This is a genomic window from Variovorax sp. YR216 (assembly GCF_900107745.1).
Classification (GTDB): Bacteria; Pseudomonadota; Gammaproteobacteria; order Burkholderiales; family Burkholderiaceae_C; genus Variovorax.
In genome coordinates, this window is record NZ_FNRO01000017.1 from 54,261 (window position 1) to 110,829 (window position 56,569).

Below are 56,569 nucleotides of genomic sequence, written 5' to 3' on the forward strand. Positions count from 1 at the left end.
ATACGCGCTGCCCACGGTGTTGTAGGCAATGTCCACGCCACGCCCGTTCGTGAGTTCGCGCACGTGGGCCGCCACGTCGCCCTCCCGCGCGTCGATCGCATCGACCGGCGCGCACGCGAAGCCCTCGAACGGTCCGGCGCGCCGCTGCACCGCGATCACGCGCGCGCCACCCTGTGCGGCGAGTTGCACCGCCGCCTGGCCGACCTTGCCGTTCGCGCCGAGCACCAGCACCGTCTGCCCGGCGCGCGGCATGCCGCTGCGGCGGAAGCCCTCGTACGCCGTCACGAAAGGCACGCCGACCGCGCCGGCCTCGTCCATCGAAATGCCGCGCGGCTTGTCGCGCAATGCCTCCACCGGCAGCACGAGGAAGCGTGCGTGCGAGCCGTCGCGCGTGATGCCGACGTCGCCGCCCGAGCCGTAGACCTCGCGCCCCACCCAGTCCCCGGGCCCGTCGACCACGACGCCCGCGAAGTCGCGGCCCGGCGTCCGCGGCCAGACGGCCTGCGGCATGATGCCCAGCGTGGCTTTCACGTCGCTGGGGTTCACCGCCGCGGCGCATACCTTGACCACCGCGAAGCCGGGCTTCGCCACCGGCTGCGGCTGCGGCGCGGCTTCCAGCCGCAGCTCGTCGAGATGGGCCGCCTTCTGATTCACCCGCAGCGCGAGTGCCATGGTGTTTTCCGCCATCACTGCGCTCATGAGCGTGCCTCCCCCAATCCCAGCATCGCGCGCGCCTCGCGTGCCGTGGCGATCTCGCCGCCCAGGCTCTGGATGATGTCGCGCGCCTTGGCAACGAGCTGGGCGTTGCTCTCGGCGAGGACGCCCTTTTCGAGATAGATGTTGTCTTCCATGCCCACGCGCACGTGGCCGCCCAGCAGCCACGCCTGCGCGACGATCGGGAACTCCATGCGGCCGATGCCGAAGGCGCTCCAGAAGGCGCCGCGCGGCAGCATGTCGCGCGCGTACAGCACGGTCTGCGGCGTGGGCATGAAGCCGTACTTCACGCCGAGAACGAAGGTCCACATGCCGGGGCCGTCTAGCGTGCCGTCGGCGATGAGGTCGAGCGCCATGTGGATGTCGCCCGAGTCGAAGATCTCCAGCTCCGGCTTCACCCCGGCTTCGCGCATCACCTTGGCCATGCGGCGCACGTTCTTCGGCGTGTTGATGACGACGTCGGGGCCCGAATTCATGGTGTTCAGGTCGAGCGAGCAGACATCGGGCCGGATCAGCGCGATGTGCTCCACGCGCTTTTCCGGCGGCAGCAGCGTGCTGCCGGGCGCGGCGACCTTCGGGTCGTCCTCGCTCGGGATGAAGCGGCCGCCCGGGCCGGTCGTGAGGTTGATGATCAGCTCGCGGTTGCTGCGGCGGATGCGGTCGACCACCTCGCGGTAGAGATCGACTTCCATCGAAGGCCGGCCGGTCTTCGGGTCGCGCACATGGATGTGCACCTGGCCCGCGCCGGCCTCGGCGGCGGCGAGGCATTCGTCGGCGATCTGCGTGGGCGTGACCGGCAGGTGCGGGGTCTGCTCGGGCTTAACGAGGTTGCCCGTGACCGCGCAGGTGATGAGGGTCTTCGTGTTCACAGGTGCCGTCCTCCATCCACGACGATGCGCGTGCCGGTGACGAAGCGCATCGTGGTCGCGAGCGCCTCGATCGCGGACGCGACGTCTTCGGGCGAGCCGATGCGGCCGAGCGGCGTGGTGGTGGCCATCTTGGCCTTGAAGTCCTCGCCGCGCCCCGGCACGAAGGACGACTCGACCGCGCCCGGCGACACCGACACCACGCGCACCGCAGGCGCCAGCGCCTTGGCGAGCGCATCGCCCACCACGTCGAGCCCCGCCTTGGCGGCAACGTAGGCGAGGTTGCTGCCCACGCCGGTAAAGCCCGCGATGGACGAGACGTTGACCACCAGCGCGTCGCCGCTCTGCTTGAGCAGCGGTGCGAACACGCGGATGGTTGCGAACACGCCGCGGAAGTTGGCGCGCATCAGGTCGTCGATGAGCTCGTCGGTCAGTGCTTCGAGATCGGCTGCGGCCACCGGCTGCGTGTGGCCGGCGCTGTTCACCAGGATGTCGCAGCGGCCGTAGGTGGCCTGCACTTCCGCCGCCGCCTTGCGCAGGCTCGGCGTGTCGACGATGTCGGCGCGGATCGCCGAGTGGCGCTGCGCGGTGCCGCCCGGCAGCGCAGCGGCGCGCGCGGCGCCGTCATCGCCTTTGCGATGCAGCAGCACGCAGGTCGCGCCGAGCGCCGCGAGCCGGCGCGCCGTCGCATAGCCGATGGCGCCGAGGCCGCCGGTGATGACCGCGACCTTGCCGTCGAGTCGGGATGTGGGTTCGAAGCTCATGAAAGTTCTGGTTGAAGGGGTTCAGGGAATGGGGGGGTGGGGGAATTTCATTTCGCCCGCCTCCAGCACGAAGTCGTGCTGAAGCGTCGCGTGGCCCGTGCCTTCCTGCGGCTCGAAGCGGCCGATGAGGCGGCGGGTGACGCCGAAGACCGGATCGCTTTCCAGGTTCTCGTCGTCGTCCGCGAACACCTGCGTGATCAGCACCTTGTGCCCCGGCTTGCTCACCATGAAGTGCAGGTGCGCCGGCCGGTTGGGATGCCGCTGCTGCGCGCGCAGCAACTCGCCGCAGGGTCCGTCGGTGGGCACCGGGTAGCCGGCCGGCCGCACGGTCCACAGCCGGAAGCGGCCTTCGGCGTCGGTCTTGAAGCGGCCGCGCAGGTTCATGTCTTCCTGCGATTCGTCCTGGTTCTCGTAGAGCCCGACCGGCGACGCCTGCCACACATCGACCGTCGCGCCGGCGACCGGCTGACCCGCCGAATTGCGGACCGTGCCCGACACCTCCAGCGGCGTGCCGGGGGTTTCCGAGCGGGCGATGCTTTCGCCCGCATCGCACACCGGCGCGTTCGCGCGCCAGAACGGCCCGAGCAGCGCGGCGGGCGATTCGCCCTGCGGGTCCTGGTTGTTGAGCAGCGCGACCAGCGTCGACACGCCGAGCAGGTCCGCGGCGAGCACGACCTCGTTCTTCTTCTCGCCGCTGGCCTGGCCGATGGCGACGATGAAGCCGAGCGCGCGCTCGAACTCCTCCTCGGTCAGCTTCACCTCCTGCACGAAGGCATGCAGGTGGCGCGTGAGCGATTGCATGACGGTGCGAAGGCGCGGGTCGGGTGTGCGGCCCATGGCGTGGGTCGCCATCTCGAGCACGGAATCGGGGGTGGTGACGATGTTCATGGTCGGCTTGAAGGTATTGCAAACGTTTGCACATTATTCGCTGTTCCAACGGCCGAGTAAAATTCGGGAATTCCCTCAACCCCTCGGTAGATGGGGTCTTGATCCCAGGACCTGTCAAACCAAACGTTTGCATCCATGAACCCGCACCAGTCCTCCGCCGTCACCATCCGCGATGTCGCGCAAGCGGCGGGCGTGCATGTGTCGACGGTGTCGCGCGCGCTCAATCCGGACAAGCGCGGCCTTATCAGCGCCGAGGTGCTGCGGGCGGTGGAGGAGGCGGCGCAGCGGCTCGGTTACCGCCCGAACCGCGCGGCGTCGGCGCTGCGCACCGGGCGCACGCAGACCATCGGCGTGCTGCTGCCCGACATCACCAACCCGGTGTTCCCGCCGATCCTGCAAGGCATCGAGGCCAGTGCCGCGGCACGCGGCTACTTCGTGTTCGTCGCCAACGTGGCGGACCACGTACTGGCGCAGCCGATCGTCGAGCGCATGCTCGCGCAACGCGTGGACGGGCTCGTGATGGCGATCGCGACCCGCGACGATCCGCTGGTCGACTTCATCGCGAAGGCCGGGATGCATGCCGTGCTCGTGAACCGCGCGGACGAGAGCGGCCGCCTGCCGGCGGTGGTCAGCGACGACCGGCTCGCGATGAAGCTCGCAGTCGACCACCTCGTCGCGACCGGGCATCGGCGCATCGGCCACCTGGCGGGCCCGCAAAGCGTGCCGACCGGCGTGGCCCGTCGCCAGGGTGTCGAGCAGGCACTGCGCGATCGCGGGCTGGAAATGGCCTGCGTCGCCGAATGCGAGGGCTACACCCGCGAAGCCGGCGCCGCCGCCATGCGCAAGTTGCTGGACGAGAACCAGCGGCCCGATGCGGTGGTGTGCTGCAACGACCTCGTCGCGCTCGGCGCCTACGACGTGCTGCGCGAGCGCCGCATCGAGGTGCCGCGCGACATCTCCATCACCGGCCACAACGACATGCCGCTGGTCGACATGGTGAATCCGCCACTCACCACCATTCGTCTGCCGCACCGCGAGCTGGGCTGGCGCGCGGCGGAGATGCTGTTCGACGAGATCGACGGCAAGGCGCTGTCGGCCTCGACCGTGGTGCTGCGGCCCGAACTCATCGTGCGCGAATCGACGCGCAAGCCCTGAGCGGATGGCTCAGAAGATCGACAGCCCGGTCTTCGCCACGAACAGTTCGAGCGCCTTCAGCCCGAGCAGCGAATTGCCCGAGGCATCGAGCGCCGGCGACCACACGCACAGCGTGAGCTGGTCCGGCACCACCGCGACGATGCCGCCGCCCACGCCGCTCTTGCAGGGCAGGCCGATCGAGAAGGCCACGTCGCCGGCCGCGTCGTAGGTGCCGCAGGTGAGCATCAGCGCGTTGATGCGGTGCGTGTGGCGCTCGGTCGTGATCTCGGGCCGGCCGTCGAAGGGGTGCGCGCCGTCGCGGCACAGGAAGGCGGAGGCGCGCGCGAGCTGCCGGCAGTTCATCTGGATCGCGCACTGGTGGAAGTACAGCGCCAGCACCTCGCCGACCGCGTTGTCGATCTTGCCGAAGCTCTTCATGAAGTTGGCCAGCGCGATGTTGCGGAAGCCCGTCGCCGCTTCGGACGCTGCGACTTCCTCGTCGAACTGGACTGGCTCGCCGCAGAGGTCCGACATGAAGGCCAGCAGGTCGGCCTTGGCGTGGCCCCGGCTCACGAGGCGGTCCGCGACCGCGATGGCGCCCGCGTTGATGAACGGGTTGCGCGGCTTGCCTTGCTCGCTTTCGAGCTGCACCAGCGAATTGAACGGGTTGCCGGAAGGCTCGCGTCCCATGCGCTCCCAGAGCGCATCGCCGAGGTAGCGCATCGCGAGCGTGAGCGTGAACAGCTTGGAAATGCTCTGGATCGAGAACGGCGTGGCCGCGTCGCCCGCGCAGGCTTCCACGCCTTCGCGCGTGTGCAGCGCGATGCCGAACTGCGCCACCGGCACGCGCGCAAGCCCGGGGATGTAGCACGCGACCGCGCCTTCCGCGCCCAGCAAAGGCCGGATCTCGCGGTCGATCTCGTCGAGGACGGTCTGGAAGTTCATGGTTTCACACCCGGCGGTTCACCAGCACGATACCCAGCGCCACGCCGGCCAGCGCGAGCATCAACTGCAGCGTGAGCGGCTCCGACAGCAGCACCACGCCGAACACAAGCGCGAAGAGCGGCGTGAGAAAGGTGAACGACGAAATGCGCGTCGCCGGATAGTGCCGCAACATCCACATCCACGCGAGATAGCTTGCAAAGGCCCCGATCGCGGTCTGCAGCGCGATCGAGAACCAGGCATAGCCGGAATACGCAAAACCCCAGGCTTCGCCCAGCGCAAGCGACAGCACCGGCAGGATCGCCGCGGTGACCGCGATCTGATAGAAGAGCGCCTTCTCCGCGCTGGCGGTCGCGAGCTTCGTGGTGCGGATCGCGAGCGTCGTCAGTCCCCACAGGATGCCGGCCATCAGCGCGAGTGCATCGCCGTGGAGCTGGCCCGACGTGCTGTGGCCGAAGCTTTCGCTGAAGGCCAGCACCACGCCGAAGAAGGCGATCGCAAGGCCGATCCATTGAATGCCCCGCAGCCGTTCCGACTGCACGAAGCGCGGCAGCAGCAGCGCGACCACGAAGGGCGAGGTGTAGAGGAACACCGTCAGCCGCGATGCGCTGGTGCGCTGCAGCCCGAGGTAGATGCAGGTGAACTCGCCCGCGAACAGGGCCCCGGCGAGCAGCCCGCCCATCAAGGTGCCGTCGCGCTCGAACAGCGCGACGCCTCGCCAGCGGCACCACAGCCACAGCACCACGACCGCGCCGCTCATCCGGATCGCGGCCTGCCACAGCGGCGGCACTTCGGCGACGGTGGTCTTGATGAGGATCTGCTGCAGGCCCCAGAAGGCGCAGCAGGCGAGGAGGAGGGCGATGGCGCGGGCGTCGAGGTGGTCCTTGCGGTCGATCATTCGGTGCTTGTCTCTTCTTGTTCGTTGTCGTCGGCAGCGAGGCTCAGGGTGCGGCGAGCGGATAGTCCGGCTTGTCGCGCGTGCCGATCATGAGGTCGTTGACCACGTTCTCCACGTCGGGAACGGCGCGCGCGGTCTTCTCGAGCCGCTCGCGCATTCGCTTGTCGGGAACGCAGCCCTGCAGGTAGATCCAGCGGCGCTGCACCATCACCCATACGCTGCCGCGCCGCTGGCCCGGCACGCCGTCGAGCGCCTTGCGCACCTGCGGCGCGATGGTCTTGTCGTAGCGATAGGCGTTGCTGTCCTTGCAGCGGCCTTCGAGCCAGCAGCTCGTGCCGCGTTCGAGGCGGGCATGCATCTGCGACCGGACCTCGGCCTGCGTGTAGAGCGGCCCGAGCGGCACCGGGCAGCCCGCGAGGCCGGACGACACCTGGAAGAAAGGGTCGTCGAAGAAGTTGGTTCGCGCTTCATCCGCACCGGACGCGCCCTGAACGCTCGCGCCCGCGACCGCCGCTGCGATCAGGCATCGGGCGCGTGCGCGGGACTTCAAAGCGGATGCTCGGTGTAGAAGCGCCCGCCGTGGAAGAGCAATGGCGAAGCGCCGGGGGTGTGGGTGCAGCGCTCGACCTCGCCCACGAAGATCACGTGGTCGCCTTCGTCGTAGCGGCTGCGGTTGAAGCATTCGAAGCAGGCGGCCGCGCCTTCGAGCAACGGTGCGCCGCCGACGCCTTCGGTGTAGGCGACCTGCGCCCAGCGATCGACGTTCTTCGCGGCGAAGCGCTCCGCGAGATTCTTCTGGCTGGATGAGAGGATATTGATTGCGTAGTGCGATCCCGCGCTGAACGCGGCCATCGAGGCTGCGCCGCGCGCAAGGCTCCACAGCACGAGCGGTGGATCGAGCGACACCGAGTTGAACGAATTGGCGGTGAGCCCGATGAGCTCGCCGCTGGGGGAGCGCGCGGTGACGATGGTCACGCCGGTGGCGAACATGCCAAGCGATGCGCGGAATTCGTCGGTCGAGAAGGTCGGCGGTTTCGCCTGGGCGGGAGCGGTCACGGAGCGGCGGGAAAGTAGACGGCTATTCTGGCCGATCCGAAGCGTTCGCGCCGGGCGCGCTCAGCCGAAGAACCAGTAGCCGACGGCGATCGCGGCGACGACGCCCGCGAATTCGGCCAGCAACGCGCAGCCCACCGCATGCCGCGCGCGCTGGATGCCGACCGCACCAAAGTACACCGCGAGCACGTAGAACGTTGTCTCGGTGCTGCCCTGGATGATCGCGGCGACGCGCGCGGCGAAGCTGTCCACGCCTTGGTTCTTCATCGTCTCGATGAGCATCGCGCGCGCCGCGCTGCCGGAGAAGGGCTTGACCAGCGCGGTCGGCAGCGCGTCGACGAAGCGGGTGTCCCAGCCGGTGCGCGCGACCCCCCATCGGATGGCTTCGAGCGCCATGTCGAGTGCGCCCGATGCGCGCAGCGCGCCGATCGCGCACAGCATCGCGACGAGGTACGGCAGCAGGTTCTTCGCCACGTCGAAGCCTTCTTTCGCGCCTTCGATGAAGCACTCGTACACCTTCACGCGGCGCACCGCACCGGCCAGCAGGAAGATGACGATCAACCCGAACAGCGTGAGGTTGCCGAGCAGCGACGAGAGCGATGCGAGCGCGGCCGACGAGAGCGTGGCGAGCACCGCCATGAACCCGCCCAGCAGCAGCGCGCCCGGCAGCAGATAGGCGAGCACCACCGGGTCCCACAGCCTGAGCCGCTGCATGAAGGCGACGGAGAGCAGGCCTGCCAGCGTCGACGCGCTCGTCGCCAGCAGGATCGGCAGGAACACCAGCGTCGGATCGGCTGCGCCCTGCTGCGCGCGGTACATGAAGATCGTGACCGGCAGCAGCGTGAGCGACGAGGCGTTGAGCACCAGGAACAGGATCTGCGCGTTGCTCGCGGTGGTCGTGCTCGGGTTGAGCGTCTGCAGCTCGCGCATGGCCTTGAGGCCGATCGGCGTCGCCGCGTTGTCGAGGCCGAGCGCGTTGGCCGCGAAGTTCAGCGTGATGAGACCGAGGGCTGGGTGGCCGGCCGGCACCTCCGGCATCAGCCGGCGGAAGAGCGGACCGAGCAGCCGCGCGAGCAGGTCCACGATGCCGGCCGCTTCGGCGATGCGCAGGAAGCCGAGCCACAGCGTGAGCGTGCCGAAGAGCAGCACCATCACCTCGACCGAGAGCCGGGCCATGGCGAAGAGGCTTTCGACCAGCGCCGCGAAGACGGTGGCATCGCCGCCGACCAGCCAGCGGCCGAGCGCGGCCACCGCCGCCGTCAGGAAGAAACCAAGCCACAAGCCGTTCAGCACGCGCCGATCATAGGGGCGCGGGGCCGACAATCGCGGCCATGAACATCACTCGCAGGGAGCTCCATCGCGCCGCGATCTGGCTGGCGCTCGGAAGCATGGCGGCGCCGCTGCGCGCCAGGTCGCAGGGCGCGCCGCAGTGGCAGGCCAATCCGTTCGCGCTCGGCGTGGCGAGCGGGCAGCCGCGGCCCGACAGCCTCGTGCTGTGGACGCGGCTCGTGCCTTTGGACGCCGATGACGCGCTCGGCAGCGGCGCGCTCACCGTGCAGCACGAGATCTTTGCCGACGCGGCGCTGCGCCGCCCCGTCGCCCGCGGCGAAACCGTGACCGACGCATCGCGTGCGCACAGCGTCCACGTGATCGCGCAGGGCCTGGAGCCGCAGCGCGACTACTGGTACCGCTTCACCTGCGGCAATGCGACGAGCCCGGTCGGCCACACGCGCACCGCGCCGGCCGCGAATGCCGACGTCCGGCGCATGCGGTTCGCGCTGGCCTCGTGCCAGCACTTCGAGCAGGGCTACTTCGCCGCGCACCGCGAGATCGCCGCGCGCGACCTGGATGTCGTGCTGTTCGTCGGCGACTACATCTACGAGGGCAGCAATCCGGACAACGCCATCCGCCAGCACGGCACGCGCACGCCTCACACGCTCGACGCATACCGCGCCCGCCATGCGCTCTACAAGGGCGATGCCGACCTGCAGGCGGCGCATGCCGCGCATCCGTGGATCCTGACCTGGGACGACCACGAGGTCGTCAACGACTACGCGGACGATCGCGATCCCGCGTACACCGACCCCGCGCGCTTCCTGCAACGCCGCGCGGCGGCCTACCAGGCCTACTTCGAGCACATGCCGCTCGCGCTGCCGCCGCAAGGCTCGGCGATGCGCATCAACGACCGCTTCGCCTGGGGCCGGTTGGCCGAGCTGTGGACGCTCGACTGCCGGCAGTTCCGCAGCCATCACGCCTGTCCCGACCCGGAGCGCGACCACGGCCGCACGCTGGTGGACTGCGCGGAGCTTGGCGATCCGAAGCGCACGATGCTCGGCGCGGATCAGGAGCGCTGGATCGCCCGGGGACTTGCTGATTCGACACGGCAATGGAAGCTCGTCGGCCAATCCACGCAGATGAGCGCGACCGGTTTCGACACGCCCGAGGGCCGCAAGGTCTGGACCGACGGCTGGGACGGCTACCCCGAAGCGCGTCGCCGCCTTCTGCAAGGCGCGGAAAGCGCCGGGGTGCGGGATCTCGTGGTGCTCGGCGGCGACGTGCACCGCCATGTCGCGGCGGACCTGCGGGTGCGGCCGAACGATCGGAGCTCACCGATCGTCGCCAGCGAGTTCGTCGGCGGCTCGGTCACCTCGCGCGGCGCGAGCCGGGCGTCGATGGACCGCATGCGTCACGACAACTCCGACGTGAAGCATGCGCGCGGCGACGAGCGCGGGTATGCGCTCGTCGAGCTCACGCCCGGGCGCATGCAGTGCGAATTCCGCGCGACGCAGCACCCGGTGCAGGAGCGCGCCACTTTCACGACGCAGGCGGGCTACGTCGTGGAAGCGGGCCGGCCCGGCGTGCAGGCCGCCTGACCGCGGGGCTTATTCCAGCGCCGAAGCCGGCCCGAAGAACTCGTAGCGCGCCTGCTGGTCCGGCACGCCGATCGCGCTGAGCGCGCGCTTCACCTGCTGCATGAAAGGCTTGGGTCCGAGGAAGTAGGCCTCGACGGAGCGCTTGTCGCCCGGCAGCCATTGCGCGAGCTTCTCCGCGTCGATGCGGCCGACGGCGTGCGGTGCATCGGCCTTGTCGGTCGGGGCTTCCTCGTAGCAGTAGAAGCGCTGCAACTGCGGATGCTTGTGCGCCAGCGCATCGATGGTGCGGCGGAAGGCATGCACGCCGCGCGTGCGCGCGCAGTGGATGAAGTGCACCGGGCGCGAGGTCTTCAGCGCCGCCTCGAGCATCGCGAGCGTCGGGGTGATGCCCACGCCGCCGCTGATCAGCACCAGCGGACGGTCGCTCTGCGTGAGCGTGAACGCGCCGGCCGGCGGGAACAGTTCGACCGTCGCGCCTTCCTGCACGTGGTCGTGCAGATGGCTCGACGCGACGCCGCCGTTCTCGCGCTTCACGCTGATGCGGTAGGTCTTGCCGTTCGGCGCAGCCGACAGCGAGTAGTTGCGGCGCACTTCCTGGCCGTTCACCACGAGGCGCAGCCCGATGTACTGGCCGGGCTGGAAGTCCACCACCGGCTGGCCGTCCACCGGCGCCAGATAGAACGAGGTGATCTCGTCGCTTTCGACTTCGCGGCGGACGACCTTGAAGTCGCGCGCGCCGCGCCAGCCGCCCGGCGCCTTTTCGTTGGCGTCATAGGCGGCCTTCTCGGCGCCGATAAGGATGTCGGCCAACTGCTGATAGGCCGCGGCCCAGGCGGCGATGACTTCGTCGGTCGCGATCTCCGCGCCGAGCACTTCGCGGATCGCGCGCAGCAGGCAGGTGCCGACGATCGGGTAGTGCTCCGGCTGCACCTGCAGCGCGACGTGCTTGTTGACGATCTGTCCCGCGAGGTCGCCGAGCGCTTCGAGCCGGTCGATGTTGCGTGCGTACATGAGCACGCCGTTGGCCAGCGCGCGCGGCTGCTCGCCGCTCGTCTGGTGCGCCTGGTTGAAGAGCGGGCGCACCTCCGGGTATTCGCCCAGCATGATCTTGTAGAAATGGGTCGTGAGGGCTTCGCCGCCGGTCTCGAGCAGGGGCACGGTGGCGGTGATGATGGCTTTCTGTTGCGTCGTGAGCATGGGAAGCAGATCCTTGGAGTGAGATGCGGATGCTCGTCTAATCGCAAGTGGCGTTCCAGGTGGACGCGCCTTGCGAATCAATGACTTGCGCTGGGATGATGTCTTTTTGATATCGCTAAAATGCTGTCCTTTTGACGTCATGCGTGTCTTAATGACATGAATTCCCAGCCCCTCCTTCAGGCCATCATCCCGCTGGTCGCCGACATCGCGCGCGAGCTTCCGGGCGCCGAGCGCTATCGCCGGCTGCTGGAGGCGGTGCGCATCCTGATGCCCTGCGATGCCGCCGCGCTGCTGCGCCTCGACGAGGGCTGGCTGGTGCCGCTCGCGGTCGACGGATTGAGCGCCGACACGCTCGGCCGCCGCTTCCGCGTGGACGAGCACCCGCGTTTTGCCTCGCTGCTCGAGGCGCAGGGGCCGTTGCGCTTTCCGGCCGACAGTCCGCTGGCCGATCCCTACGACGGCCTGGTGGAAGGTCATGAAGGCCATCTGCCGGTGCACGACTGCATGGGCTGCGTGATCCGCCTCGACGAAAAGCCCTGGGGGCTGCTGACGCTGGATGCGCTCACGCCGGAGCGCTTCTCGCGCCTGGACCTGGACTCGCTGCAGTCCTTCGCCAGTCTCGCGGCGGCGACGGTGAGCGTCGCGGGACACATCGAGCGGCTCGAATCCCGCGTCGTGCAGGAAAGCCTGCGCGCGGAGGGCTATCGCCTCGCGGCCGCGCCGCGTTCGCGGACGCTGATCGGCCGCAGCCCGCCGATGCGGCAGCTGCAGAAGGAAATCGAGCTGGTTGCCGGCAGCGACCTCACGGTCCTGATCCAGGGCGAAACCGGCGTCGGCAAGGAGCTGGTCGCCGAAGCGCTGCACGCGGCGTCGACGCGGGCCGGGCGGCCCATGGTGAGCCTCAATTGCGCGGCGCTTCCCGACACCCTGGTCGAGAGCGAACTCTTTGGCCACGTGCGTGGCGCGTTCACGGGCGCGGTGGGCGAGCGGCCTGGCAAGTTCGAGCTGGCGGATGGCGGCACGCTGTTCCTCGACGAGGTGGGCGAACTCGCGTCGGCGGTGCAGGCGAAGCTGCTACGCGTATTGCAGAGCGGGCAATTGCAGCGGCTGGGCTCGGATCGCGAACATCGCGTGGACGTCCGGCTGATCGCGGCGACGAACCGGAACCTCGCCGAAGAGGTGCGTGCAGGGCGGCTGCGCGCGGACTTCTATCACCGTTTGAGCGCCTATCCGCTCCAGGTGCCGCCGCTGCGCGAGCGGGCGCGGGACGTGTTGTTGCTGGCCGGCTTCTTCCTCGAGGAGAACCGGTCGCGCCTGGGACTCGGCGGCTTGCGGCTCGAAACCAGTGCGCAGGCCGCCTTGCTGGGCTACGACTGGCCAGGCAATGTGCGCGAGCTGGAACACCTGCTGGGCCGCAGCGTGCTGAAGGCGCTTGGCCGTCAGCCGCGTCGTCCACGCATCCTGAGTCTGGTGGCGGAGGATCTCGACCTGCCGCACGTCCAGGGCCGCGTCGAAGCCGTCGAGACCGGCGAGGACCGGCCCGCCGAGCCACCAGCGAATGGCCCCATGAGCGAGGCGGTAGACGCATTCAAGCGCAACCTCATCGCGGCAGCGCTGGTGCGCCACGACCACAACCTCGCGGCCGCGGCGCGCTCGCTGGGCCTGGACCGCGGCAATCTCGCGCGCCTCGCCAGGCGGCTGGGCGTGCCGACGGACAAGGGCCGCTGAAGAAAGCTCAGCCCTTGGCGCGCGGGGGCGGCACCTCGATGACGAGGTCCGGGCGGAAGTTCTCCTGCTCGCCCTTGGCCATGTAGCCGAGCGGATTCGCCACCACGCGGCAGCCGTCCTTCACATAGTCGAACTGGCAGTGCAGATGCCCATGCAGCCAGAGGTCCGCGCGGGGAAGCAACTCATCGAGGTTGTTGCAGAAGCCCGCGGTGCCCGGCGTCAGGCCGTAGCGCGGATCGGCACTCGCGAGCGTCGGCGCGAAATGGGTGATCGCGATGGTCGTGCCGTCGAAGTCCTGTGCGACCGCGTCGCGCAGCCAAGCCTGGCAGGCCAGCGACTGCGCTCTCAACGGTTCGGCGAGAAAGACTTCGCCATGGCGCACCGTGGCCGCTTTCTCCAGGTAGAAGTTGGCGGCGCGCATCGCCTTGCCGCGCTTCTTGAGTGCTTCGGTCATCGGGTCTGCAGGCTCGACGAGTGCATCGAAATCGGCCCAGAGCGTGGTGCCGATGAAGCGCACGCCGTCGATCACGCGGGCCTCGCGTTCGAGCCAGCCGATGTCCAGCGCTTCGCAGAGTTCTCGCAGCCGGCTGTGGACTTCGTCGAAGTCCGCAGCGTCGTATTCGTGATTGCCCGGCACGTACAGCACCGGCACCGGCCATCCATGACGCGGCGAGAACCGTTTCAGGCCGAAATCCGATTCCAGCAGCCTCGAACCCGGCTGGTAGGACCCGATGTCGCCCGCAAGCACCAGCAGGTCGGCACCCGGCGCGGGAGCGATCTCCAGCTTCGGATGGACTTCGATATGGAGGTCTGAGAGGAGCTGGAGCTTCATGAATGCAGTCTAGGCGAGGCTGTTATGCAAGAGGCGCATAGTTTGGTGTTTGAATATGTAGGGAAAACCCTTAATCTACGAGTCATCATCATTCTCAGAGCGCGTCTATCGCGCACGACCATGTTTACCTTGCTTGCCCAAGTGGCACGTTTCTTCCGTTCTTCCGGCCCGGCGAATGCCAACCTGGCCACCACCCTGATGGAAGCCGCAGACGGCCGCGCCGGCCTCGATGCGCATCATGCGCAGGAACTGCGCGCGGCCGCCAGCGCCTGGCTGAGCGTCATCCGCTAACCGGGGTCTTCGGGCAGCGGCGCGGGCCTCGCAAAGGCCGCGGCCGCGGACCGCAACAAGGCCTGCCGCAGCCATGCATGCGCGTGCGCATGCTGCGCGCGACGGTGCCAGAGCGCATCCACATGCACGGGTGGTTGCTCGAAGGGGAGGTCGCGCAGGACCAGCTGGTCCTGAATGCCGGTCACCCGCACGAAATGGCGCGGCATCACGGTGAGCAGGTCCGAATTGGCGACCACCCGGCCGGCCGTGAAGAACTGGTTGACCGTGACCACGATGCGCCGCTCGCGACCGAGTGCGCCCAGCGTCTGGTCGATGAAGCCGTAGGGCCTTCCCGAGAAGCTCACGAGCAGGTGCCGCGCCTCGCAATAGGCGTCAAGTGTCAGCGGTGCCGATGCAAGCGGATGATCCCGCCGCATCACGCAGACGTATTCGCCGACGTAGAGGCGCATGGTCTCGAAAGGCGTGCCGACTTCTGATTGGCCCTTGGCGGCCAGGCTGGCGATCACGGCGGGAAAGTAGCCGATCGCCATGTCCACTTCCTCGTTCTCGAGCATGCGCCGTGGATCGCGGGTCGTGAGTGGCAGGACCCGCAACGACACCGCCCGAGCCTCGCTTTCGACGATCCCGACCAGGCCCGGCATGAGCTCCGCCGCCGTGGCATCGGCCATGGCGAGAAGGAAGGTGGTGTCGGCGACGCCCGCGTCGAACTCCCCGGGCGCCAGCGTGTGCTGCAACTGCCGCAGCGCATCACGAACGGCGGGCCAGAGCGCCAGCGCGCGCGGCGTGGGCTCGACCCCGGCACCCGAGCGGCGGACAAGTTCGTCGCCCAACACATCGCGCAGGCGCCTGAGCGCATTGCTCACCGCGGGCTGGGTGATGGAGAGATTCCGGGCCGCCCGCGTGAGGTTGCGCTCTGCCATCACCTCGTCGAAGACGCGGAGCAGGTTCAGGTCGAGCGTGCGAAAGTTGACATCCATCAGCGCTGTGAATGATAAACATCAAGAAGATAAAGTGGAAAAACACTAGGGTATCCCCTAATATGACGTCATCGCATCCGGACCTTCGTCCACTTTGGAGGACATAACCATGACAAGCTTCGTACACGTAGATACCCCCGCCAACCATCCCGGCGTTGTTCGCGCCGAGGCCGTGATCGAGCACGCGCGCTCCGCACGCCGTGGCTTCGACGGCGCCCGCGGCTTGGCCGCGCTGCTGCTCGCCGCTATCGTTTCGTCGGTGCTGGTTGCCGCCGACCGCCTGATGTCCACCACGGAAGAAGGCGGCCTGCTGGTCGCGTGGGCCGTGCTGTGGGGCGTGGCCTTCGTTGCCATCGCGTTGTTCGCCGGTACCGCTCGTTCGCTGGCCGACCGCTTGGTCGTCGCGGCTCGCAAGAGCGCCCGCCGCCGCGCTGCCGCCCGCGCCGACGCGCAATTCCTGGCTTACGCCAAGTTCGACCCGCGAATCTTGCGCGACCTGCAGGTGATCGCGACGCGTCAAGAAGCGGCCTGAGCCGAATCGGTCTGCCGATTTGCTGATTGCCCGCGTGACGCGGGCCCATGAAAAAGCCGCCCTCGGGCGGCTTTTTGTTTGCCTTCGAGAACCTCAGGCGGCGAGGCGCTGCTCGATGGCGGCCTTGGTTGCCGGCAGTTCCTTCGGCAGGTGGTGCGCCAGCTGCTGGAACAGCTCGGCGTGCAGCTTGAGCTCGGCCTGCCATGCGGCCTTGTCGATGCTGGTGACGGTTTCGAACTGCTCGGCGCTGAAGTCCAGCCCGGTCCAGTTGAGGTCCTCGTAGCGAGGGCTGACACCGAAAACGTGCTCGGTGCCCTGCGCCTTGTTCTCGATCCGATCGATCATCCACTTCAGGACACGCATGTTCTCGCCATAGCCGGGCCAGACGAACTTGCCGTCCGCGCCCTTGCGGAACCAGTTGGTGGTGTAGATCTTCGGCAGCTTGGCGCCGGAGGCGGCGAGCTTCTTGCCGAGGTCCAGCCAGTGCTGGAAGTAGTCGCTCATGTTGTAGCCGGCGAAGGGCAGCATCGCGAACGGGTCGCGGCGGACGACGCCCTGCTGGCCGAAAGCGGCTGCGGTGGTTTCGGAGCCCATGGTGGCTGCCATGTAGACGCCTTCGACCCAGTCGCGGGCCTCGGTCACCAGCGGCACCGTCGTCGAGCGGCGGCCACCGAAGATGAAGGCGTCGATGGCGACGCCCTTCGGATCGTCCCATGCCGGGTCGAGCGCCGGGTTGTTGGTCGCGGCGACGGTGAAGCGGGCGTTCGGATGCGCGGCCTTGGCGCCGGTTTCCTTGGCGATGGCCGGCGTCCAGTCCTTGCCCTGCCAGTCGATTGCGTGGGCGGGCGCTTCGCCCATGCCTTCCCACCAGACGTCGCCGTCGTCGGTCAGCGCCACGTTCGTGAAGATCACGTCGCGGTCGAGGCTGGCCATGCAGTTCGGGTTGGTCTGCAGGTTGGTGCCGGGGGCCACGCCGAAATAACCGGCCTCGGGGTTGATCGCATAGAGCTTGCCATCGGCCGCGGGCTTGATCCAGGCGATGTCGTCGCCGATGGTGGTGACCTTCCAGCCGCTGAAGCCGGCCGGCGGGATGAGCATGGCGAAGTTGGTCTTGCCGCAGGCGCTCGGGAAGGCGGCGGCGACATGGTGCTTCTTGCCCTCGGGATTGGTCACGCCCAGGATGAGCATGTGCTCGGCCAGCCAGCCTTCGTCACGGCCCATGTTGGAGGCGATGCGCAGCGCGAAGCACTTCTTGCCCAGGAGCGCGTTGCCGCCGTAGCCGGAGCCGTAGCTCCAGATTTCGCGCGTTTCGGGGTAGTGGACGATGTACTTCGTCTTGTTGCAGGGCCAGGCCACGTCCTTCTCGCCGGCTTCCAGCGGCGCGCCGACGGTGTGGACGCAGGGCACGAACTCGCCGTCATCGCCCAGCACGTCGTAGACCGCCTTGCCCATGCGGGTCATGATCTTCATGTTGACCACCACATAGGGGCTGTCGGACAGCTCGATGCCGATATGCGCGATCGGCGAGCCGAGCGGACCCATGCTGAACGGCACCACGTACATCGTGCGGCCCTTCATGCAACCATCGAAAAGCGGCTGCAGCGTGGCGCGCATTTCGGCCGGGTCCATCCAGTTGTTGGTCGGACCGGCCTCTTCCTTCTTGGCCGAGCAGATGAAGGTGCGGTCCTCGACGCGGGCGACGTCGCTCGGGTCGGAGCTTGCGAGGTAGGAGTTGGGGCGCTTGGCCGGGTTGAGCCGCTTGAAGGTACCGGCATCGACCATCTGCTGGCAGAGGCGGTCGTATTCCTCGGTGCTGCCGTCGCACCAGTGGATCGCGGCGGGCTTGCACAGCGCGGCCATCTCGGCCACCCAGGCGATCAGTTTTGCGTTCTTGACATAGGAGGGTGCCTGCATGGCAAGACCCTTCAGCGGTGCGTTCATCAAAATCTCCTAAGTTGAAAATCGTCTTTTCAAAGGGGACTCGGCCTCTCGGCGGCGAGATCCATCGGAGAAAACGTTTCAGTCTATGGAGAGAAGCTGGGTCGCAACCAGCCGGTTATGCCCGCTTGAATCGAGGCCGTCTGTCGGCCTCCTGCTTCTTTTTTGGAGCGCGGGGCGGGGGCGAAGTGCCCCGCGACGGAAGAATCAGGCCACGTAGATGGCGATGGATGCCAGAAGCAGCATCAGGACGCCGCCGGCGATCGGCAGCACCAGGGGCATGAGATGGACGACCGACTCGACCGCGTCTTTTTCGACGGCGGCCACATGGCCGGGCTCAACGGGGGTGGGATGGGACATCGTTCTTCCTCGGGGTTCTCGGGACTCAGGCTATTTTACCGGCCGGGTTGCAATAGGGCGTCTAGGGGGTTCCCAGACCCTCAGTGTTGCTCGTCGGCTTCGAATCCGGCGGCCCGAAGCGCATCGAGCACGCTCGAGAGGTGCTCCCGCCCCCGGGTCTGCAGCACCAGCTCGACATCCACGTTCTGGGCAGTCTGCAGCGTGAAGGCGCGCTGGTGGTGCACCTCGTCGATGTTGGCGCCCGCTTGCGCCACAGTGGCCGTGATATGGGCCAAAGACCCCGGCACGTCGCGCGCACTCACCCGAATCCGCGCCAGCCGGCCCGCCCGGACCATGCCGCGCTCGATGATCGCCGCCAAGAGCAGCGGATCGATGTTTCCGCCCGAAAGCACCAGCCCGACCCGCTTGCCCGTGAACCGCTCCGGATGCCGGATCAGCGCCGCAAGCCCGGCGGCACCGGCGCCTTCGACCAGCGTCTTCTCGATTTCGAGCAGCATCAGCACCGCCTGCTCGATATCGCCCTCGTCGACCAGCAGGAGATCGTCGACCAGCCTGGCGATGATCTCCTGCGTCAGCACGCCCGGCGTGCCGACCGCGATCCCCTCGGCGATCGTGCTGGTGCCCTGCGCGTAGGACGTCCCCTTGACCGCGTTCACCATCGCCGGAAAGCGCGCCGTCTGCACGCCAATGATCTCGATGTCGGGCTTGCGAGCCCGCGCGGCCACCGCCATGCCGGCGATCAATCCGCCGCCGCCGACCGAAATGACGAGGGTGTCGAGGTCGGGCACCGCATCGAGCATTTCGAGGGCGATCGTTCCCTGCCCCGCGATGATGAGGTTGTCGTCGTACGGATGCACGAAGGTCAGGCCTTCGCGCTGCGCCAGTTCGAGCGCGTGGGCGCGCGCGCTTTCCAGCGTGTCGCCATGCAGCACCACTTCGGCGCCGAAGCCGCGCGTGCGCTCGATCTTCACGCCGGGCGTGAAGCGCGGCATGACGATCAACGCGCGCAGGCCCAGCCGCTGCGCGTGATAGGCCACGCCCTGCGCATGGTTGCCGGCCGACATCGCGATCACGCCGCGCGTGCCCGCCTCCGAGAGTTCGACCAGTTTGTTACACGCTCCGCGTTCCTTGAATGAAGCGGAGAACTGCAGGTTCTCGAACTTGAGGAAGACCTGCGCACCCACGATTTCCGAGAGCGTGCGCGACTCGACGCAGGGCGTTTCCAGTATTTGCCCCTCGAGGCGCCGTGCGGCTTGCTCTATGTCTTGGATGTCGACCATTGCGGGCATTGTGGATGGATTTGCAACTTCGGGATTTTTACCTGTCGTCAGGCTTCCCGAAGCCAAAAGTCTGCGCTATGGTCGCTTCCAGATTCAGTTTCCCCCTTGGAGGGTGTCCCCGATGGTCAAGCGTTCCGGCGTCGATGTCATGGCTGCGGCTTCCCGCGGCCATGCATTGCCTTCGCCCGGACTCAAGGAAGCGCCGGTGCTCGAGCTCATGTGCTCGCACTTCGTGCTCACGCTGGCCGCCAAGCAGGGGCCGCGCTTCAACATTCGCCGCGACCTCAACGGGCTCTTGTCGCTGACCGGGCGGCATCTCGTCTGGCCATTGCCGGTGCTGCAGCGCCTGCGCGAATTCCTGGCGCGGCGCTGCCTGGGCAACGACGCCTGGAAGGGCGTGGAGGAATACGACGGCCGGACGCTCCTGGAGCGGCACGGCGTGTGGCGCGGGCCTTATGAAGAAGGCACGCTGTTCTTCTACCTCGACGAGTACGCCAAGGACCAGCCCAAGGACCTGCTGTCGGTGCTGTCGGTCACGCGCGACTGGCTCACGCACGCGCTGCGCAAGCAGTCGACGCTGGTCGAGAAGAACATCGATGCCCTCGCGGGCCTGCTGCAACTCAACAAGGCCGAGCGTGCGCTGCTCCTGTACGGCACGCTCGCGCGCTACCAGCGCGATTTGCGTTCGCTGCTGGTGGAGTTCAAGGTCAACAACGCGCCCGAAGCCTATGCCGCGATTGCGGAAGTGGCCGGCGTCAATGCGAGCGAGGTGGGCGAGGCGCTGCGCGCCGGCTCCCGGCTCGAACGCATCGGGCTGGTCGAGAACCTCATCTCCGAGCACAACATCACCGATCTCGCCGATCTCATGAAGGTCAGCGAGAAGCTGCCGCCGGTGCTGATGCGCGAATACCGCGATCGCAACGAACTCATGGCCGTGTTCACGCGCCCGTCGGCCAAGAGCGCGCTGTCGGTGCACGACTTCTCCTTCGTCGAGGAAGACGCGCAGATGCTCGTCACGCTGCTGCAAGCGGCGGTCGCGCGCAAGGAGCCCGGCGTCAACGTGCTGCTCTATGGCCCACCGGGCACGGGCAAGACCGAACTCGCCAAGGTGGTGGCGCAGGCCGCCGGGCTGGAGCTCTTCGAAGTCGAGTACGCCGATCGCGACGGCAACTCCCTGTCGGGCCGCGACCGCTATCGCTCGCTCCAGATCGCACAGGTGTTCCTCAAGGGCAGCGAGCAGGCGGCGCTGCTGTTCGACGAAGTCGAGGACGTGTTCCCGCCGATCAGCACCGAAGCCGCGCAGATCATGGCGCGCGCCGAGCAGGTGCCTTCGCCCACCAGCGGCAGCGTGAGCGGCAAGGCGTGGGTCAACCAGATCCTCGAGTCGAACGCGGTGCCGACGCTGTGGGTCACCAACCGGATCGAGCAGATCGACCCGGCTTTTCGCCGCCGCTTCGCGTACCACCTCGAGCTCAAGTCGCCGCCGCCGGGCGCGCGCGAGCAGCTGGTGCGCAAGACGCTCGAAGGCGTTTCGGTGTCGGACGATTTCACCGCCAAGCTCGCCGCGCGCAAGGGCCTCACGCCGGCGCAGATCCGCACCGCCGTGCGCTTTGCCGAACTCGCGCGTACCGACGGCCAATCAATGGAGCGGCTCATCGAGCGCCAACTGAAGAACGCCGATCTCGCGCTCGGCAATGTCGATGGTCTGGGCGCGCGCCGCAGCGTGACCACCTACGACCTCGAGATGCTCAACGTCGAGACGCGCTTCGAGATCCCGCGCATCGTCGAGGCGCTCAAGGTGCGCGGCCACGGCACGATGTGCTTCTACGGCGCGCCGGGCACCGGCAAGACCGCGCTCGCGGAACACATCGCCAAGGCCATCGGCCGGCCGCTGATCATCAAGCAGGCGAGCGACCTCATGAGCAAGTACGTCGGCGAGACCGAGCAGAACATGGCCGCCATGTTCAAGGAGGCCGAGGCCGAGAAGGCCGTCCTGCTGCTCGACGAGGCCGACAGCTTCCTGCAGGATCGCCGCGGCGCGCAGCGCACCTACGAAGTGACCGAGGTCAACGAGATGCTGCAGGGCATGGAGCGCTTCGACGGCATCTTCGTCTGCACCACCAACCTGCTCGATCGGCTCGACCAGGCGGCGCTGCGGCGCTTCACCTTCAAGATCAAGTTCATGCCGCTGACCGCCGAGCAGCGCGAGCGCATGTTCATCGTCGAGGCACTCGAAGGCGACGCCTCGAAGATGACGAACGAGATCCGCAGCCGCCTCGCGAAGCTGCAGCAGCTGTGCCCCGGCGACTTCGCGGCGGTGAAGCGCCAGGTCGACATCCTCGCGGCGGAGTTCTCGCCAAGCGAGTTCCTCGACCAGCTCGATGCCGAGCATCGCATCAAACCCGAGGTGCGAGAATCGCGCGGCATCGGCTTCGTCCACTGAAGCCCCGCCACACCCACGACCATCCGCGCGCGGCTTCCGGTGCGCAGGGAGATTCATCGATGAGAGGAGTCCGCATGCTGGGCGCGGCGCGCCGCGTCATGGTGTTGGCCGCGCTGGCGACATTGGCCGCGTGCGGCGGGGGCGGTGGCGGCGGCGGCATCTCGTTGCCGCTGGCCGTGCCGGCCGCGACCACGGGCGATCCGATCGTCGCGTCGTCGACCGTCGCGGGCCAGTGCGCCGCACCGCGCAACGGCATCGATCCCGACACCGGCGCGGCCTTCCCCGATCGCCAGGGCTCGGCCGAAACCGAGAAGGCCTGGCTGCGCGGCTGGATCGACGAAACCTACCTGTGGTTCGATGAAGTGCCGACCAACCTGGTCGCCGCGAACTACACCACGCCGATCGATTACTTCAACGTTCTCAAGACGCCCGCGCTGACCGCGAGCGGGCGGCCCAAGGACCGCTTTCACTTCACTGCCGATACTGCGACCTATCGTGCGCTTTCGCAGAGCGACATCGACGTCGGCTACGGCTTCGAGCTCGCTTTCCTCAGCGCGGCGCCGCCACGCGACGTGCGTGTGGCCTTCTCGGAGCCTGGATCACCGGCGGCGCAGCAGGGCATCGTGCGCGGCACGAAGCTCGTCACGATCGACGGCATCGACGTCGCGGCGGGTTCGGACGTGAACGGCCTCAATGCCGCGCTCAATCCCGCCACCGTGGGCGAGTCGCACAGCTTCACGCTGCGCGCGCCCGACGGCAGCGAGCGCACCGTGAGCCTCGCGGCGGCCGGCATCACGCGAACGCCGGTACAGGACGTGAAGACCCTCTCCACGGCCAGCGGGCCGGTCGGCTACATGCTCTTCAACGATCACCTCGCGACGGCCGAGGCGCAGCTCATCGCGGCGATCAACCAGCTCAAGGGCGCCGGCATTTCCGATCTCGTGATCGACATGCGCTACAACGGCGGCGGCTACCTGGACGTGGCGAGCGAGCTGGCCTACATGGTTGCGTCCCCGGCCGCGACGAATGGCACTGTCTTCGAGCGCATGCAGTTCAGCAGCAAGAACCCCTTCCATGTGACCACGGCGCAGGCGACGCTGCCTTTCTACTCGACGTCGCGCGGCTACTCGACGCCGGCGGGCCAGGCGCTGCCGCAACTCGGGCTTTCGCGCGTGACGGTGCTGACCGGGCCCGATACCTGTTCGGCGAGCGAATCGGTGATCAACAGCCTGCGCGGCGTTGGCGTCACCGTGAACCTCGTCGGCGGCGCGACCTGCGGCAAGCCGTACGGCTTCTTCCCGCAGGATAACTGCGGCACCACCTATTTCGCGATCCAGTTCCAGGGCGTGAACCAGCAGGGCTTCGGCGACTATGGGGACGGCTTTGCGCCCACTTGCGCGGTGGCGGACGACTTCGACCATGCGCTGGGCGATCCGGCGGAAGGACGACTCGCCGCCGCCTTGGCGCTGCAAGGCTCCGGTGCCTGCCCGACCGCATCGGCGAGCAAGGCCGACGCGGCGCGCAGCAAGGCAGAGGTGGGTGGAACGCCGTATCTCGTGCGCTCGCCGGTCCGTGAAATCCGCCTCGTGTCGCCGCCGGCGGCCGGTCCTGGCTAGAACGAAGCGCAGACGCGCAGCACGTCCGCGCCGTAGGCTTCGAGCTTCTTGGCGCCGATGCCGCTGATGCCCTGCAGATCTTCGAGCGTGGCGGGCGCGCGTTCCGCAATGGCCGCGAGCGTGGCGTCGTGGAAGATCACGTAGGCAGGCAGGTTGTGCTCGCGTGCGACTTCGCCGCGCCAGGCCTTGAGTGCTGCAAAGCGGGCCTGGCCCGTGTCATCGAGCGTCGCGGCGGCCGGCGAGGGCGCGCCGCGCGACGTCTTCTCGCGCTTCTTTCGCTCTGCCGGCTGCGAGACGGATTCGCGCAGCATCACCTGCGTTTCGCCGCGGAGCACCGAGCGCGATCCGTCGGTGAGCTGCAGGGTGTTGAAAGCCTGCGCATCGACCGACAGCGCACCCGTCGCGATCAACTGCCGCAGCACGCCGCGCAACTGCGGCTCGGTGAACTCGCTGCCGATGCCGAAGGTGCTGATGCGCTCGTGGCCGTACTGCTTGACCTTCTCGGTCGTCTTGCCGCGCAGGATGTCCATGATGTGCCCCGCGCCGAAGCTGATGCCGCTTTGCTGCTGCACGCGATAGATGGTGGACAGCAGCTTGCGCGCGGCATCCGTGCCGTCCCACACCTGGGGCGGCGTGATGCAGTTGTCGCAGTTGCCGCAGGGTGTGCTCTGCTCGCCGAAGTAGTCCAGCAGCCGCACGCGCCGGCAATCGCTGGCCTCGGCGAGCGACAGCAGGGCATCGAGCTTTCCGCGCATCACCTGCTTGAACTCTTCGCCGGCAGGGCTCTCGTCGATCATGCGGCGCTGGTTCACCACGTCCTGCAGGCCGTAGGCCATCCAGGCGTCGGCCGGTTCGCCGTCGCGGCCGGCACGGCCGGTCTCCTGGTAGTAGCCTTCGATGTTCTTGGGCATGTCCACGTGCGCGACGAAGCGAACGTCGGGCTTGTCGATGCCCATGCCGAAGGCGATGGTGGCGACCATCACGATGCCCTCTTCGCGCAGGAAGCGGTCCTGGTTCTTCTGCCGCACTGCGGCGTCCAGGCCCGCGTGATAGGGCAGTGCGTTGAGCCCCGCGTCGCACAGCGACTGCGCCAGGTCCTCCACACGCTTGCGCGACTGGCAGTAGATGACGCCCGCGTCGCCTTCATGCTCGCGCTCGATGAAGCGCATGAGTTGCGTGGTCGCGTCCTTCTTCTCGACGATGGTGTAGCGGATGTTCGGGCGGTCGAAGCTGGAGACGAACTGGCGCGCCTCTTCGAGCCGCAGCCGCTCCACGATGTCGGCGCGCGTGAGCGCATCGGCGGTGGCAGTCAGCGCGATGCGCGGCACGCCGGCATAGCGTTCGTGCAGAACGGTCAGCGCGCGGTACTCGGGTCGGAAGTCGTGGCCCCACTGGCTCACGCAATGCGCCTCGTCGATCGCGAACAGCGAGAGTTGGCCGCGCTCGTGGAGCGAATCGAGCTGCGAGAGGAAGCGCGGCGTCGTCACGCGCTCGGGCGCCGCGTAGAGCAGGGTGATCTCGCCGCGCATCATGCGGCGTTCGACGTCCTGCGTTTCTTCCCAGTCCAGCGTGGAATTGAGGAAAGCCGCGCTCACGCCCGCCTCATGCAGCGCGCCGACCTGGTCGTGCATCAGCGCGATCAGCGGCGACACCACCACCGTCACGCCCCCGCCGGAGCGGTGCCGCGCGATGGCCGGGATCTGATAGCACAGCGACTTGCCGCCGCCCGTGGGCATCAGCACCAGTGCGTCGCCGCCGGCGGTGACGTGGTGCACGATTCCCTCCTGGGGACCTCGGAAGCGCGCATAGCCGAAGACGTCGTGGAGGATCTGCTCCGGCGACGCGGCAATGGATTCGGATGGCAGGGCGGACACGGTTGTTGTGCTTCTGGTGGCTTCTGGGACGGCACGCGCACCTCCCGTGCGCGCGGACGCCCATTGTCTCCGAAGCCGCCCTGGCGCGCCGCGCTCAGCCCAGCACGATGCGCGCGATGATGTTGCGCTGGATCTCCGAGGAGCCCTCGTAGATGCGCAGGATGCGCGCGTCGCGCACGTAGCGCTCCAGCGGCATCTCGCGGGTGAAGCCGTAGCCGCCGTGGATCTGCAGTGCGGTGTCGGTGACGAAGGCCACCATCTCCGACGCATGCAGCTTGGCCATCGCCGATTGCAGTGTGAACGGCTGCCCCGCGGTGCGCAGCGCCAGCGCCTGCATGGCGAGGCCCCAGGAGGCTTCGAGCCGCAGCTTCATGTCCGCGAGCATCCACTGGATGCCTTGCCGCGTGGAAAGCGCCTCGCCGCCGATCTGGCGGTCGTGCGTCCACTGCACCGCGGCCGCGAGCGCGGCCTCGGCGATGCCGAGCGATGTCGCCGCGACGTCGAGGCGGCTGTTGTCGAGCACCTTCATCGCGGTCCTGAAGCCCGAGCCTTCCTCGCCGAGCCGGTTGGCGACCGGTACTTCCACCGACTCGAAAGCCACTTCGAACGCATGCCCCCCGCGAATGCCCATGAGCTTCTCGTGCGACGAGATGCGGATCCCGGGGCTCGCGGTGTCGACGATGAAGGCGCTCACGCCGCGCGCGCCCGCCGCGGCATCCGTCTTTGCGAACACCACGAGAAACTTCGCCTCGGCCGCGTTGGAGATGAAATGCTTGACGCCGTCGATGCGGTAGACGTCGCCGTCGCGCGTCGCGCGTGTGCGCAGATCGGCGGGATGCGATCCGCCGCGCGGCTCGGTCAGCGCGAAGCCCGCGAGCCATTCGCCGCCGGCTGCCTTGGGAAGCCATTGCGCGCGTTGTTCGTCGTTGCCGCCGATCAGCACGGCGTCCGTGCCGAGGTAGTGCGCGCCGATCATGGAGGAAGTCGCCGCGCAGGCGCGCGAGATTTCCACCAGCGCCAACAGCATCGCGGTCGGCGATACGCCGGGGCCGCCCCAACGCTCCGGCAGGTTCATGCCCATCAGGCCCAGTTCCGCGAGCTGGGGCACGTGGCAGGTGGCCGAGCGCTCTTCTTCATCGATCTCGCGCGCGAGCGGGGCGAGCGCTTCGCCCGCAAAGCGTGCGACTGCATCGGCGAGGGCCTGGTCTTCGTCGGTGACACCGAGTCGGTTCATGTCGTTTCCTTTCGTGGTCAATCCGGAGTGCCGAAGGCGCCCGCTTCACGCAGTTCGGCGAGCTTGTCGATCCCGCAGCCCAGAAGGCTCGCGAGCAGGTCGTGCGTGTGCTCGCCCAGCGCGGGCGCGCGTTCAGCGCGGTTGGGTGCGGCGCCGTTGAAGCGCACCGGCTGCGTCGGCAGTTGCAGGCCGGGCAGGCGCTCGTCGTGCACCGAGCGCAGCAGTTCGCGCGCATGGGCCTGCGGCGAGTCGAGCGCCTGCGCGATGGTCCAGATCGGCGCGGCGGGAACGCCGGCGTGCTCCAGACGCGCGACGACTTCTTCGGTGGAATGCAATGCGGCCCACGATTCGATCAGCGCGCGCAAGGCAGGCTCGTGCTCGGAGCGCGATTCGTCGCTTGCAAACCGGTCGTCCCCGGCAAGCGCAGGCATTTCCATCGCCGCAGCGAGCGCGTCGAACAGCTTCTTGTTGAGCACCGCGAGCGCGAAGTGCCCGTCCTTCGCGCGGTAGACGCCGAAGGGCGCCGACAGCGGGTGCCGGTTGCCCACGCGCCGCGCCGGCTTGCCGGTGAAGAGAAAGCGGGCCATCGACGTCGCGAGAAAGCTCAGCGTGGTGTCGAACATCGCGACATCCACATGCTGGCCGCGCCCGGTGCGCTGGGTCTGCAGCAGCGCCGCGAGCGTGGCCCACGACGCGAAGAGGCCGGCGACCACATCCGAGACCGCTTCGCCGACCAGCGTTGGCGCGCCGTCCGGGTCGCCGGTGGCCTCCATCAGGCCGCTCATCGCCTGCACGATGATGTCGTAGGCCGGCCGATGCGCGTAGGGGCCGGTCTGCCCGAAGCCCGACACGCTCACGTAAACCAGCTTCGGGTTGTGCCTCGACAGTGCCTCGGCCCCGATGCCGAGCCGGTCCGCGACGCCGGGGCGGAAGTTCTCGACCACCACGTCGGCGCGCTCCGCGAGCTCGCGCACCAGCCGCACCGCCTCCGGATGCTTGAGGTCGAGCACCAGGCTCTTCTTGTTGCGGTTCATCACCGTGAAGAGCGCGCTTTCGCCGTTGCGCATCGGGCCGATGGCGCGGTAGTCGTCGCCGTGCGGTGGTTCGATCTTGATGACTTCGGCGCCCAGGTCGGCCAGCAGCGCCGTCGAGAGCGGCCCGGCGAGCACGCGGGTGAAGTCGAGGATGCGGATGCCGTCGAGGGGACGGGCTTCGGAGGTCATGGCGGTGTCCTTTCGAGACGGGATTTGCGCCATGGTCGGCCAGGACTGGATCAAATGAAAATACTGTTGTCTGATGCCTTGGATCAAGAAAGATGATTCACCTGAACCTGCGCCAGCTCGAATATTTCGTCGCCGCGGCGCGCCACGGGGGCGCTGCGCGAGCGGCCGAAGCGCTGAGCGTTTCGCAGCCGTCGATCTCCAAGGCGATCGCCGACCTGGAAGCGCAATGGGGCGAGCCGCTCTTCGTGCGCCTGCATGCGCGCGGGCTCGAGCTCACCGCGGCCGGCGTTCTGCGCCACCGCGAGGCGCATGCGCTGCTCGAGAAGGCGCGGGCGCTGTCGATGCCGCGCACCGGCGAACTCGCGGGCCTGCTGCGCGTGGGCTGTTTCAGCACGCTCGCCCCGCGCTACCTGCCGGACATCCTTGCGCGCATGCGCAGCGCATGGCCGGCCATCGAGATCCAGCTCTTCGAAGGCGACACCGAGACCCTCACGCGCATGCTGGAGCGCGGCGCGCTCGACGTCGCGCTGATGTACGACCTCGGCCTCGCGCGCGGCGTGCGGCTCGAAGCGGTGACGCAGTTGCGTCCCTATGCGTTGCTTCCGTGGGGCCACCGGCTCGCGGCTTCGACGAGCCTTCGCATCGCCGATCTCGCGCGCGAGCCGCTGGTGCTCATCAACCTCCCGCACAGCCGCGAGTACTTCCTGTCGCTGTTCCGCGATGCCGGCGTGACGCCGCAGATCGCACACGAGAGCACTTCGCTGGAGATGGTGCGATCGCTAGTCGCGAACGGACTCGGCGTGTCGGTGCTGACCACGCGGCCGGTGCGCGACCAGGCGTATGACGGCAAGCGCATTGCCTGCCGTCGCCTGCGCGGGCAGCTCGCGCTCCAGTCGGTGGTGCTCGCCTATCCGCAGCCGCATGGCTTCGCCTCGCCGTTGACCGCGCCGCTCGCAGAGCTGGTGCGAGCCAGCGTCTCGAAACAGGCGGACGCGCTCACCAGCTGACGCCGAATCTGGCACGGGCCTTGCAAAAACAAGGTCAATTCGCTGCCCCGCATCCCTGTCTAGACAGCTTTTGGTGCATGAAACCGCTTTCTTGCACTGGGAGTGGGCGAAACGTCTCTTGATCTTGGAAGACATTTCGGGTTAACCTGTATATACAGGTGCATCGCAGCGAATGAAACTCGGCTCCGTTGCTGGAATTGCCCTCTTCAGGCGCCAGCCAGCCGAACCTTTTGAAACGCAACAGGAGAACCTTGATGGTCAAGTCGGTCGGAAAAATCGCCTCGCTGGTCGCGGCAGCTGCATGCGCCCTCGGCATCGCGACAAGCGCGAATGCACAGGAAACCAAGATCGCCCTCGGCATGTCCGGCTGGACCGGCTTCGCGCCGCTCACGCTCGCGGACAAGGCCGGCATCTTCAAGAAGAACGGGCTGGACGTCGAACTGCGCATGATCCCGCAGAAGGACCGCCACCTTGCGCTGGCCTCGGAAGCGATCCAGTGCGCCGCGACCACCGTCGAAACGCACGTTGCCTGGAACGCCAACGGCGTGCCGATCGTGCAGATCTTCCAGATGGACAAGTCCTACGGCGCCGACGGCCTCGCGGTGCGCAACGACGTCAAGAGCTTCTCCGACCTCAAGGGCAAGGCGATCGGCGTGAGCGCGCCGGGCACCGCGCCGTACTTCGGCCTCGCCTGGATGCTGAACAAGAACGGCATGAGCATGAAGGACGTGAAGCTGGTCTCGCTGGAGCCGCAACCTGCCGCGCAGGCCTTCGTCGCGGGCCAGAACGATGCGGCCATGACCTACGAGCCGTACCTCTCGACCGTGCGCTCCAACCCGACCGCCGGCAAGATCCTCGCCACCACGCTCGACTACCCGATGGTGATGGACACCGTCGGCTGCGCGCCGAAGTGGCTCAAGGCCAACCCCAAGGCCGCGAAGGCGCTGGCCGATTCGTACTTCGAAGCGGTCGAGATGATCAAGGCCGACCCGACCAAGGCGAACGAGATCATGGGCACGGCGGTGAAGCAGTCGGGCGAGCAGTTTGCCAAGTCGTCGGCCTACCTGCGCTGGTCCGACAAGGCGGCCAACCAGAAGTTCTTCGCCAACGACATCGTGCCCTTCATGAAGGACGCGCAAGGCATCCTGCTGGAGGCGGGCGTGATCCGCAAGGCGCCTGAAGACCTCAACGCCACCTTCGACACCAGCTTCATCAAGTAAGAGCGGCCATCATCATGAGCGCGACGCCTGTCATGAACTCCTCCAAGCCGGTGATTTCTGCCGGGTCCGTCGCCGCTGCGGCGGCGCCCCGCCGCCGCCGTGCCCTCGCTCCACTGGAGCCCGTCAGCGCCCGTTCGCGCTGGATGCTCGGCCTGGGCTTCTTCGTGGTCTTCGTGGTCGTCTGGGGCTTCTTCACGCTCGGCGGCTTCGTGTCGCCGACCTTCCTTGCCAGCCCGGTCACGATGGTGAAGGAGGGCATCAGCCTCTTCACCGAGTTCAACTTCGCGCACGACATCGGCATGACGGTGTGGCGCGTGTTCGGCGGCTTCGTGATCGCCGCGATCATCGCGGTGCCGCTGGGCATCGCCATGGGCACCTGGAAGAGCGTGGAGGCCTTCTTCGAGCCCTTCGTCTCGTTCTGCCGCTACCTGCCGGCGTCGGCCTTCATTCCGCTGTTGATCCTCTGGGCCGGCATCGGCGAGGCGCAGAAGCTGCTCGTGATCTTCATCGGCTCGGTCTTCCAGATCACGCTGATGGTGGCCGTCACCGTCGGCAGCGCGCGCCGCGATCTGGTCGAGGCGGCCTACACGCTGGGCGCCAAGAGCCGCGGCATCGTGCTGCGCGTGCTGATTCCGGGCGCCGCACCGGGCATCGCCGAGACGCTGCGCCTCGTGCTCGGCTGGGCCTGGACCTACGTGATCGTCGCCGAGCTGATCGGCTCGTCGTCCGGCATCGGCCACATGATCACCGACAGCCAGGCGCTGCTGAACACCGGGCAGATCATCTTCGGGATCATCGTCATCGGCGTGATCGGCCTCATTTCCGACTTCGCCTTCAAGGCCCTCAACCGCCGCATGTTTGCGTGGAGCACCCTGTGATGAACCAGCTTTCCGTTCGCGGCGTGTCCCGCACCTTCACCGGCACGCGTGGCCAGAAGACGCAGGCGTTGCTGCCCATCGACTTCGAAGTGCGCGAGAACGACTTCGTCACCATCCTCGGCCCGTCGGGCTGCGGCAAGTCCACCTTGCTGCGCATCGTTGCCGGCCTCGACTACCCGACCGAGGGCCGCGTGCTGCTCGACGGCCAGACCATCGAAGGCCCGGGCGCCGATCGGGGCGTGGTGTTCCAGAGCTACACGCTCTTCCCGTGGCTCACGATCGCGCAGAACATCCGCTTCGGCCTGCGCGAGCGCGGCATGAGCGAGGCCGAGCAGAAGGAGCGCAGCGACTTCTTCATCGCCAAGGTCGGCCTGCGGGGCTTCGAGAACCACTTCCCCAAGCAGCTCTCCGGCGGCATGCAGCAGCGCACCGCGATCGCGCGCGCACTGGCCAACGACCCGAAGATGCTGCTGCTCGACGAGCCCTTCGGCGCGCTGGACAACCAGACCCGCGTTCTGATGCAGGAGCTCTTGCTCGGCATCTGGGAGTCCGCACGCAAGACGGTGCTCTTCGTCACGCACGACATCGACGAGGCGATCTTCATGGCGAACCGCGTCGCGGTGTTCAGCGCCCGGCCGGGCCGCATCAAGACCGAGATCCCGGTCGACTTCCCGCATCCACGCCACTACACAATCAAGACTTCACCGGAGTTCATGGAGATCAAGGCACGCCTCACCGAGGAAATCCGCGCCGAGTCCATGGCTGCTGCAGAACACTGAACGACCACGCAAGAAGACACCATGAGCGCCACCCCCCTTCGCAAGACCGCCGAGACCCGCACGACGGAGCCCCGCACATCGGGCGCCGCCGCGAATTCGGCCATGCCTGCGTTGGCGCTCTACGAGCAGATCAAGTCCTTCATCACGCACAAGATCCAGGACGGCTCGTGGGTGGCCGGCCATCGACTGCCGTCGGAAAGCGAACTGGTCGCGCAGTTCGGCGTGGCCCGCATGACGGTGAACCGCGCGCTGCGCGAGCTGGTGGAGCAGGGCCGCATCGTGCGTGTGGCCGGCGTGGGCAGCTTCGTCGCGGAAGACAAGCCGCAATCCACCCTGCTGCAGATCGCCAACATCGCGAGCGAAATCCGCGCGCGCGGCCATGACTACCGCTGCGAATTCCTCGTTGCGGAGCGCATCGCCGCTTCGCCGGATGTTGCGGTGTGGCTCGACCTGCGCCCCGGCGAATCGGTCTTTCACACCGTGTGCCTGCACATGGAGAACGACGTGCCGGTGCAGCTCGAAGACCGCTACGTCAACCCGCGCGTGGTGCCGGACTTCCTCGAGCAGGACTTCTCGAACCTGCCCCCCAGTGAATACCTGGTGCGCAACGTGCCCTTCGACCAGATCGAGCATGTCGTGGATGCGGTGCTGCCGACCGCCGAGCAGGCCGAGCGCCTGGACATGCCGTCGACGGACCCCTGCCTGCTGCTCACGCGGCGCACCTGGACACGCACCGTCCCCGTGACGATGGTGCGCTGCCTGCACCCTGCTTCGCGCTACCGGCTCGGCAGCCGGTTCCGCGCCGACGGCAACCCCAGCATCGGCTGAGGCCGCACCGACACGCACTTCGTTTTTTGACGCCACTACTTGTATAGACAGGAAGGACTTCCCACATGGACAACGCATCCCTCTCCACCCACCCGATCGTGCTGACGCCCGGCGACGTCGATCTGGCAACGCTGCGCCGCGTGCATGCCGGCGGCGTGCAGCTTTCGCTCGATCCCTCGGCGCGTGCCGGTCTTCTCGCCGCGCAAGCCAAGGTCCGTCACATCGTGGAGTCGGGGGATGTCGTCTATGGCATCAACACCGGCTTCGGCAAGCTCGCGCAGACCATCATCCCGACCGAGCGCCTGGCCGAGCTGCAGCGCAACCTCGTGCTCTCGCACGCCTGCGGCACCGGCGAGCCGCTCGACGCGGGCGTGGTGCGGCTCGTACTCGCGACCAAGGCGGTGAGCCTGGCGCGCGGCCACTCCGGCGTGCGGCCCGAGATCGTCGATGCGCTGCTGGCGCTGTGCAACGCCGGCCTGCTGCCGCGCATTCCGTCGAAGGGTTCGGTCGGCGCGTCGGGCGACCTTGCGCCGCTCGCCCACCTGGCCTGCGTGCTGATCGGCGAAGGCGAAGTCACGACGCCGCAGGGCGAGGTGGTCGGTGGCGCCGAGGCCATGAAGCGCATCGGCCTCGCGCCTTTCGTGCTCGGACCCAAGGAAGGCCTCGCGCTGCTCAACGGCACGCAGGTGTCGACCGCGCTCGCGCTGACGGGCCTCTTCGGCGCCGAGGACGTGTTCGCGGCCGGCATCATGGCCGGCGCGCTGTCGCTCGAAGCGATCCAGGGCTCGATCAAGCCCTTCGACGCGCGCATCCACATCGCGCGCGGCCAGCCCGGCCAGATCGCCGTGGCCGCTGCGATGCGCGCCGTGCTCGAAGGCAGCGAGATCGTCCCGTCGCACGCCGACTGCGGCCGCGTGCAGGACCCGTACTCCATCCGCTGCGTGCCGCAGGTGATGGGCGCGTGCCTCGACAACCTCGCACATGCGGCGCGCGTGCTGCGCACCGAAGCCAATGCGGCGTCCGACAACCCGCTGGTCTTCGACAACGGCGACGTGATCTCGGGCGGCAACTTCCACGCCGAGCCGGTGGCCTTCGCGGCGGACATCATCGCGCTCGCGGTGAGCGAGATCGGCGCGATCTCCGAGCGCCGCATGGCGCTGCTGCTCGACAGCGGCCTCTCGGGCCTGCCGCCCTTCCTCGTGCGCGACGGCGGCGTCAACTCCGGCTTCATGATCGCGCAGGTCACCGCCGCGGCGCTCGCGTCGGAGAACAAGTCGCTCGCGCATCCGGCCAGCGTCGACAGCCTGCCGACCTCCGCCAACCAGGAAGACCATGTGTCGATGGCGACCTTCGCCGGCCGCCGCCTCGGGGACATGGTGCAGAACACCGCCGTGGTCGTCGGCATCGAAGCGATGGCCGCCGCCCAAGGCATCGAGCTGAAGCGCGGCCCGAAATCTTCTCCGCTGCTCGAAGCCGAATTCGCCGCCATCCGCGAGCGCGTCGCCTTCATCGACCAGGACCGTTTCCTCGCTCCCTCCATCGAAGCCATGCGCACCTGGGCGCGCCAGAGCCAGTGGCCCGAAGCCGTGCGCTCGATGCTCCCCAGCAACGCCTGATTCACCGAACAAGCTCCGTCACCGAAAGGACACCACGCCATGAACGCTCCCGACAAGTTCCTCGCCGCCAAGCTCGCCGACCCCCGCCATGACCCGACCCGCGTGATCCGCGCGCCGCGCGGCAGCACGCTCAACTGCAAAAGCTGGCTCACCGAAGCGCCGTTCCGCATGTTGCAGAACAACCTCGACCCCGACGTGGCCGAGAACCCGCAAAGCCTCGTGGTCTATGGCGGCATCGGCCGCGCCGCGCGCGACTGGGCGTGCTTCGACCAGATCCTCGCGACGCTCAAGGAACTCAACGACGATGAGACGCTGCTGATCCAGTCGGGCAAGCCGGTCGGCGTGTTCAAGACGCATGCGGACGCGCCGCGCGTGCTGCTCGCCAACTCCAACCTCGTGCCGAAGTGGGCCAACTGGGAACACTTCAACGAGCTCGACCGCAAGGGCCTCTTCATGTACGGCCAGATGACGGCAGGAAGCTGGATCTACATCGGCAGCCAGGGCATCGTGCAGGGCACCTTCGAGACCTTCGTCGAAGCTGGCCGCCAGCACTACAACAACGACCTCGGCGGCAAGTGGATCCTCACCGCCGGCCTCGGCGGCATGGGCGGCGCGCAGCCTCTCGCCGCCACGCTCGCGGGCGCGGTGTCGCTCAACATCGAGTGCCAGCAGTCGAGCATCGACTTCCGCCTGCGCACCCGCTACGTCGACAAGCAGGCCAAGGACATCGATGACGCGATCGCGCTCATCAAGCACCACACTGCGAAGAAGGAGGCCGTCTCCATCGCGCTGCTCGGCAACGCGGCCGAGATCCTGCCCGAGCTGGTGAAGCGGGCGAAGGCCGGCGGCATCAAGCCCGACCTCGTGACCGACCAGACCTCCGCGCACGACCTCATCAACGGCTACCTGCCGATCGGCTGGACCGTCGCGCAATGGAAGGCCGCGCAGCAGGACCCGGCCGAGCACGCACGCCTCACGCAGGCCGCCGCCAAGTCCTGCGCGGTGCACGTGCAGGCCATGCTCGACTTCCAGGCCATGGGCATCCCGACGGTCGACTATGGCAACAACATCCGCCAGGTCGCGTTCGACGAAGGCGTGAAGAACGCCTTCGATTTCCCGGGCTTCGTGCCGGCGTACATCCGCCCGCTGTTCTGCGAAGGCAAGGGTCCGTTCCGCTGGGTTGCGCTCTCGGGCGATCCGGAAGACATCTACAAGACCGACGCGAAGATCAAGGAGCTTTTCCCCGAGAACAAGCACACCCACCGCTGGCTCGACATGGCGCGTGACCGCATCGCGTTCCAGGGCCTGCCGGCGCGCATCTGCTGGCTGGGCCTCGGCGAGCGCCACAAGGCGGGCCTCGCGTTCAACGAGATGGTGAAGAACGGCGAACTCAAGGGCCCGATCGTGATCGGCCGCGACCACCTCGACACCGGCTCGGTCGCGAGCCCGAACCGCGAGACGGAAGCGATGAAGGACGGCACCGATGCGGTGAGCGACTGGCCGCTGCTCAACGCGCTGCTCAACACCGCGGGCGGCGCGACCTGGGTCAGCCTGCACCACGGCGGCGGCGTCGGCATGGGCTACTCGCAGCACTCCGGCGTGGTCATCGTCTGCGACGGCACCGATGCGGCGGCCAAGCGCATCGAGCGTGTGCTGTTCAACGACCCGGCCACCGGCGTGATGCGCCATGCCGACGCGGGCTACGACATCGCGATCGCGACCGCGAAGAAGCAGGGCCTGAACCTGCCGATGATCAAGTAAGCACGGCGAAGCGCGGCACGTGGCCATCCACCGCTTCGACATCGCTTCGCTCGCCGCCACCCCGTGGAAGAACGGGGGCGGCGTCACACGCGAGATCGTGTGCTCGCCGCCGGGCGCGGGCGTGGATCGCTTCGACTGGCGCGTGAGCATCGCGACCATCGACCGTCCGGGGCCGTTCTCGGCCTTCGACGGCGTGGACCGCGTGATCATGCTGCTCGACGGCGCGGGCGTGCGGCTGCATTCGCGCGATGGCCGCATCGACCACCGGCTCGACGCGCCGCATGCGCCGTTCGCCTTCGATGGCGGCGTGCCGCTCGATTGCGACCTGCTGGGGGGTGCGTCGACCGACTTCAACGTGATGTCGCGGCGCGGCCGGTTGCGTGCCGACGTGGATGTCCTGCATGAGCGCACCGACACCGCGCCCGCCGCGCACGGGCTGCTGCTCGCACTGCGCGGATCGTGGCGCCTGAACGACCTCGACTGCGAAGCGGGCTCGGGCGTGTGGTGGGACGGCGAACCATCGTCATGGCAGGTCGAGCCGCGTGAGTCCGCAGCCGCGTTGGTCGCGGTGCGCTTCACCGCATCAGGGAACTGAACCCCATGAATCATTCCGAACTCCCCACCGCCGACGGCGTCTGGCGTCATCTGCGCATCGCGCCGGGTGCGCTCGCCGGCGATCAAGCCGTCCAGGGCGAAGCAGCCATCGCCGTGGCCGGCGGAAAGATCGCGTGGATCGGTCGCGGCGATGCCGTACCCGGCGAGTTCGCCGGGCTGGCGCGCTTCGACGGCCGCGATGCGCTCGTCACACCGGGCCTCGTCGATTGCCATACGCATCTGGTCTACGGCGGACAGCGCGCCAACGAATTCGCGATGCGTCTCGCGGGCGCCACCTACGAGGAAGTCGCGAAGGCCGGCGGCGGCATCGTGTCTTCGGTGCGCGCGACACGCGAGGCGGACGAAGACACGCTCTACGCGCAAGCGTCCCGCAGGCTCGAACAACTGCTGGCCGAGGGCGTCTGCGCGATCGAGATCAAATCCGGCTACGGCCTGGCGCTCGAACACGAACGCAAGCAACTGCGTGTCGCGCGCCGGCTCGGCGAAGCCTACGGCGTCACGGTGCGCACCACTTTCCTCGGCGCGCATGCGTTGCCGCCCGAATACGCCGGGCGACAGGGCGACTACGTCGAGCTCGTCTGCAACGAGATGCTGCCCGCGCTGGCCTCCGAAGGGCTCGTCGACGCCGTCGACGTGTTCTGCGAGCGCATCGCTTTCTCGCTGGCCGAGACCGAGCGCGTGTTCCAGGCCGCGAAGGCGCTCGGCCTGCCGGTCAAGCTGCATGCCGAACAACTCTCCGACATGGGCGGTGCCGCGCTCGCGGCGCGCTACGGTGCACTGTCGTGCGATCACATCGAGCACCTGTCCGCCGAAGGCATCGCGGCGATGCGCGAAGCCGGCACCACCGCCGTGCTGCTGCCGGGCGCCTACTACACACTGCGCGACACGCACCTGCCGCCCATCGAGGCGCTGCGCGAAGCCGGCGTGCCGATGGCCGTTTCCACCGACCACAACCCCGGCACTTCGCCGGCGTTGAGCCTGCTGCTGATGGCGAACATGGCCTGCACGCTGTTCCGCCTCACGGTGCCCGAAGCGATGGCCGGCATCACGCGGCATGCGGCGCGCGCGCTGGGCCTGCAGGACACGCATGGTGCGATCGGCGTCGGCTGCCCCGCGAACTTCGTGCTGTGGCAACTGCGCGATGACGCGGAGCTCGCGTACTGGTTCGGACAGCAGCCCGGGCGCACCATCGTCCGGCAGGGGCGCATCGCCTCCGTGGAGAACGCCATTGCCTGAAACCACCTCCACACGCCGCCTCTTTGCCGCCGATGCCTTGCTGCCGACGGGTTGGGCGCGCGATGTCCTGCTCGAATGGGACGACACCGGCAAGCTCTCGGCGGTCACGCCCGGCGTAGAGCCCAATGGCACCCGACGCGCCGCCGGCCCGGTGCTGCCCGGCATGCCGAACCTGCATTCGCACGCCTTCCAGCGCGCCTTCGCGGGACTGACCGAATTTCGCGGCGAGGCCCAGGACAGCTTCTGGAGCTGGCGCACGCTCATGTACCGCTTCGCCGCGAAGATCTCGCCGGAGCAGGTCGAGGCGATCGCGACCTGGCTCTACATCGAGATGCTCGAAGCGGGCTACACCTCGGTGTGCGAGTTCCACTACCTGCATCACGATGCGGACGGGCGGCCGTACGCCGATGACGCCGAACTCTCGCTCGCGCTGTTGCGCGCGGCCAGGAACGCGGGCATCGGTTTGACGCTGCTGCCGGTGCTCTACCAGACCAGCGGCTTCGGCGGACTCGCGCCGAGCGAAGGGCAGAGGCGCTTCATCCGTTCGACCGATTCGATGCTGCGCCTGCTCGACCGCCTGCGCCCGGCGTGCGAGGCGCAGGGCGCGCGGCTCGGTCTCGCGCCGCATTCGCTGCGCGCAGTGCCGCCCGAGGGGTTGCGCGATGCGCTCGCGGGGCTCGATGCGATCGACCCCTCCGCGCCGGTCCACATCCACATTGCCGAGCAGACCGGCGAAGTCGATGCATGCCTGGCCTGGAGCGGCCAACGGCCGGTGGCCTGGCTGCTCGATCACGCACCGGTGAATGCGCGCTGGTGCCTCGTGCACGCCACGCACATGGACGCCGACGAATACCGCAGCGCGGCCGCCAGCGGCGCGGTCGCGGGCCTCTGCCTGACCACCGAGGCCAACCTCGGCGACGGCATCTTCGACTTCAACGCATGGCGTGCGGCCGGCGGCCGCTGGGGCGTGGGCTCCGACAGCCATGCCTGCGTGAACGCGGCGGAGGAACTGATGATGCTGGAGTATGGCCAGCGCCTCGCCATGCGCCAGCGCAATGTCGGCGCCGATGCTGCACATCGCGAGGTCGCGACCGCGCTGACGCTTTCTGCGGTGCAAGGCGGCGCGCAGGCTGCGGGCCGTGCCGTCGGCGGGCTCGCGGTGGGCCAGCAGGCCGACTTCGTGGTGCTGGATGCAGCGCATGTCGCGCTGCAGGGGCTCTCCGCGCCGGACATGCTGTCGTCGCATGTGTTCGCAAGCCATCGCACCTCGGCGCTCGATGCCGTGTACGTCGCAGGGCAGGTGCGTGTGACCGGTGCCCGCCATGCCTTGCATCGCGAGGCCGCATCGACCTTCGTGGCGGCGCGCACCCAACTTCTCGCCAAGGACTGACCTCATGCCTTTCACAACCAACGAGCCCCCGTTCCGCTTCCGTCGCGGCACGCGGCCGCTCCTGATCTCGATGCCGCATGTCGGTACCCATGTGCCGCCGCAGCTCGCCGCGCGCCTGACCGACGAAGCGCGGCAGGTGCCGGACACCGACTGGCATCTCGAACGCCTCTACGACTTCGCGGACGAACTGGGCGCGTCGGTGCTGGTCGCGACGCACTCGCGGTACGTGGTCGACCTCAACCGCCCGCCGGACGGCGCGAGCCTGTACCCGGGGCAGAGCGTGACCGGCCTGTGCCCGGTCGATACCTTCGACGACACGCCGCTCTACACCGCTGGCGACGTGCCGGACGACGCCGAGATTGCCGCGCGCCGTGAAGCCATCTGGCTGCCCTATCACCGGCAGCTCGCCGACGAACTCGCGCGCATCAAGGCCGAGCACGGCGTCGCGGCGCTGTGGGACGCGCATTCGATCCGCTCGGTGCTGCCGCGCTTCTTCGAAGGCAAGCTGCCGGACCTGAACCTCGGCACCGCGCAGGGCGCAAGCTGCGATCCGGCGCTCGCGCAGACGCTGCTGGGCGTCGCCAAGGAAGCGACCGGCTTCACCAGCGTGCTCAACGGCCGCTTCACCGGCGGCTACATCACGCGCCACCACGGCCAGCCCGCGCAGGGCGTGCATGCGGTGCAGCTCGAGATGACGCAGTGCAGCTACATGCAGGAGGCGCTGCCTTTCGACTATCTGCCAGCGGTCGCGGCGCGCGTGCAGCCGCACGTGCGGCGCATGCTCGAAGCGGCGCTGCAGTTCGTCGAATCGCGCAAGGGGTGAGGCACGTGGAGCTCCTCGACGCCATCGCCCGCGAGATCGGGCCCGATCGCGTGCAGACGGGCGATGCGATCCCGCCGCGCCACCTGACCGATTGGAGCGGCGCCGCGCCGGTGCGGCCGCTCGCGCTGATGCGTCCGCGCTCCACGGAAGAGGTCTCGGCGGTTCTGCGCCTGTGCAGTGCGCATCGCGTGCCAGTGGTACCGCAGGGCGGCCTCACGGGCCTCGCGGGTGCGGCGGTGCCGAACGGCGATGCGATCGCGCTGTCGCTCGACCGCATGAACGCCATCGAGTCGCTGGATGCGGCCGCGGCCACCATCACCGTGCAGGCGGGCGCCACGCTGGAGGCGGTGCAGCAGGCCGCCGCCGCACAGGGCCTGCTGTTCGGCGTCGACCTCGGCGCGCGCGGGTCCTGCCAGATCGGCGGCAATCTCGCGACCAATGCCGGCGGCAACGGCGTGCTGCAGTTCGGGATGATGCGCGAGCAGACGCTGGGCCTCGAAGTCGTGCTGGCCGACGGCAGTGTGCTGCCGATGCTGCGGCCCATGATCAAGAACAACACGGGCTATGACCTCAAGCAGTTCTTCATCGGTGCCGAAGGCACGCTCGGCGTGATCACGCGGGCCGTGCTGCGCCTGCATCCCGCGCCGCAAGCCCGGGCGACCACGCTGGTGGCACTGCCTGGTTTCGATGCGGCGCTGGCTTTGCTCGGAAGGCTCCAGGCGCGCTTCCCCGGCGCGGTCGGGGCCTTCGAGCTGATGTGGCGCGATTTCATCGAGACCTCGCTAAGGTGGCAGAAGCTGCGCGAGCCCTTCGAGATGGCCCATCCCTTCGCCGCGCTGGTCGATGTCGTCGGCGACGACGAGGCCGCATTGCGCGATGCGCTCGAGGACGTCCTGGGCGGCGCGATGGAGGACGGCATCGCCGCCGATGCAGCCATCGCGCAATCGCACGCCCAGGCGCAGGCGTTCTGGAAGATCCGCGAAGCGACGGCGGAGTTGCCGGTGCACATGCACCCCCCGATCAATTTCGACGTGAGCTTGCCGATGCGTGAGATCGGCCGCTTTGCCGAGGTCTGCCGCGCGGCGTTCGATGCGCGTTGGCCGGGGCACCACTCGCTGTTCTTCGGCCACGTGGGTGACAGCAACCTGCACATCACGACCGACGGGCATTCGATCGGTGGCGAGGCGGAGGAACTCGAACGCGTCGTCTATGCACAGGTGGCCGCGTTTGGCGGAAGCGTCTCCGCCGAGCACGGCATCGGCCTGCACAAGAAGCCGTACCTCGGTGCGAGCCGCACGCCGGCGGAACTGGCCGTCATGCGCGCCATCAAGCAGGCGCTCGATCCCCACCATCTTCTCAACCCCGGCAAGGTCTTCGACATATGAACGCATCCGTCATCCGCGAACTCGTGCGCCCCGAGGTTCCCTCGCTTCCGCCGTACAACGCGGGCCTCTCGTCCGAAGCCGTGCGGCAGCGCTACGGCGCCTCGCACATTTCGCGCCTCGCGAGCAACGAGAACCCCTACGGCGCCAGCCCGGCGGTGGCGAAGGCGCTGGTGGACCTCGCGCTGCGTGCCGGCACCTATCCGGATGCGAACTGCACCGCGCTGCGATCGGCCATTGCCGGGCGCACGGGCGCGCGTGCGGATCAGATCGTCATCGGCAATGGCTCCGAGTCCATTCTCCAGATGCTTTGCCAGGCCTTTCTCTCGCCCGGCGACCGCGTGCTGACGCAGCGTCCCGCCTTCGGTCTGCACGAGATCTATCCGCGCATGATGGGCGCGACGGTCGAACTGCTCGCCCTCACGCCGTCGCTGGCGTTCGATCTCGATGCCTGGTGCGAAGCATTGGCGCGCGGGCCGAAGATCGCCATGCTCGCCAATCCCTCGAACCCTGTCGGCTGCATGTTCGATGCGAAGGCCTTCGCGCGTCTGCTCGAAGCGACGCCGGCCGCTACCCTGCTGGTGATCGACGAGGCCTACTACGAGTACGCGCGACTGGCGAGCGGATTCCCCGACGCGCTGGCGATGCTGCGCGAGCAGTCGCGTCCCTGGATCGTCCTGCGCACCTTCTCGAAGGCCTGGGGGCTCGCGGCGCTGCGCGTCGGCTACGGCATCGCATCCGACGCATCACTGATCGAGTGGCTCGACCGTGTGCGCACGCCGTTCAACGTCAACGAGGCGGCACAGGCTGCCGCGCTGGCTGCGTGGGGCGATGCCCCGTTCATGGAGCAGGCGGTTGCAGAGACGGTCAGGCAGCGCGCATCGATGGAGCAGGCGCTGCGTGCCCTCGCCGTGCCCGGGTTGCGCATCGCGCCGTCGGCGGCGAACTTCCTCTTCATCGACCTGGCGCGGGCGAACGGGCCAGTCAACGAGGCGCTGCTCGCGCGCGGCATCATCGTCAAGCCGTGGAAGGAGCCGGGCTTCGAGAACTTCATCCGCGTCTCGATCGGCACCGCGGACGACAACGCACGCTTCGTGGGCGCGCTGCGCGAGATCCTCGGCGCTTAACTGACGGGGCGACGGCAAGACCCGCCGCCGCGGCGGGCGAAGGGGCGCTTTCTACAATCGCGTCCATGAAGCCCATCGCCTACACCCGCGCCCAGAAGCTGCCCGAGATCCTCGCCCGACGCATCGCCATCCTCGACGGTGCGATGGGCACGATGATCCAGCGCTTCAAGCTCACCGAGGAGCAGTACCGCGGCGAGCGCTTCAAGGACTTCCCGCGCGACGTGAAGGGCAACAACGAGCTGCTGTCGCTCACCCGGCCCGATGTGATCCGCGACATCCACGAAGGCTACCTGGCCGCCGGCGCCGACCTCATCGAGACCAATACCTTCGGCGCGACCCGCATCGCGCAGGAGGACTACAAGATGGCCGACCTCGCGCGCGAGATGAACCTCGAATCCGCCAAGCTCGCGCGCGCCGCCTGCGACAAGTTCAGCACGCCCGACAAGCCGCGCTTCGTGGCCGGCGCACTGGGCCCGACGCCCAAGACCGCGAGCATCAGCCCGGACGTCAACGATCCGGGCGCGCGCAACGTCACCTTCGAGGAGCTGCGCGCGTCCTACTACGAGCAGGTCGAGGCGCTGGTGGAGGGTGGCGCGGACGTGCTGCTGGTCGAGACGATCTTCGACACGCTCAACGCCAAGGCGGCCCTGTTCGCGATCGACGAATACTTCGAGGCCAGCGGCGAGCGCCTGCCGATCATCATCAGCGGCACCGTGACCGATGCCTCGGGCCGCATCCTCAGCGGCCAGACCGTGACCGCCTTCTGGCACAGCGTGCGCCATGCGCAACCGCTGGCGATCGGCCTGAATTGCGCGCTCGGCGCGGCGCTGATGCGGCCCTATATCCAGGAGCTGGCGCGCGTCGCGGACGACACCTTCATCAGCTGCTATCCCAACGCCGGCCTGCCCAACCCGATGAGCGAGACCGGCTTCGACGAAACGCCGGACGTGACATCGCGCCTCTTGCACGAGTTCGCGGCCGAGGGGCTGGTCAACATCGTGGGCGGCTGCTGCGGCACGACGCCCGAACACATCGCGGCCATCGGGCAGGCGGTGTCGCCGGTGCCGGGGCGCAAGCTGAACGCGGCCGGCTTCTACCGCGAAGCGGCCTGAGGCGCAGTCTTGCGCACCCGCGCTCGGCATGTGAAGCCGAGGTGAAGAGGCTTTCCAAACGTTGGCGAAGGTGCACGACGGGGGTCGCCCCGCCGTTGTCAATCAACGGCCGTGTCCGATTGACACCGCCAATGCGGCCCACCTAACCTGACCCGCAAAGGATTTCCATACATGCACAAACAGACTTGGCGATGGATCGGCACTTGCGCCATCGCGCTTTCGCTCCCGCTGGCCGCGGCGGCGCAACAGGCTTTCACGCGGGGCAGCGTCAACCTTCGGGCCGGGCCTTCGAGTTCGTATCCGCTCGTCGCGGTGCTCGCCCCGGGCCAGCCGCTGCAGGTGATGGGCTGCACCGCCGGCTTCGGCTGGTGCGACGTCGTGCTGTCGGACGGGCTTCGTGGCTGGGCCTATGCGGGCAGCCTCGACTACGCCTACGAAGAGCAGCACGTGCCGCTGGCGGCCTACGGCGCGGTGATCGGTGTGCCGATCGTGACCTTCGCGATCGGCAGCTACTGGGGCGACTACTACCGCGATCGCCCCTGGTACAGCCAGCCCCGCTGGTGGGGCGGCAGGCCGCCACCGCCGCCGGTGTCCGGATGGCGCCCGCTGCCCGCGCCGGTTCCTGCATGGCGGCCGAATCCCTGGCCGGGCTACGGCCCTGGCTATCACCCGCCGGTGGGCGCGAGGCCACCGGCTCCGGCCTTCCGGCCTCCGCCGCCGGTGGGGTTCCGTCCGCCGATGGATCCGGGTCACCGGCCGCCGTCACCGCCCGCCGGGATACGGCCGCCGGCGCCGGATCATGGCTTCCGCCCGGGTGGGCCCGGCCGTCCGGACTGGAACCCCGGCCGGCCGCGGGGAGAACAAGGTGGCGGACACGGCCGTGGCGGCGACCAGGGCAACCGTGGCGGGCATGGTGAGGGCGGCGGCCGCGGCGATCATGGCGGCGGCAACGATCGAGGCCAGGGACGCGGCCACGGCGACCGCTGACGCGCGGCCTCAGTCCTTCTTCCGCGCGATCAGTTCCACGAAGCGCTGGGCACCCAGCCCCAGCGGGCGCTCGCGCGACCACACCACGTCGACCCACAGATCGAGTCCGTTCGAGAGGTTCTCGAACGGGATTTCGATGAGCGCACCTGCCGCGACATGCGGGCGCGCGAAATTGCGCGGCAGCCAGCCCCAGCCCAGCCCCGCGGTGATCAGGCTCAGCGCCGCGAGCGCGTTGTCGGTGCGCCAGACATGCCGCGCGAAGACGAAGCGCGGGTCGCTGGTCGCCAGGTCGCGCCCCGCGACCACGATCTGGCGCGTGGTCGTCAGATGCGCCTCGCGCAGCCGCCCTCCGGCCGCAGCGAGCACCGGATGGTCGGGCGCCATCACGGCCACCATGGTGTCGTTGGCCACCTCCTGAAACCCCTCGCGACCGTCGAGGCTGGGCCGCTCGAAGACCAGCGCGAGCTGCGCCCGCCCGCTGTGCAGCAGCGCCAGCGCGTCGGCCTGCGGGGCGGCAAGCACCTCGACTTCCAGCAGCGGGTATTCCTGCGCCAGGGCCGCCAGCGCGCCGCTCCAGGGCGCGGCGAGCAGCTCGGGTGCGATGGCGAGCGTCAGTCGGTCCTCGAGGCCCTGCGTCAAGGCGAGCGCCTGCACCTGCAGCTGCTTGAGCTGCGAAGCGAGCAGCCGGGCCTGCGGCTCCAGCGAACGCGCGGCAGCGGTCGGCTGGGGCTCACGGCCGCTGCGGTCGAAGAGCTGGAGATCCAGTTCCGCCTCGAGGTTGGCGATCGCCATGCTGACCGCGGACGGCACCCGCCCCAGCGCGCGCGCGGCGGCCGAGAAGGAGCCGTGGTCGATGACAGCCAGGAAGACTTCCACGTTGTCGCTCGAAAAACTCATGGCGCCGATCTTTCAACAAAACTGAAAGAAGATGACTTTATATGTCAGTAGATCGAACATAAAGTACGGCTCAGCAGCAACCAACACAGGATCGATTTCATGCAAGGGCTCAAGCGTCGCGTGGTCTACATCAGCCTCTACGAAGGCATCGCCATCGTGGCGGCCAGCGCGGGTTTGTCGCTGATGTCGGGCCAGGGGATGGGGCACTCGGGCGTGGTTGCGGTGATCGCGTCGGTCATCGCGGTCTTGTGGAACCTGAGCTTCAATGCCCTGTTCGAACGCTGGGAATCCCGCCAGGCGGTTCGCGGCCGCAGCGTCAAGCGCCGGATCGCGCATGCAATCGGTTTCGAAGGCGGTCTCGTCGCCTTCCTGGTGCCGGTTTTCGCGTGGTGGCTGAACGTCAGCCTGTGGGAAGCGCTGGTGATGGATCTGGGCCTCGTCGTGTTCTTCCTGGTCTACACCTTCGTCTTCAACTGGGCCTTCGACATGCTCTTCGGCCTGCCCGCGGCAGCGACCGGCGAAGCCCAGCCGGCGTAAAATCCGCGCTCCCCAAGGAGCGTTGCAGCGCCACCGCCCCCTCGCGCTGCGCGAGGGGCGAGGCGTCAGGCTTGGGTTCAACGACGCTCGCCTGACCCCGATCTTCCAGGTGAGCGCATGTCTTCCGAATCCTCTTCCATCCTCGTTCCTCCCATGAAGCTTTCCGGCCTGGAGCCGGTGCGGATCGGGGAGGGCGCGCTGTTCGTCAACATCGGCGAGCGCACCAATGTCACGGGCTCGAAGGCCTTCGCGCGGATGATCCTCAACGGCCAGTTCGAGGATGCGCTCGCCGTCGCGCGGCAGCAGGTGGAAAACGGCGCGCAGGTGATCGACATCAACATGGACGAGGCCATGCTCGACAGCAAGGCCGCGATGGTCCGCTTCCTGAACCTGATCGCGAGCGAGCCCGACATCGCGCGGGTGCCGATCATGATCGACAGCTCCAAGTGGGAAGTCATCGAGGCGGGCCTGCGCTGCATCCAGGGCAAGGGCATCGTCAACTCGATCAGCATGAAGGAGGGCGTGGAGGGCTTCAAGCACCAGGCGCGCCTCTTGCGACGCTACGGCGCGGCGGCGGTGGTGATGGCCTTCGACGAGAAGGGGCAGGCCGACACCTACGAGCGCAAGATCGAGATCTGCGAGCGTGCCTACCGCATCCTGGTCGACGAGGTCGATTTCCCGCCAGAGGACATCATCTTCGACCCGAACATCTTCGCGATCGCCACCGGCATCGAGGAACACAACAACTACGCGGTCGACTTCATCGAGGCGACGCACTGGATCAAGGAGAACCTGCCGGGCGCGAAGGTGTCGGGCGGCGTGTCGAACGTAAGCTTCAGCTTCCGCGGCAACGACCCGGTGCGCGAGGCGATCCACACGGTTTTCCTGTACCACGCGATCAAGGCGGGCATGGACATGGGCATCGTCAACGCCGGCATGGTGGGCGTCTATGACGACCTGGAGCCCGAGCTGCGCGAGCGCGTGGAGGACGTGGTGCTCAACCGTCGCCCCGATGCCGGCGAGCGGCTCGTCGAAGTCGCGGAAAGTGCCAAGAGCGGCGCCAAGGACGAGAGCAAGAAGCTCGAATGGCGGGGCACGCCCGAGCATCCGGTCTCTGTGGAGCAGCGGCTGTCGCACGCGATGGTGCACGGCATCACCGACTTCATCGTCGAGGACACCGAGGAGGCCTACCAGGCCGTCCTGGCCAAGGGCGGCCGCCCGCTGCACGTCATCGAAGGCCCGCTGATGGACGGCATGAACATCGTGGGCGACCTGTTCGGGCAGGGCAAGATGTTCCTGCCGCAGGTGGTGAAGTCGGCGCGCGTGATGAAGTCGGCCGTGGCGCACCTGATTCCGTACATCGAGGAAGAGAAGCGCCAGGACGAGGCCGCCGGCCGCGACGTGCGCACCAAGGGAAAGATCATCATCGCCACCGTCAAGGGCGATGTGCACGACATCGGCAAGAACATCGTCACCGTCGTGCTCCAGTGCAACAACTTCGAGGTGGTGAACATGGGCGTGATGGTCCCTTGCCACGAGATCCTCGCGCGGGCGAAGGTCGAGGGCGCGGACATCGTGGGCCTGTCGGGCCTCATCACGCCGAGCCTCGAAGAGATGCAGTACGTGGCCGGCGAGATGCAGAAGGACGAGCACTTCCGCATGCGCAAGATCCCGCTGCTGATCGGCGGCGCGACCACCAGCCGCGTGCACACGGCCGTGAAGATCGCGCCGAACTACGAAGGCCCTGTGGTCTACGTCCCGGATGCCTCGCGCAGCGTGAGCGTTGCGCAGTCGTTGTTGTCGGAGCAAGCGGCCAACTACATCGCCGAGATCAACGCCGACTACGAGAAAGTGCGGCAGCTGCACGCCAACAAGAAGCAGGTGCCGCTGTGGCCGCTCGCCAAGGCGCGCGCGAACAAGACGCCGATCGACTGGACAGGCTACGTGCCGCCGGTGCCCAAGTTCACCGGCCGCCGCGTGTTCCGCAACTTCGACCTGACCGAGCTCGCGAAGTACATCGACTGGGGCCCGTTCTTCCAGACGTGGGATCTCGCGGGACCTTTCCCCGCGATCCTCAAGGACGAAATCGTCGGCACCGAAGCCGTGCGCGTGTACGGCGACGGCCAGCGCATGCTCAAGCGGCTGATCGAAGGCCGCTGGCTCACCGCGAGCGGCGTGATCGGCTTCTGGCCGGCCAACACGGTGAACGATGACGACATCGTGCTCTACACGGATGAGTCGCGCACCGAGGCCGCGCTCACCTGGTACGGCCTTCGCCAGCAGACCGAGAAGCAGATGATCGACGGCGTGATGCGCCCGAGCCGCTGCCTGGCCGATTTCGTCGCGCCGCGCGAGAGCGGCCTGAAGGACTACGTGGGCATGTTCGCGGTGACGGCCGGCATCGGCGTCGACAAGAAGGAGAAGTACTTCATCGACGATCTCGACGACTACTCGGCCATCATGCTCAAGGCGCTCGCCGACCGGCTGGCCGAGGCCTTCGCCGAAGCGATGCACCACCGTGTGCGGACCGACCTGTGGGGCTACGCGCCCGACGAATCGCTCGGCAACGACGAGATGATTGCCGAGAAGTACCGCGGCATCCGCCCGGCGCCGGGTTACCCGGCCTGCCCCGACCACAGCGTGAAGAAGCCGATGTTCGATCTGTTGAATTGCGCGGACATCGGCATGACATTGACCGAAAGCCTGGCGATGATGCCGGCGGCGAGCGTGAGCGGCTTCTACCTGAGTCATCCCGACGCGACCTACTTCAACGTCGGCAAAATCGGGCACGACCAGTTGCAGGACCAGGCCGCGCGTCGCCAACAGAGCGAAGCGGACCTCGAGCGGTTGCTGGCTTCGAATCTAGGATGACCGTTCCTGTTCTTGGCGGCGCGCAGCGCACGCCCGTTCGCAGGCTGCCATGGAACCGGCTTTGCCGGGCCACCGGCAGCGCCCCCGGTAGGGGGGTGGCGAAGCGACACGAAGTGCGCGCAGCCTGGGGGGGAGCCCGATGACCATGTTTGCAGCCGCGCAGTATGCGGCGCTGGCCGTTTTTATCGCCAGCTGTTGGGGCTTCGGGCGAGCGGTCCTCGTGCGCTTCGGCGCGCCGGCGCGCAGCGACGTCTGGCTGGAGGTGGCGATGGCCGTCACGACCGGCATCGGGATCTTCATCTGCGTCTTCCAGGCCTTCGGCATCGTGGGCTGGTTCACGCCCGCGGTCGTCTGGGGAATGGTCGCGTTCGGCGTCGCCCTGGCGATGACGCAGCTTCCGGCATGGCTGCGCCAGGTGCGCATGCGCGAGGTGCCGCCGGCGCTGTCCTGGCTCGAGAAGATGGGGATGATCGCGATCGCGCTGCTCGCGGTCATGACGCTGGCCGCGCCGCTGGCGCCGCCGGCCGTGTTCGACGAGCTGATGTACCACCTGCCGTACGCCCGCGAGGTCGCCCAGAGCGGCAGGCTCGGCATCTACGAGTGGCTGCGCTACCCCTGGTTTCCGTACAACTACAACCTGCTCTATGCCGGCGCGCTGATGGTCGGCAACGGCAACGATGTGTTCCCGCACCTGCTCAATGCGCTCGCGGGGTGGACCTCGGTGCTGATCGTCTACCGGCTCGGCGTCATGCACATCAATCGCGTGGTGGCTTGCGTGGGCGCGGCGATCTGGCTCGGCATGGGCGACTACACGGGCGCGCTGATCGACACCAGCGTCGCGCTGATGGTGCTCGCAGCCTGCGCGGCGCTGTGGTGGTGGCGCGAGTCGCCGCCGCCTCAGGGGGCACGCTGGCTCGGGCTCGCGGCGTTCTTCCTCGGCATCGCGGTTGGCTCGAAATACCAGGCGCTGACAGTGCTGCCGCTCTTGGGCGTGTTCGTGCTCTGGCACGAGCGCCGTCCGCACGTGCTGGCGGCGGCGCTGATTTGCTTCCTGATCCCCTGCATCTACTGGTATGCGCGCAACGCGATCATGACCGGGGATCCCTTCAACCCGATCGGCGCGCGCGTGTTCGGCTTCACCAACTGGAACGCCGAGGACTACCGCCAGCAACTGCAGGACGTGCGCGACCACGCATCGCTGCCGACCCCGCTGATCTGGGCGGTGCTGGCCGTGCCCTTCAGCGCGCACTGGAAGCGCTCCGCCGCGCTGCGGGCCGCGACGGTGTTCTGCATCTATTCGCTGTTCGTCTGGACCCTCACGTCGCGCTATCCGCGCTACCTGGTTCCCGCCTTTCCGATGCTGGCGCTGACGGCCGCCGTGGGCTGGCAGACGGTGTTCGGCGGCATCGCCGCCAAGTTGCGCCGGACGATGCCCGAGCGCGACCGCAGCGGCGCGCTCGACCGTGCGGGGCGGTGGCTCGCCATCCTGTTGCTGGCGGCCGGGGTCGGCCTGGTCTTTCACAAGACGCGCGAGAAGGTGTCGATGATCGCGGTCACGCCCGAACAGCGCGAAGCCTTCCTGCGCAAGAACGTGCCGGGCTATGCGGTGATGAACTACCTGCGCGAGCATGCGACGGGGCGCGTCTACCAGATCGCGTTGAGCGAGGCGACCTACTACGGGCCGAGCCCGGTCTGGGGCGATGCGCTCGGGCCGTGGCGCTACTCGGACTTCATCCTCTTCCCGCCCGCAGACTATGCCCGGAAGCTTGCCGAGAAGGGCTTCGAGGCCATCGCCGTGTCGTTGCCGACGGCAACCTACCTGGAGGCGCAGCCCGGCTTTCGCGAGCAGTTCGCCCTGATCTACGAAAAAGACAATGCCAAGGCCTACCGCATCCGCCAGTACCGAAATGACCGAGCACCCTGATGATCTGCGCCCGCTGCAGGGGCCGTTGCGAATTGCCGCCGTGATCCCGTGCTTCAACGAGGCGCTGGCGATCGGGCAGGTGATCGAAGAATTCCGCGCGGCGCTGCCCGAGGCGGAGATCCATGTCTTCGACAACAACTCGACCGACGACACCGCGGCCGTCGCGCGCGCGCATGGCGCCTTCGTCACCCACGTCGCCCTGCGCGGCAAGGGCAACGTCGCGCGACGCATGTTCGCGGACGTGGAGGCCGACATCTACGTCATGGTCGACGGCGACGCCACCTATGACCTGAGCGGCGTGCGCGGGCTCATCGACCGGATGATCGAGGGCAACCTCGACATGGTGGTTGGCTCGCGCGTGGACGCGGGCGACGACGCGCAGACCTACCGCCGGGGCCATCGCTTCGGCAACCGCCTGCTGACCGGCGCCGTCGCGGGCCTTTTCGGCGGGCACCTGAAGGACATGCTGTCGGGCTACCGCGTCTTCTCGCGCCGCTACGCGAAGTCGTTCCCCGCGGTGTCGAAGGGCTTCGAGATCGAGACCGAGCTGACGGTGCACGCGCTCGAGTTGCGCATGCCCTTCGCCGAAGTGCCGGGGCTCTATCGCTCGCGCCCCGAGGGTTCCGAAAGCAAGCTGTCGACCTACCGCGACGGCTGGCGCATCCTGCGGACGATCTTCAAACTCTTCGTGAGCGAACGGCCGCTGCTGTTCTTCAGCAGCGCGGCGGCGGTGCTGGTGCTGATCTCGCTCGTGCTGGCCGAGCCGCTGGTCGTCACCTACCTCGAGACCGGCCTCGTCCCGCGCCTGCCGACTGCCGTGCTCGTCACGGGCACCATGCTGACGGCGATGCTGTCCTTCGTCTGCGGCATCGTGCTGCACACCGTGACCATCGGGCGACAGGAGGCCAAGCGGCTGCGCTACCTCGCGATCCCGGGCGTGCGGCACAGGGGCGCGCCGTGAAGATCGGCAGGGAGTTCCTGTCGTTCGTGGTCGTCGGCGCGATCGGCTTCGTCGTCGACGTGGGCGTGCTCTACCTCGCGTCGCCGCATCTGGGCTGGTATGGCGGGCGGGTGTTGTCCTGGACCGCCGCCGCGACGGCGACCTGGCTGCTGAATCGGCACTTCACCTTCCGCGCGCGGCGCTCAGGCGCCTCGATCGCGCGCGAATACGTGCACTACATGCTGACGATGCTCGGCGGCGCGCTGGTCAACTACGCGGCCTACGTGTTCACGCTGCACTGGGTGGGCGGCTCATGGGGGCCGGCGCTCGGCGTCGCGGCTGGAAGCTGCGCCGGACTGGTGGTGAACTTCGCCTCGGCCCGGTATCTGGTGTTCCGGGCAGCGCGGGAGCACTGAGCAGGGGCGCCTCAGTGCGCGCCCGACGCCATCACCGGCACTTCCGTCGCGGGCGGCGTATTGCGGCTGCGGCCGCAGCGCACGATGCCGTCGATCATCACCATGCCCACGCCGGGGATGTCGCCGAGCTGTACGCTTTCCAGCAAGGTCTTGCCGGCGGTGTGCTGCGCGCGGTCCATGAACACGAAGTCCGCATCGCGGCCCGGCTCGATCAACCCGCAGTTCAGATGGCGCATGCGCGCCGTGTTGCCGGTGGCGAAGCAGAACACCAGTTCGGCCGGGATGTTCGCGAACGACGAGATCAGCGAGACCATCCGCAGGATGCCCAGCGGCTGCACCCCCGAGCCCGCAGGGCCGTCGGTGCCGAGGATGACGCGGTGCGGGCACTTCAGCTCGATCGCCGCCCTGGCCGCCGCGATCGCGGTGCGCTCGTTGCCGTTGTGCACGATCTCGATGCCACGCGTGCTCTTCTCGCACAGCTCGCACACATGCGCCTCGGGCAGCGAGGTGTGGCCGCCGTTAATGTGGCCGATGATGTCGGCGTCGGCCTCCAGCACCGTGTCCTTGTCGATGTAGCCCGAGCCCGGCACCGACGGCCCGCCGGTGTGGATCGTGCTCTGGATGCCGTACTTGCGCGCCCAGGCCACCATCTCCTTGGCCTCGTAGCCGGCCTTCACCGTGCCCAGCCCCACTTCGCCGAGCAGGCTGACGCCGGCTTCGGCCAACTCCTTGAAGTCGCTCTCGACCATGCCCTTCTCGATGACCGGCGCGCCGGCCAGCACCTTCACGCCGGCCGGGCGGAAGGCGTCGAACGCGCGCTGCGCGGTGATCGCCAGCGCCTTCAGGCCCACGATGTCCTTGGGCCGACCGGGGTAGTGCACTTCGCCGGCGGAGATCATCGTGGTCACGCCGCCGTTCAGGCTCGATTCGATCCAGTTGAGCTGGCTCTGGCGCGGCGTCCAGTCGCCCGCGACCGGGTGCACGTGGCTGTCGATCAGGCCCGGGGCGACGCAGGTCTTCTTCGCATCGATGACGGTCTTCGCGCCTTCGGTGTCGCAGTCCTTCTCCTTGCCGACCGCGACGATCAATCCGTCGTTCACGACGATGGTGTCGGCATCGAGGATGGGCTTGTCGATGTCGCCCGACAGCAGCAGACCTATGTTCCGGATGACGACCTTGCCTGACTTTGCGGCGCTTGCGACTTCTGCCATTTCGATACCTTTTCGTGGGGGAGTGCGATGGATTCGTCGGAAGCCCCGGCATCCACGGTGCGCAGCACCGTCTCGATCACGAAGTCTTCCCAGTGCGCGACGGCCTCCGGCGTTTCGAGCGGCTCGCCGAGGAAGGCGGTGAGCGTGTGCCGGTTCGACATGTAGAAATAGCCCGTCGACGCGATGAGCAGATAGAGGTCGCGCGGCGCCACGTCGGCGCGGAACAGGCCCTGCGCAACGCCGCTGGCCATGATCTCGCCAATGATCGAGATCGCCTGCGACGAGTACTCGCGCGCGCGCAGCGACTTCGCGATATGCCGGCCCTTGTGCAGGTTCTCGGTGTTGAGCAGGGTGACGAAGTCGGGGTTCTTGCGGTAGTAGCCGAGCACGAAGCGGGTCAGCGCGGTGAGCGCCTCCACCGGCCGCGAGGCGTCGAGCTCCAGTGCGGCCTCGGCCTCGTCCATGCGGCGGTAGATCCCTTCGAGCACCGCGATGAAGAGGCCTTCCTTGCTGCCGAAGTAGTAGTAGATCATCCGGTCGTACGACTTGGCGGCCTGCGAGATCTTCTCGACGCTGCCGCCGTCGTAGCCGTATCGGGCGAACACCTTCGTCGCCGCGCGCAGGATGCTCTCGCGCGTGGCCTGCGCCGCGGCTTCGCGCACGCCGGTGCGGCGCTGGGGCTTGGCGGAAGTGGCCTTGCGCTCGGGCATTCGCGACTGACGATTACTTTTCAGCGAAAGCGCGTTCCACCACGTAGTCGCCTGGGGTGGAAGTATTGCCTTCCTTGAACCCGCGCCCTTCGAGGATGTGCTTCAGGTCCACCAGGAGCCCGGGGCTGCCGCAGAGCATCACGCGGTCTTCGGCGGGGTTGAGCGGCGGCAGGCCGAGGTCGTCGGTCAGCTTGTTGGTCTCGATCAGGTCGGTGATGCGGCCCATGTTGCGGAACTCCTCGCGCGTCACCGTCGGGTAGTAGAGCAACTGCTTCTCGATCATCTCGCCGAGGATCTCGTGCTTGGGCAGGTGGTCGATCACGAGGTCGTGATAGGCCAGCTCATCCACCTGGCGCACGCCGTGCACCAGGACGACCTTCTCGTACTTCTCGTATGTCTCGGGGTCGCGGATGATGCTCATGAAGGGTGCCAGCCCGGTGCCGGTGCCGAAGAGATACAGGCGCTTGCCGGGCAGCGTGTAGTCGATGAGCAGCGTGCCGGTGGGCTTGCGGCCCACGATGATGGTGTCGCCCACCTGGATATGCTGCAGCCGCGAGGTCAGCGGGCCTTCTTCCACCTTGATGCTCAGGAACTCGAGGTGTTCCTCGTAGTTCGGGCTCACGATGCTGTAGGCGCGCAGCAGCGGCTTGTTGTTGACCTTCAGGCCGATCATGGTGAAGTGGCCGTTGGAGAAGCGCAGCGCCGGGTCGCGCGTGGTGGTGAAGGTGAACAGCCGGTCGGTCCAGTGGTGGACGCTCAACACTCGTTCTTCGCTGAATGCACTCATAAGGGTCGGAAATGGTGAAGGACTGAAAAGAAGCGAACCCTCTATTGTCCGCGACGCCCGCTGGCTCGCTGGAAACGCTCACGAAAACACCATTGCAAGCATCGGGCCCGTTTGCTACATTGATCCTGAATGTAGTGTTTGCCACATGAAAGTTTAGGGAATGCTACACAAACGGCAACTTCGGCACAAGCGGGCAACGGGCACGGTTGTTGCACTCCCGCCGGCCTGAATTTCACGAGATCCCGCGATGACCGAACACACGAAAACAGACGGACTGCCCGGCATGGACATGCCCGTGATGCCCGACGTCGCCGGCCGCTCGCCGCTGCGCAACGAGAAGATGAGCACGAGCAAGGTCGAGTGCAATGCCTGCCCGGTGCTGTGCCAGATTTCCGAGGGGCGTACCGGTGCCTGCGACCGCTACGCCAACCGCGAGGGCGTGCTGGTGCGGGTCGATCCGGTCGTGCTGCTGCGTCGCGAACTGTCGGGCGAAACGCCGGTGCTGGTGCCTTTTGCGCAGGCGAGCGCAGAAGCCGCCAGCGAGGCGGGCGCCGAGGAACAGGCGCCGGACTGGAACGGCGATCTCCTGCACAGCGACGAGGTCTTCGTGACCGGCGTGGGTTCCTCCACCACCTATCCCGACTACAAGCCCGCGCCCTTCATCATCGGCTCGAAGGCCAACGGCGTGGACATGGTGACGGTGGTGACCGAAGGCATCTTCAGCTACTGCAGCTTCAAGGTGAAGATCGACACCGACCGCTTCCTGGGCGCCGAGCAGGCCAACGTCCGCTACAAGGGCGAAGTGGTCGGCCATGTCACCACCGCCGAATACGGCTCGCAGATGCTCTCGCTCGGCGGCGTGCATCACCTCACCGGCGGCAGCAAGAAAGAGGGCCGCATGACCGCCGAGCTGATGCAGCTGCTGGGCAACAAGAAGGCGGTCGAATGCGTGATCGACGGCGGCGCGAGCATGGTGATCCAGGCCGGCCGCGCACCGATCGTCAACGGCGTCGAGGAGCAGCGCATGCGCGTGGGCTGCGGCTCGGCGGCGATCGGCATCTTCGCGCGCCAGCTCTTCGGTCATGCGGATGAAGTGGTGGTGGTCGACGACCACATCACGGGCGTGCTCACCGAGCACCAGGCGGGGCGCTGCCTCGACATGCCGGCCTCGGGCATCCAGATGCGCGGGCGAAAGTCCACGCCGGGGCGCTATTTCCAGGTGGCGAATCCGGGCACCGGCTGGGGCGGGACGGACATCAGCGATCCGCTGTCGATCATCGAAGGCTGGGAAGAGGGCGTCGCACGCCCCGGCCTCAAGCTGCTGATGACCTCGACCACCGGCGAGCACGCCCAGTGGTACGTGCTCGACGAACAGCTCCGTCCCGTCGAGCAGGAGATGCCCGAGGAGGTGCGCCGCATCGTCGAGCGCATCCGCGAGAACTGCGAGCCGTCGCTGTGCACGGTGCTCTTCCTCGGCGGGGCGGGCGGCAGCCTGCGTGCGGGCGTGACCGAGAACCCGGTGCTGCTCACGCGCGCCATCAAGCGCGCGCTGGTCAACGTGACCTGCGGTGGCGCGCCAGCCTATGTATGGCCGGGTGGCGGCATCACGGTGATGGTCGACGTGATGCGCATGCCCGACAACAGTTTCGGCACGGTGCCGACGCCGGCGATCGTCGCGCCGATCGAATTCAGCATGCGCCGTGACGACTACCAGGCGCTCGGCGGCCACATGGAGCATGTGTTCTCGCTCGAGCAGGCGCTTGCGCGTGGTGCCTGGCACAACGACGGCGCACCGATCTCGCGCCAATGGCTGCGCATCGACGCAGCCAATCCCTGGCCGCTTGGCCAACCCCCCATG

50 protein-coding genes and 1 riboswitch (2 of these 51 only partly in view) are annotated in these 56,569 nt (G+C 67.9%); of the genes, 28 read left to right on the forward strand and 22 right to left on the reverse strand.

Annotated elements, in window-relative coordinates:
* The 4 genes in view from BLW05_RS28655 to BLW05_RS28670 are tightly spaced (at most 21 nt apart) and all read right to left on the reverse strand, a layout consistent with a single transcriptional unit that may run on beyond the window.
* Nucleotides 1-699, reverse strand: the 5' portion of a protein-coding gene (locus BLW05_RS28655) for a quinone oxidoreductase family protein (protein ID WP_371126980.1). The gene continues 303 nt to the left of window position 1, outside the view; the window shows 699 of its 1,002 coding nt (coding positions 1-699); the start codon lies at nt 697-699; the stop codon falls past the left edge of the window.
* Nucleotides 696-1,583: a beta-keto acid cleavage family enzyme gene (locus BLW05_RS28660; RefSeq protein WP_093167044.1), complete on the reverse strand. Its 888-nt coding sequence runs from the start codon at nt 1,581-1,583 to the stop codon at nt 696-698. The genes BLW05_RS28655 and BLW05_RS28660 overlap by 4 nt, the downstream gene beginning before the upstream one ends.
* Nucleotides 1,580-2,344 carry an SDR family NAD(P)-dependent oxidoreductase gene (locus BLW05_RS28665; RefSeq protein ID WP_093167046.1) on the reverse strand — a complete coding sequence of 255 codons (765 nt, stop codon included), beginning with the start codon at nt 2,342-2,344 and terminating at the stop codon, nt 1,580-1,582. Before BLW05_RS28665 ends, BLW05_RS28660 begins: the two co-directional genes overlap by 4 nt.
* Before the next feature lie 21 nt (nt 2,345-2,365).
* Nucleotides 2,366-3,232, reverse strand: a complete 867-nt coding sequence (locus tag BLW05_RS28670) for a dioxygenase family protein (protein ID WP_093167048.1) — start codon at nt 3,230-3,232, stop codon at nt 2,366-2,368.
* A gap of 135 nt (nt 3,233-3,367) precedes the next feature.
* Here BLW05_RS28670 and BLW05_RS28675 point away from each other — a divergent pair, with 135 nt between their 5' ends.
* A complete protein-coding gene (locus BLW05_RS28675; RefSeq protein WP_093167050.1) occupies nt 3,368-4,387 on the forward strand; it encodes a LacI family DNA-binding transcriptional regulator in 1,020 nt (339 codons plus the stop codon).
* Nucleotides 4,388-4,396: 9 nt separating this feature from the next.
* Here the strand turns inward: BLW05_RS28675 and BLW05_RS28680 are convergent, their stop codons facing one another.
* The 5 genes from BLW05_RS28680 to BLW05_RS28700 form a co-directional block, all read right to left on the reverse strand.
* Nucleotides 4,397-5,311 (reverse strand): glutaminase, encoded by a 915-nt coding sequence (locus BLW05_RS28680; RefSeq protein WP_093167052.1) that lies wholly within the window; start codon nt 5,309-5,311, stop codon nt 4,397-4,399.
* 4 nt (nt 5,312-5,315) lie between these two features.
* Nucleotides 5,316-6,206 carry a DMT family transporter gene (locus BLW05_RS28685; protein ID WP_093167054.1) on the reverse strand — a complete coding sequence of 297 codons (891 nt, stop codon included), beginning with the start codon at nt 6,204-6,206 and terminating at the stop codon, nt 5,316-5,318.
* A gap of 43 nt (nt 6,207-6,249) precedes the next feature.
* On the reverse strand, nt 6,250-6,756 hold the full coding sequence (locus BLW05_RS28690) for a BON domain-containing protein (RefSeq protein ID WP_256330541.1): 507 nt from the start codon (nt 6,754-6,756) through the stop codon (nt 6,250-6,252).
* On the reverse strand, nt 6,753-7,196 hold the full coding sequence (locus BLW05_RS28695; protein ID WP_371126983.1) for a flavin reductase family protein: 444 nt from the start codon (nt 7,194-7,196) through the stop codon (nt 6,753-6,755). The genes BLW05_RS28690 and BLW05_RS28695 overlap by 4 nt, the downstream gene beginning before the upstream one ends.
* Before the next feature lie 126 nt (nt 7,197-7,322).
* Complete coding sequence (locus BLW05_RS28700; RefSeq protein WP_093167195.1) at nt 7,323-8,552, reverse strand: nucleoside recognition domain-containing protein; 1,230 nt, start codon at nt 8,550-8,552, stop codon at nt 7,323-7,325.
* A 38-nt stretch (nt 8,553-8,590) separates the two neighbouring features.
* Between BLW05_RS28700 and BLW05_RS28705 the strand changes: the two genes are divergently transcribed.
* Nucleotides 8,591-10,132, forward strand: coding sequence for an alkaline phosphatase D family protein (locus BLW05_RS28705; RefSeq protein ID WP_093167058.1), 1,542 nt, complete (start codon nt 8,591-8,593; stop codon nt 10,130-10,132).
* Nucleotides 10,133-10,141: 9 nt separating this feature from the next.
* Here the strand turns inward: BLW05_RS28705 and hmpA are convergent, their stop codons facing one another.
* A complete protein-coding gene (gene hmpA / locus BLW05_RS28710) occupies nt 10,142-11,329 on the reverse strand; it encodes an NO-inducible flavohemoprotein (protein WP_093167060.1) in 1,188 nt (395 codons plus the stop codon).
* A gap of 156 nt (nt 11,330-11,485) precedes the next feature.
* On the opposite strand from hmpA, the gene norR reads away from it, so the two are divergent.
* Nucleotides 11,486-13,057 (forward strand): nitric oxide reductase transcriptional regulator NorR, encoded by a 1,572-nt coding sequence (gene norR, locus BLW05_RS28715; RefSeq protein ID WP_093167062.1) that lies wholly within the window; start codon nt 11,486-11,488, stop codon nt 13,055-13,057.
* Between the two features lie 7 nt (nt 13,058-13,064).
* On the opposite strand, the gene BLW05_RS28720 is transcribed toward norR, so the two are convergent.
* The gene (locus BLW05_RS28720; protein WP_093167065.1) at nt 13,065-13,889 is read right to left on the reverse strand and encodes a metallophosphoesterase; all 825 of its coding nucleotides are present in this window, start codon (nt 13,887-13,889) and stop codon (nt 13,065-13,067) included.
* A gap of 24 nt (nt 13,890-13,913) precedes the next feature.
* Between BLW05_RS28720 and BLW05_RS35625 the strand changes: the two genes are divergently transcribed.
* On the forward strand, nt 13,914-14,180 hold the full coding sequence (locus BLW05_RS35625) for a hypothetical protein (protein ID WP_143044954.1): 267 nt from the start codon (nt 13,914-13,916) through the stop codon (nt 14,178-14,180).
* Here BLW05_RS35625 and BLW05_RS28725 read toward each other — a convergent pair.
* Entirely contained in the window at nt 14,177-15,157 is a 981-nt protein-coding gene (locus BLW05_RS28725) for a LysR family transcriptional regulator (RefSeq protein ID WP_093167067.1), read from the reverse strand. The two genes, BLW05_RS35625 and BLW05_RS28725, sit on opposite strands and share 4 nt — an antisense overlap.
* Nucleotides 15,158-15,266: 109 nt before the next feature.
* Between BLW05_RS28725 and BLW05_RS28730 the strand changes: the two genes are divergently transcribed.
* Nucleotides 15,267-15,689: a hypothetical protein gene (locus BLW05_RS28730; RefSeq protein WP_093167069.1), complete on the forward strand. Its 423-nt coding sequence runs from the start codon at nt 15,267-15,269 to the stop codon at nt 15,687-15,689.
* Nucleotides 15,690-15,782: 93 nt separating this feature from the next.
* Here BLW05_RS28730 and BLW05_RS28735 read toward each other — a convergent pair whose 3' ends face one another.
* The 3 genes from BLW05_RS28735 to BLW05_RS28740 form a co-directional block, all read right to left on the reverse strand.
* Entirely contained in the window at nt 15,783-17,630 is a 1,848-nt protein-coding gene (locus tag BLW05_RS28735; protein WP_093167071.1) for a phosphoenolpyruvate carboxykinase (GTP), read from the reverse strand.
* Between the two features lie 204 nt (nt 17,631-17,834).
* Nucleotides 17,835-17,987 (reverse strand): hypothetical protein, encoded by a 153-nt coding sequence (locus tag BLW05_RS36135; RefSeq protein WP_177142846.1) that lies wholly within the window; start codon nt 17,985-17,987, stop codon nt 17,835-17,837.
* A gap of 80 nt (nt 17,988-18,067) precedes the next feature.
* On the reverse strand, nt 18,068-19,267 hold the full coding sequence (locus tag BLW05_RS28740) for a threonine ammonia-lyase (RefSeq protein WP_177142847.1): 1,200 nt from the start codon (nt 19,265-19,267) through the stop codon (nt 18,068-18,070).
* Nucleotides 19,268-19,388: 121 nt separating this feature from the next.
* Between BLW05_RS28740 and BLW05_RS28745 the strand changes: the two genes are divergently transcribed.
* A complete protein-coding gene (locus BLW05_RS28745; protein ID WP_093167075.1) occupies nt 19,389-21,710 on the forward strand; it encodes an ATP-binding protein in 2,322 nt (773 codons plus the stop codon).
* A 59-nt stretch (nt 21,711-21,769) separates the two neighbouring features.
* Entirely contained in the window at nt 21,770-23,326 is a 1,557-nt protein-coding gene (locus tag BLW05_RS28750) for a S41 family peptidase (RefSeq protein WP_093167077.1), read from the forward strand.
* Here BLW05_RS28750 and recQ read toward each other — a convergent pair.
* The 3 genes from recQ to BLW05_RS28765 form a co-directional block, all read right to left on the reverse strand.
* Complete coding sequence (gene recQ, locus BLW05_RS28755) at nt 23,323-25,200, reverse strand: DNA helicase RecQ (RefSeq protein ID WP_177142848.1); 1,878 nt, start codon at nt 25,198-25,200, stop codon at nt 23,323-23,325. The genes BLW05_RS28750 and recQ overlap by 4 nt on opposite strands.
* Nucleotides 25,201-25,294: 94 nt before the next feature.
* The gene (locus BLW05_RS28760) at nt 25,295-26,434 is read right to left on the reverse strand and encodes an acyl-CoA dehydrogenase family protein (protein ID WP_093167079.1); all 1,140 of its coding nucleotides are present in this window, start codon (nt 26,432-26,434) and stop codon (nt 25,295-25,297) included.
* Between the two features lie 17 nt (nt 26,435-26,451).
* On the reverse strand, nt 26,452-27,657 hold the full coding sequence (locus BLW05_RS28765; RefSeq protein ID WP_093167081.1) for a CaiB/BaiF CoA transferase family protein: 1,206 nt from the start codon (nt 27,655-27,657) through the stop codon (nt 26,452-26,454).
* A 92-nt stretch (nt 27,658-27,749) separates the two neighbouring features.
* Between BLW05_RS28765 and BLW05_RS28770 the strand changes: the two genes are divergently transcribed.
* The 15 genes from BLW05_RS28770 (at nt 27,750) to BLW05_RS28840 (ending at nt 44,418) form a co-directional block, all read left to right on the forward strand.
* Complete coding sequence (locus tag BLW05_RS28770; protein ID WP_093167083.1) at nt 27,750-28,664, forward strand: LysR family transcriptional regulator; 915 nt, start codon at nt 27,750-27,752, stop codon at nt 28,662-28,664.
* A gap of 254 nt (nt 28,665-28,918) precedes the next feature.
* Nucleotides 28,919-29,884, forward strand: a complete 966-nt coding sequence (locus BLW05_RS28775) for an ABC transporter substrate-binding protein (protein WP_093167085.1) — start codon at nt 28,919-28,921, stop codon at nt 29,882-29,884.
* Nucleotides 29,885-29,916: 32 nt separating this feature from the next.
* Entirely contained in the window at nt 29,917-30,762 is an 846-nt protein-coding gene (locus BLW05_RS28780) for an ABC transporter permease (protein WP_093167087.1), read from the forward strand.
* A complete protein-coding gene (locus BLW05_RS28785; protein WP_093167089.1) occupies nt 30,762-31,541 on the forward strand; it encodes an ABC transporter ATP-binding protein in 780 nt (259 codons plus the stop codon). The genes BLW05_RS28780 and BLW05_RS28785 overlap by 1 nt, the downstream gene beginning before the upstream one ends.
* Before the next feature lie 102 nt (nt 31,542-31,643).
* Nucleotides 31,644-32,369 carry a histidine utilization repressor gene (gene hutC, locus BLW05_RS28790; RefSeq protein ID WP_256330544.1) on the forward strand — a complete coding sequence of 242 codons (726 nt, stop codon included), beginning with the start codon at nt 31,644-31,646 and terminating at the stop codon, nt 32,367-32,369.
* Nucleotides 32,370-32,434: 65 nt separating this feature from the next.
* Nucleotides 32,435-33,985: a histidine ammonia-lyase gene (gene hutH, locus BLW05_RS28795; protein ID WP_093167093.1), complete on the forward strand. Its 1,551-nt coding sequence runs from the start codon at nt 32,435-32,437 to the stop codon at nt 33,983-33,985.
* 39 nt (nt 33,986-34,024) lie between these two features.
* Nucleotides 34,025-35,746 carry a urocanate hydratase gene (hutU, locus tag BLW05_RS28800; protein WP_093167095.1) on the forward strand — a complete coding sequence of 574 codons (1,722 nt, stop codon included), beginning with the start codon at nt 34,025-34,027 and terminating at the stop codon, nt 35,744-35,746.
* Between the two features lie 19 nt (nt 35,747-35,765).
* Nucleotides 35,766-36,341, forward strand: a complete 576-nt coding sequence (locus tag BLW05_RS28805) for a HutD/Ves family protein (protein ID WP_371126981.1) — start codon at nt 35,766-35,768, stop codon at nt 36,339-36,341.
* Between the two features lie 5 nt (nt 36,342-36,346).
* Nucleotides 36,347-37,597 carry an imidazolonepropionase gene (hutI, locus tag BLW05_RS28810; protein ID WP_093167097.1) on the forward strand — a complete coding sequence of 417 codons (1,251 nt, stop codon included), beginning with the start codon at nt 36,347-36,349 and terminating at the stop codon, nt 37,595-37,597.
* Entirely contained in the window at nt 37,590-38,987 is a 1,398-nt protein-coding gene (locus BLW05_RS28815) for a formimidoylglutamate deiminase (RefSeq protein WP_256330542.1), read from the forward strand. The genes hutI and BLW05_RS28815 overlap by 8 nt, the downstream gene beginning before the upstream one ends.
* 4 nt (nt 38,988-38,991) lie before the next feature.
* Nucleotides 38,992-39,810, forward strand: a complete 819-nt coding sequence (hutG, locus tag BLW05_RS28820; RefSeq protein WP_093167101.1) for an N-formylglutamate deformylase — start codon at nt 38,992-38,994, stop codon at nt 39,808-39,810.
* Nucleotides 39,807-41,195: an FAD-binding oxidoreductase gene (locus BLW05_RS28825; RefSeq protein ID WP_093167103.1), complete on the forward strand. Its 1,389-nt coding sequence runs from the start codon at nt 39,807-39,809 to the stop codon at nt 41,193-41,195. Before hutG ends, BLW05_RS28825 begins: the two co-directional genes overlap by 4 nt.
* A complete protein-coding gene (locus BLW05_RS28830; RefSeq protein WP_093167105.1) occupies nt 41,192-42,319 on the forward strand; it encodes a histidinol-phosphate transaminase in 1,128 nt (375 codons plus the stop codon). Before BLW05_RS28825 ends, BLW05_RS28830 begins: the two co-directional genes overlap by 4 nt.
* Nucleotides 42,320-42,384: 65 nt before the next feature.
* Nucleotides 42,385-43,431, forward strand: coding sequence for a homocysteine S-methyltransferase family protein (locus BLW05_RS28835; RefSeq protein ID WP_093167107.1), 1,047 nt, complete (start codon nt 42,385-42,387; stop codon nt 43,429-43,431).
* A gap of 171 nt (nt 43,432-43,602) precedes the next feature.
* A complete protein-coding gene (locus BLW05_RS28840) occupies nt 43,603-44,418 on the forward strand; it encodes an SH3 domain-containing protein (protein ID WP_093167109.1) in 816 nt (271 codons plus the stop codon).
* 9 nt (nt 44,419-44,427) lie between these two features.
* On the opposite strand, the gene BLW05_RS28845 is transcribed toward BLW05_RS28840, so the two are convergent.
* On the reverse strand, nt 44,428-45,315 hold the full coding sequence (locus BLW05_RS28845) for a LysR family transcriptional regulator (protein WP_093167111.1): 888 nt from the start codon (nt 45,313-45,315) through the stop codon (nt 44,428-44,430).
* A gap of 99 nt (nt 45,316-45,414) precedes the next feature.
* Here BLW05_RS28845 and BLW05_RS28850 point away from each other — a divergent pair, with 99 nt between their 5' ends.
* From BLW05_RS28850 to BLW05_RS28870, 5 genes are all read left to right on the forward strand, one after another.
* Nucleotides 45,415-45,852, forward strand: coding sequence for a PACE efflux transporter (locus tag BLW05_RS28850; protein WP_093167113.1), 438 nt, complete (start codon nt 45,415-45,417; stop codon nt 45,850-45,852).
* Nucleotides 45,853-45,860: 8 nt separating this feature from the next.
* Nucleotides 45,861-45,948, forward strand: a riboswitch (S-adenosyl-L-homocysteine riboswitch).
* Between the two features lie 57 nt (nt 45,949-46,005).
* Complete coding sequence (gene metH, locus BLW05_RS28855) at nt 46,006-48,723, forward strand: methionine synthase (protein WP_177142850.1); 2,718 nt, start codon at nt 46,006-46,008, stop codon at nt 48,721-48,723.
* A 139-nt stretch (nt 48,724-48,862) separates the two neighbouring features.
* Entirely contained in the window at nt 48,863-50,647 is a 1,785-nt protein-coding gene (locus BLW05_RS28860) for an ArnT family glycosyltransferase (protein ID WP_256330543.1), read from the forward strand.
* Nucleotides 50,631-51,608, forward strand: coding sequence for a glycosyltransferase family 2 protein (locus BLW05_RS28865; protein WP_218135241.1), 978 nt, complete (start codon nt 50,631-50,633; stop codon nt 51,606-51,608). Before BLW05_RS28860 ends, BLW05_RS28865 begins: the two co-directional genes overlap by 17 nt.
* Nucleotides 51,605-52,003, forward strand: a complete 399-nt coding sequence (locus tag BLW05_RS28870; protein ID WP_093167117.1) for a GtrA family protein — start codon at nt 51,605-51,607, stop codon at nt 52,001-52,003. The genes BLW05_RS28865 and BLW05_RS28870 overlap by 4 nt, the downstream gene beginning before the upstream one ends.
* Before the next feature lie 11 nt (nt 52,004-52,014).
* Here BLW05_RS28870 and BLW05_RS28875 read toward each other — a convergent pair whose 3' ends face one another.
* Genes BLW05_RS28875 through BLW05_RS28885 form a run of 3 tightly spaced genes read right to left on the reverse strand, consistent with a single transcriptional unit; the run spans nt 52,015 to nt 54,711 of the window.
* Nucleotides 52,015-53,214 (reverse strand): amidohydrolase family protein, encoded by a 1,200-nt coding sequence (locus BLW05_RS28875; protein WP_093167119.1) that lies wholly within the window; start codon nt 53,212-53,214, stop codon nt 52,015-52,017.
* Complete coding sequence (locus BLW05_RS28880; protein WP_093167121.1) at nt 53,160-53,924, reverse strand: TetR/AcrR family transcriptional regulator; 765 nt, start codon at nt 53,922-53,924, stop codon at nt 53,160-53,162. The genes BLW05_RS28875 and BLW05_RS28880 overlap by 55 nt, the downstream gene beginning before the upstream one ends.
* A gap of 13 nt (nt 53,925-53,937) precedes the next feature.
* Complete coding sequence (locus BLW05_RS28885) at nt 53,938-54,711, reverse strand: ferredoxin--NADP reductase (protein WP_093167123.1); 774 nt, start codon at nt 54,709-54,711, stop codon at nt 53,938-53,940.
* Nucleotides 54,712-54,958: 247 nt separating this feature from the next.
* Between BLW05_RS28885 and BLW05_RS28890 the strand changes: the two genes are divergently transcribed.
* Nucleotides 54,959-56,569, forward strand: the 5' portion of a protein-coding gene (locus BLW05_RS28890) for a 6-hydroxynicotinate reductase (protein WP_093167125.1). Its footprint extends 9 nt past the window's final position; 1,611 of the gene's 1,620 nt are visible here — the first part of the coding sequence; the start codon lies at nt 54,959-54,961; the stop codon falls past the right edge of the window.

Bases quoted from the DNA above. Each gene is read 5' to 3' on its own strand.
- hutC (WP_256330544.1), top strand. From the start codon at position 31,644: ATGCCTGCGTTGGCGCTCTACGAGCAGATCAAGTCCTTCATCACGCAC.
- BLW05_RS36135 (WP_177142846.1), bottom strand. From the start codon at position 17,987: ATGTCCCATCCCACCCCCGTTGAGCCCGGCCATGTGGCCGCCGTCGAA.
- BLW05_RS28745 (WP_093167075.1), top strand. From the start codon at position 19,389: ATGGTCAAGCGTTCCGGCGTCGATGTCATGGCTGCGGCTTCCCGCGGC.
- BLW05_RS28760 (WP_093167079.1), bottom strand. From the start codon at position 26,434: ATGAACCGACTCGGTGTCACCGACGAAGACCAGGCCCTCGCCGATGCA.
- metH (WP_177142850.1), top strand. From the start codon at position 46,006: ATGAAGCTTTCCGGCCTGGAGCCGGTGCGGATCGGGGAGGGCGCGCTG.
- BLW05_RS28830 (WP_093167105.1), top strand. From the start codon at position 41,192: ATGAACGCATCCGTCATCCGCGAACTCGTGCGCCCCGAGGTTCCCTCG.
- hutG (WP_093167101.1), top strand. From the start codon at position 38,992: ATGCCTTTCACAACCAACGAGCCCCCGTTCCGCTTCCGTCGCGGCACG.
- BLW05_RS28845 (WP_093167111.1), bottom strand. From the start codon at position 45,315: ATGAGTTTTTCGAGCGACAACGTGGAAGTCTTCCTGGCTGTCATCGAC.
- BLW05_RS28735 (WP_093167071.1), bottom strand. From the start codon at position 17,630: ATGAACGCACCGCTGAAGGGTCTTGCCATGCAGGCACCCTCCTATGTC.
- BLW05_RS28785 (WP_093167089.1), top strand. From the start codon at position 30,762: ATGAACCAGCTTTCCGTTCGCGGCGTGTCCCGCACCTTCACCGGCACG.
- BLW05_RS28850 (WP_093167113.1), top strand. From the start codon at position 45,415: ATGCAAGGGCTCAAGCGTCGCGTGGTCTACATCAGCCTCTACGAAGGC.
- hutU (WP_093167095.1), top strand. From the start codon at position 34,025: ATGAACGCTCCCGACAAGTTCCTCGCCGCCAAGCTCGCCGACCCCCGC.
- BLW05_RS28720 (WP_093167065.1), bottom strand. From the start codon at position 13,889: ATGAAGCTCCAGCTCCTCTCAGACCTCCATATCGAAGTCCATCCGAAG.
- BLW05_RS28695 (WP_371126983.1), bottom strand. From the start codon at position 7,196: ATGTTCGCCACCGGCGTGACCATCGTCACCGCGCGCTCCCCCAGCGGC.
- BLW05_RS28875 (WP_093167119.1), bottom strand. From the start codon at position 53,214: ATGGCAGAAGTCGCAAGCGCCGCAAAGTCAGGCAAGGTCGTCATCCGG.
- hmpA (WP_093167060.1), bottom strand. From the start codon at position 11,329: ATGCTCACGACGCAACAGAAAGCCATCATCACCGCCACCGTGCCCCTG.
- BLW05_RS28860 (WP_256330543.1), top strand. From the start codon at position 48,863: ATGACCATGTTTGCAGCCGCGCAGTATGCGGCGCTGGCCGTTTTTATC.
- BLW05_RS28840 (WP_093167109.1), top strand. From the start codon at position 43,603: ATGCACAAACAGACTTGGCGATGGATCGGCACTTGCGCCATCGCGCTT.
- BLW05_RS28680 (WP_093167052.1), bottom strand. From the start codon at position 5,311: ATGAACTTCCAGACCGTCCTCGACGAGATCGACCGCGAGATCCGGCCT.
- BLW05_RS28705 (WP_093167058.1), top strand. From the start codon at position 8,591: ATGAACATCACTCGCAGGGAGCTCCATCGCGCCGCGATCTGGCTGGCG.
- BLW05_RS28750 (WP_093167077.1), top strand. From the start codon at position 21,770: ATGAGAGGAGTCCGCATGCTGGGCGCGGCGCGCCGCGTCATGGTGTTG.
- BLW05_RS35625 (WP_143044954.1), top strand. From the start codon at position 13,914: ATGCAAGAGGCGCATAGTTTGGTGTTTGAATATGTAGGGAAAACCCTT.
- BLW05_RS28885 (WP_093167123.1), bottom strand. From the start codon at position 54,711: ATGAGTGCATTCAGCGAAGAACGAGTGTTGAGCGTCCACCACTGGACC.
- BLW05_RS28730 (WP_093167069.1), top strand. From the start codon at position 15,267: ATGACAAGCTTCGTACACGTAGATACCCCCGCCAACCATCCCGGCGTT.
- hutI (WP_093167097.1), top strand. From the start codon at position 36,347: ATGAATCATTCCGAACTCCCCACCGCCGACGGCGTCTGGCGTCATCTG.
- norR (WP_093167062.1), top strand. From the start codon at position 11,486: ATGAATTCCCAGCCCCTCCTTCAGGCCATCATCCCGCTGGTCGCCGAC.
- BLW05_RS28670 (WP_093167048.1), bottom strand. From the start codon at position 3,232: ATGAACATCGTCACCACCCCCGATTCCGTGCTCGAGATGGCGACCCAC.
- BLW05_RS28835 (WP_093167107.1), top strand. From the start codon at position 42,385: ATGAAGCCCATCGCCTACACCCGCGCCCAGAAGCTGCCCGAGATCCTC.
- BLW05_RS28780 (WP_093167087.1), top strand. From the start codon at position 29,917: ATGAACTCCTCCAAGCCGGTGATTTCTGCCGGGTCCGTCGCCGCTGCG.
- BLW05_RS28675 (WP_093167050.1), top strand. From the start codon at position 3,368: ATGAACCCGCACCAGTCCTCCGCCGTCACCATCCGCGATGTCGCGCAA.
- BLW05_RS28685 (WP_093167054.1), bottom strand. From the start codon at position 6,206: ATGATCGACCGCAAGGACCACCTCGACGCCCGCGCCATCGCCCTCCTC.
- BLW05_RS28725 (WP_093167067.1), bottom strand. From the start codon at position 15,157: ATGGATGTCAACTTTCGCACGCTCGACCTGAACCTGCTCCGCGTCTTC.
- BLW05_RS28765 (WP_093167081.1), bottom strand. From the start codon at position 27,657: ATGACCTCCGAAGCCCGTCCCCTCGACGGCATCCGCATCCTCGACTTC.
- BLW05_RS28740 (WP_177142847.1), bottom strand. From the start codon at position 19,267: ATGGTCGACATCCAAGACATAGAGCAAGCCGCACGGCGCCTCGAGGGG.
- BLW05_RS28880 (WP_093167121.1), bottom strand. From the start codon at position 53,924: ATGCCCGAGCGCAAGGCCACTTCCGCCAAGCCCCAGCGCCGCACCGGC.
- BLW05_RS28865 (WP_218135241.1), top strand. From the start codon at position 50,631: ATGACCGAGCACCCTGATGATCTGCGCCCGCTGCAGGGGCCGTTGCGA.
- BLW05_RS28665 (WP_093167046.1), bottom strand. From the start codon at position 2,344: ATGAGCTTCGAACCCACATCCCGACTCGACGGCAAGGTCGCGGTCATC.
- BLW05_RS28775 (WP_093167085.1), top strand. From the start codon at position 28,919: ATGGTCAAGTCGGTCGGAAAAATCGCCTCGCTGGTCGCGGCAGCTGCA.
- hutH (WP_093167093.1), top strand. From the start codon at position 32,435: ATGGACAACGCATCCCTCTCCACCCACCCGATCGTGCTGACGCCCGGC.
- BLW05_RS28770 (WP_093167083.1), top strand. From the start codon at position 27,750: ATGATTCACCTGAACCTGCGCCAGCTCGAATATTTCGTCGCCGCGGCG.